49 protein-coding genes (1 of these 49 only partly in view) are annotated in these 57,671 nt (G+C 47.3%); 29 read left to right on the forward strand and 20 right to left on the reverse strand.

The genetic code is table 11. The features are described 5' to 3' along the window. A protein-coding gene (locus ACXAFQ_RS08800) for a TonB-dependent receptor (protein WP_070124066.1) crosses the window boundary here: on the reverse strand, positions 1-2,022 show its 5' portion. 882 nt of this gene lie to the left of the window's left edge; the window shows 2,022 of its 2,904 coding nt (coding positions 1-2,022); its start codon is at positions 2,020-2,022; its stop codon lies beyond the left edge, outside the window. Positions 2,023-2,434: 412 nt separating this feature from the next. Here ACXAFQ_RS08800 and ACXAFQ_RS08805 point away from each other — a divergent pair, with 412 nt between their 5' ends. From ACXAFQ_RS08805 to ACXAFQ_RS08815, 3 genes are read left to right on the forward strand one after another with little or no spacing between them, the layout of a single operon-like run. Continuing rightward, positions 2,435-4,288, forward strand: a complete 1,854-nt coding sequence (locus ACXAFQ_RS08805) for an alpha-amylase family glycosyl hydrolase (protein ID WP_474820188.1) — start codon at positions 2,435-2,437, stop codon at positions 4,286-4,288. Between the two features lie 18 nt (positions 4,289-4,306). After that, on the forward strand, positions 4,307-5,764 hold the full coding sequence (locus ACXAFQ_RS08810) for an MFS transporter (RefSeq protein ID WP_474820191.1): 1,458 nt from the start codon (positions 4,307-4,309) through the stop codon (positions 5,762-5,764). After that, positions 5,764-7,458 (forward strand): alpha-amylase family glycosyl hydrolase, encoded by a 1,695-nt coding sequence (locus ACXAFQ_RS08815; protein WP_474820195.1) that lies wholly within the window; start codon positions 5,764-5,766, stop codon positions 7,456-7,458. Before ACXAFQ_RS08810 ends, ACXAFQ_RS08815 begins: the two co-directional genes overlap by 1 nt. A gap of 75 nt (positions 7,459-7,533) precedes the next feature. Here the strand turns inward: ACXAFQ_RS08815 and ACXAFQ_RS08820 are convergent, their stop codons facing one another. Beyond that, positions 7,534-8,574, reverse strand: coding sequence for a LacI family DNA-binding transcriptional regulator (locus ACXAFQ_RS08820; protein WP_474820199.1), 1,041 nt, complete (start codon positions 8,572-8,574; stop codon positions 7,534-7,536). A gap of 208 nt (positions 8,575-8,782) precedes the next feature. Between ACXAFQ_RS08820 and glnS the strand changes: the two genes are divergently transcribed. Together glnS and ACXAFQ_RS08830 are read left to right on the forward strand one after the other, a co-directional pair. Then, the gene (glnS, locus tag ACXAFQ_RS08825; RefSeq protein ID WP_474820202.1) at positions 8,783-10,447 is read left to right on the forward strand and encodes a glutamine--tRNA ligase; all 1,665 of its coding nucleotides are present in this window, start codon (positions 8,783-8,785) and stop codon (positions 10,445-10,447) included. 135 nt (positions 10,448-10,582) lie between these two features. Next, the gene (locus tag ACXAFQ_RS08830) at positions 10,583-11,497 is read left to right on the forward strand and encodes a sialate O-acetylesterase (RefSeq protein ID WP_474820204.1); all 915 of its coding nucleotides are present in this window, start codon (positions 10,583-10,585) and stop codon (positions 11,495-11,497) included. Between the two features lie 68 nt (positions 11,498-11,565). On the opposite strand, the gene ACXAFQ_RS08835 is transcribed toward ACXAFQ_RS08830, so the two are convergent. Then, entirely contained in the window at positions 11,566-12,312 is a 747-nt protein-coding gene (locus ACXAFQ_RS08835) for a YciK family oxidoreductase (RefSeq protein ID WP_070124280.1), read from the reverse strand. Positions 12,313-12,625: 313 nt separating this feature from the next. Here ACXAFQ_RS08835 and ACXAFQ_RS08840 point away from each other — a divergent pair, with 313 nt between their 5' ends. Beyond that, positions 12,626-15,220 (forward strand): VolA/Pla-1 family phospholipase, encoded by a 2,595-nt coding sequence (locus ACXAFQ_RS08840; RefSeq protein ID WP_474820206.1) that lies wholly within the window; start codon positions 12,626-12,628, stop codon positions 15,218-15,220. Between the two features lie 98 nt (positions 15,221-15,318). On the opposite strand, the gene ACXAFQ_RS08845 is transcribed toward ACXAFQ_RS08840, so the two are convergent. From ACXAFQ_RS08845 to ACXAFQ_RS08860, 4 genes are all read right to left on the reverse strand, one after another. Further along, positions 15,319-16,815, reverse strand: a complete 1,497-nt coding sequence (locus tag ACXAFQ_RS08845) for a TolC family protein (protein ID WP_474820210.1) — start codon at positions 16,813-16,815, stop codon at positions 15,319-15,321. After that, a complete protein-coding gene (locus tag ACXAFQ_RS08850; RefSeq protein ID WP_474820215.1) occupies positions 16,808-19,990 on the reverse strand; it encodes an efflux RND transporter permease subunit in 3,183 nt (1,060 codons plus the stop codon). Before ACXAFQ_RS08850 ends, ACXAFQ_RS08845 begins: the two co-directional genes overlap by 8 nt. Before the next feature lie 12 nt (positions 19,991-20,002). Further along, positions 20,003-21,088, reverse strand: a complete 1,086-nt coding sequence (locus ACXAFQ_RS08855; protein WP_474820219.1) for an efflux RND transporter periplasmic adaptor subunit — start codon at positions 21,086-21,088, stop codon at positions 20,003-20,005. A 201-nt stretch (positions 21,089-21,289) separates the two neighbouring features. Beyond that, positions 21,290-21,562: a hypothetical protein gene (locus ACXAFQ_RS08860; RefSeq protein ID WP_474820222.1), complete on the reverse strand. Its 273-nt coding sequence runs from the start codon at positions 21,560-21,562 to the stop codon at positions 21,290-21,292. Positions 21,563-21,967: 405 nt separating this feature from the next. Here ACXAFQ_RS08860 and sohB point away from each other — a divergent pair, with 405 nt between their 5' ends. The 4 genes from sohB (at position 21,968) to ACXAFQ_RS08880 (ending at position 25,257) form a co-directional block, all read left to right on the forward strand. After that, positions 21,968-23,002 (forward strand): protease SohB, encoded by a 1,035-nt coding sequence (gene sohB, locus ACXAFQ_RS08865; RefSeq protein ID WP_070124274.1) that lies wholly within the window; start codon positions 21,968-21,970, stop codon positions 23,000-23,002. A gap of 12 nt (positions 23,003-23,014) precedes the next feature. Then, positions 23,015-23,644: a TetR/AcrR family transcriptional regulator gene (locus ACXAFQ_RS08870; RefSeq protein ID WP_474820226.1), complete on the forward strand. Its 630-nt coding sequence runs from the start codon at positions 23,015-23,017 to the stop codon at positions 23,642-23,644. 28 nt (positions 23,645-23,672) lie between these two features. Then, positions 23,673-24,434 (forward strand): Nif3-like dinuclear metal center hexameric protein, encoded by a 762-nt coding sequence (locus ACXAFQ_RS08875; RefSeq protein WP_474820229.1) that lies wholly within the window; start codon positions 23,673-23,675, stop codon positions 24,432-24,434. Between the two features lie 67 nt (positions 24,435-24,501). Beyond that, on the forward strand, positions 24,502-25,257 hold the full coding sequence (locus ACXAFQ_RS08880; protein WP_474820231.1) for a methyltransferase domain-containing protein: 756 nt from the start codon (positions 24,502-24,504) through the stop codon (positions 25,255-25,257). Between the two features lie 46 nt (positions 25,258-25,303). Here ACXAFQ_RS08880 and ACXAFQ_RS08885 read toward each other — a convergent pair whose 3' ends face one another. Both ACXAFQ_RS08885 and ACXAFQ_RS08890 read right to left on the reverse strand, forming a co-directional pair. Then, positions 25,304-26,320, reverse strand: coding sequence for a 2-hydroxyacid dehydrogenase (locus ACXAFQ_RS08885; protein WP_474820233.1), 1,017 nt, complete (start codon positions 26,318-26,320; stop codon positions 25,304-25,306). Between the two features lie 18 nt (positions 26,321-26,338). Beyond that, positions 26,339-26,818, reverse strand: coding sequence for a glutathione peroxidase (locus tag ACXAFQ_RS08890; RefSeq protein WP_474820235.1), 480 nt, complete (start codon positions 26,816-26,818; stop codon positions 26,339-26,341). A gap of 144 nt (positions 26,819-26,962) precedes the next feature. On the opposite strand from ACXAFQ_RS08890, the gene ACXAFQ_RS08895 reads away from it, so the two are divergent. Next, on the forward strand, positions 26,963-27,829 hold the full coding sequence (locus ACXAFQ_RS08895) for an NAD(P)-dependent oxidoreductase (RefSeq protein ID WP_474820237.1): 867 nt from the start codon (positions 26,963-26,965) through the stop codon (positions 27,827-27,829). Between the two features lie 31 nt (positions 27,830-27,860). Here the strand turns inward: ACXAFQ_RS08895 and ACXAFQ_RS08900 are convergent, their stop codons facing one another. Continuing rightward, positions 27,861-29,516 (reverse strand): response regulator, encoded by a 1,656-nt coding sequence (locus ACXAFQ_RS08900; RefSeq protein ID WP_474820241.1) that lies wholly within the window; start codon positions 29,514-29,516, stop codon positions 27,861-27,863. Positions 29,517-29,766: 250 nt separating this feature from the next. Here ACXAFQ_RS08900 and ACXAFQ_RS08905 point away from each other — a divergent pair, with 250 nt between their 5' ends. The 5 genes from ACXAFQ_RS08905 (at position 29,767) to ACXAFQ_RS08925 (ending at position 35,493) form a co-directional block, all read left to right on the forward strand. Further along, on the forward strand, positions 29,767-31,254 hold the full coding sequence (locus ACXAFQ_RS08905; RefSeq protein WP_474820243.1) for a CoA-acylating methylmalonate-semialdehyde dehydrogenase: 1,488 nt from the start codon (positions 29,767-29,769) through the stop codon (positions 31,252-31,254). A gap of 12 nt (positions 31,255-31,266) precedes the next feature. After that, positions 31,267-32,421: an acyl-CoA dehydrogenase family protein gene (locus ACXAFQ_RS08910; protein ID WP_474820248.1), complete on the forward strand. Its 1,155-nt coding sequence runs from the start codon at positions 31,267-31,269 to the stop codon at positions 32,419-32,421. Between the two features lie 67 nt (positions 32,422-32,488). Further along, positions 32,489-33,637 (forward strand): enoyl-CoA hydratase/isomerase family protein, encoded by a 1,149-nt coding sequence (locus tag ACXAFQ_RS08915; RefSeq protein ID WP_474820389.1) that lies wholly within the window; start codon positions 32,489-32,491, stop codon positions 33,635-33,637. Beyond that, complete coding sequence (mmsB, locus tag ACXAFQ_RS08920; protein WP_474820251.1) at positions 33,634-34,524, forward strand: 3-hydroxyisobutyrate dehydrogenase; 891 nt, start codon at positions 33,634-33,636, stop codon at positions 34,522-34,524. The genes ACXAFQ_RS08915 and mmsB overlap by 4 nt, the downstream gene beginning before the upstream one ends. 141 nt (positions 34,525-34,665) lie before the next feature. Next, positions 34,666-35,493 (forward strand): putative RNA methyltransferase, encoded by an 828-nt coding sequence (locus ACXAFQ_RS08925; protein WP_474820255.1) that lies wholly within the window; start codon positions 34,666-34,668, stop codon positions 35,491-35,493. 93 nt (positions 35,494-35,586) lie between these two features. Here ACXAFQ_RS08925 and ACXAFQ_RS08930 read toward each other — a convergent pair whose 3' ends face one another. Together ACXAFQ_RS08930 and ACXAFQ_RS08935 are read right to left on the reverse strand one after the other, a co-directional pair. After that, the gene (locus tag ACXAFQ_RS08930) at positions 35,587-37,104 is read right to left on the reverse strand and encodes a DUF3413 domain-containing protein (protein WP_474820257.1); all 1,518 of its coding nucleotides are present in this window, start codon (positions 37,102-37,104) and stop codon (positions 35,587-35,589) included. Between the two features lie 9 nt (positions 37,105-37,113). Then, entirely contained in the window at positions 37,114-37,329 is a 216-nt protein-coding gene (locus ACXAFQ_RS08935; RefSeq protein ID WP_474820261.1) for a YejL family protein, read from the reverse strand. 150 nt (positions 37,330-37,479) lie between these two features. Here ACXAFQ_RS08935 and yejK point away from each other — a divergent pair, with 150 nt between their 5' ends. The 3 genes from yejK to ACXAFQ_RS08950 all read left to right on the forward strand — a co-directional run bounded on the left by yejK (position 37,480) and on the right by ACXAFQ_RS08950 (position 40,409). Next, positions 37,480-38,535, forward strand: coding sequence for a nucleoid-associated protein YejK (gene yejK / locus ACXAFQ_RS08940; protein ID WP_474820265.1), 1,056 nt, complete (start codon positions 37,480-37,482; stop codon positions 38,533-38,535). Positions 38,536-38,706: 171 nt separating this feature from the next. Beyond that, a complete protein-coding gene (locus ACXAFQ_RS08945) occupies positions 38,707-39,579 on the forward strand; it encodes a 6-carboxytetrahydropterin synthase (RefSeq protein ID WP_474820269.1) in 873 nt (290 codons plus the stop codon). Continuing rightward, positions 39,579-40,409 carry a M23 family metallopeptidase gene (locus tag ACXAFQ_RS08950; RefSeq protein ID WP_474820272.1) on the forward strand — a complete coding sequence of 277 codons (831 nt, stop codon included), beginning with the start codon at positions 39,579-39,581 and terminating at the stop codon, positions 40,407-40,409. The genes ACXAFQ_RS08945 and ACXAFQ_RS08950 overlap by 1 nt, the downstream gene beginning before the upstream one ends. An 84-nt stretch (positions 40,410-40,493) precedes the next feature. On the opposite strand, the gene ACXAFQ_RS08955 is transcribed toward ACXAFQ_RS08950, so the two are convergent. Continuing rightward, the gene (locus ACXAFQ_RS08955) at positions 40,494-42,266 is read right to left on the reverse strand and encodes a M61 family metallopeptidase (protein ID WP_474820274.1); all 1,773 of its coding nucleotides are present in this window, start codon (positions 42,264-42,266) and stop codon (positions 40,494-40,496) included. Between the two features lie 110 nt (positions 42,267-42,376). Between ACXAFQ_RS08955 and ACXAFQ_RS08960 the strand changes: the two genes are divergently transcribed. From ACXAFQ_RS08960 to ACXAFQ_RS08975, 4 genes are all read left to right on the forward strand, one after another. Then, positions 42,377-43,054 (forward strand): flagellar brake protein, encoded by a 678-nt coding sequence (locus tag ACXAFQ_RS08960; protein ID WP_474820278.1) that lies wholly within the window; start codon positions 42,377-42,379, stop codon positions 43,052-43,054. Positions 43,055-43,101: 47 nt separating this feature from the next. After that, positions 43,102-43,563: an Mpo1 family 2-hydroxy fatty acid dioxygenase gene (locus ACXAFQ_RS08965; RefSeq protein ID WP_474820282.1), complete on the forward strand. Its 462-nt coding sequence runs from the start codon at positions 43,102-43,104 to the stop codon at positions 43,561-43,563. A 142-nt stretch (positions 43,564-43,705) separates the two neighbouring features. Next, the gene (locus tag ACXAFQ_RS08970; RefSeq protein ID WP_474820284.1) at positions 43,706-44,770 is read left to right on the forward strand and encodes a sensor histidine kinase; all 1,065 of its coding nucleotides are present in this window, start codon (positions 43,706-43,708) and stop codon (positions 44,768-44,770) included. A gap of 10 nt (positions 44,771-44,780) precedes the next feature. Then, on the forward strand, positions 44,781-45,608 hold the full coding sequence (locus ACXAFQ_RS08975) for a LytR/AlgR family response regulator transcription factor (RefSeq protein ID WP_474820288.1): 828 nt from the start codon (positions 44,781-44,783) through the stop codon (positions 45,606-45,608). A gap of 71 nt (positions 45,609-45,679) precedes the next feature. Here ACXAFQ_RS08975 and ACXAFQ_RS08980 read toward each other — a convergent pair whose 3' ends face one another. Then, positions 45,680-46,678, reverse strand: a complete 999-nt coding sequence (locus tag ACXAFQ_RS08980) for a 6-phosphofructokinase (protein WP_474820292.1) — start codon at positions 46,676-46,678, stop codon at positions 45,680-45,682. A 235-nt stretch (positions 46,679-46,913) separates the two neighbouring features. Here ACXAFQ_RS08980 and ACXAFQ_RS08985 point away from each other — a divergent pair, with 235 nt between their 5' ends. Together ACXAFQ_RS08985 and ACXAFQ_RS08990 are read left to right on the forward strand one after the other, a co-directional pair. Beyond that, positions 46,914-47,759, forward strand: coding sequence for a DUF6279 family lipoprotein (locus ACXAFQ_RS08985; RefSeq protein WP_474820295.1), 846 nt, complete (start codon positions 46,914-46,916; stop codon positions 47,757-47,759). After that, the gene (locus ACXAFQ_RS08990) at positions 47,760-48,200 is read left to right on the forward strand and encodes an EamA family transporter (protein WP_474820297.1); all 441 of its coding nucleotides are present in this window, start codon (positions 47,760-47,762) and stop codon (positions 48,198-48,200) included. Here the strand turns inward: ACXAFQ_RS08990 and ACXAFQ_RS08995 are convergent. Further along, positions 48,181-49,821: a response regulator gene (locus tag ACXAFQ_RS08995; RefSeq protein WP_474820299.1), complete on the reverse strand. Its 1,641-nt coding sequence runs from the start codon at positions 49,819-49,821 to the stop codon at positions 48,181-48,183. The genes ACXAFQ_RS08990 and ACXAFQ_RS08995 overlap by 20 nt on opposite strands. 118 nt (positions 49,822-49,939) lie before the next feature. On the opposite strand from ACXAFQ_RS08995, the gene ACXAFQ_RS09000 reads away from it, so the two are divergent. The 3 genes from ACXAFQ_RS09000 (at position 49,940) to ACXAFQ_RS09010 (ending at position 51,869) form a co-directional block, all read left to right on the forward strand. Then, positions 49,940-50,446, forward strand: coding sequence for a VC2046/SO_2500 family protein (locus ACXAFQ_RS09000; protein ID WP_474820301.1), 507 nt, complete (start codon positions 49,940-49,942; stop codon positions 50,444-50,446). A 122-nt stretch (positions 50,447-50,568) separates the two neighbouring features. After that, on the forward strand, positions 50,569-51,567 hold the full coding sequence (gene trhO, locus ACXAFQ_RS09005; protein ID WP_474820305.1) for an oxygen-dependent tRNA uridine(34) hydroxylase TrhO: 999 nt from the start codon (positions 50,569-50,571) through the stop codon (positions 51,565-51,567). Positions 51,568-51,626: 59 nt separating this feature from the next. Then, the gene (locus ACXAFQ_RS09010; RefSeq protein ID WP_070124032.1) at positions 51,627-51,869 is read left to right on the forward strand and encodes an EF-hand domain-containing protein; all 243 of its coding nucleotides are present in this window, start codon (positions 51,627-51,629) and stop codon (positions 51,867-51,869) included. A gap of 63 nt (positions 51,870-51,932) precedes the next feature. On the opposite strand, the gene ACXAFQ_RS09015 is transcribed toward ACXAFQ_RS09010, so the two are convergent. The 3 genes from ACXAFQ_RS09015 to ACXAFQ_RS09025 all read right to left on the reverse strand — a co-directional run bounded on the left by ACXAFQ_RS09015 (position 51,933) and on the right by ACXAFQ_RS09025 (position 54,773). After that, complete coding sequence (locus ACXAFQ_RS09015) at positions 51,933-53,264, reverse strand: DEAD/DEAH box helicase (RefSeq protein ID WP_474820393.1); 1,332 nt, start codon at positions 53,262-53,264, stop codon at positions 51,933-51,935. A 142-nt stretch (positions 53,265-53,406) separates the two neighbouring features. Then, positions 53,407-54,063 carry a CoA transferase subunit B gene (locus ACXAFQ_RS09020; protein ID WP_070124031.1) on the reverse strand — a complete coding sequence of 219 codons (657 nt, stop codon included), beginning with the start codon at positions 54,061-54,063 and terminating at the stop codon, positions 53,407-53,409. Positions 54,064-54,065: 2 nt separating this feature from the next. Further along, a complete protein-coding gene (locus ACXAFQ_RS09025) occupies positions 54,066-54,773 on the reverse strand; it encodes a CoA transferase subunit A (RefSeq protein WP_474820311.1) in 708 nt (235 codons plus the stop codon). A gap of 104 nt (positions 54,774-54,877) precedes the next feature. Here ACXAFQ_RS09025 and ACXAFQ_RS09030 point away from each other — a divergent pair, with 104 nt between their 5' ends. After that, positions 54,878-55,762, forward strand: coding sequence for a LysR family transcriptional regulator (locus ACXAFQ_RS09030; protein WP_474820313.1), 885 nt, complete (start codon positions 54,878-54,880; stop codon positions 55,760-55,762). Between the two features lie 26 nt (positions 55,763-55,788). Here the strand turns inward: ACXAFQ_RS09030 and ACXAFQ_RS09035 are convergent, their stop codons facing one another. Both ACXAFQ_RS09035 and ACXAFQ_RS09040 read right to left on the reverse strand, forming a co-directional pair. Beyond that, on the reverse strand, positions 55,789-56,874 hold the full coding sequence (locus tag ACXAFQ_RS09035) for a DUF4124 domain-containing protein (protein WP_474820316.1): 1,086 nt from the start codon (positions 56,872-56,874) through the stop codon (positions 55,789-55,791). A gap of 23 nt (positions 56,875-56,897) precedes the next feature. After that, on the reverse strand, positions 56,898-57,659 hold the full coding sequence (locus ACXAFQ_RS09040; RefSeq protein WP_474820321.1) for a hypothetical protein: 762 nt from the start codon (positions 57,657-57,659) through the stop codon (positions 56,898-56,900). Positions 57,660-57,671 lie beyond the last annotated feature (12 nt).

The raw sequence follows: 57,671 nt of genomic DNA on the forward strand, positions 1-57,671 counted from the left end.
AAAGCCTGAAGCTTTCATCTGGTCAATACGCGCACGACTTATGGTTTTCGTTGCTGCAAAGCGTAAGAACTGGTTGTCGCCCACTTCAACCGTCACATTCAGACTTGGCAGGAAGTGTGAGTAGTCGTCAGAAATATCTTGAATACAATCGGCGTCGATAACGTTGTTATTGTCAGCGTCACATACTTTGAAGTTCTCGCCTACGATACCGATATAACCGGTAGAGCGTTGATCGGTTTGCACATATTGCGCACCAAAGTTACCCATTACAGGGAAACCACCGACTTCGGTCTCAAAATCAAACTTGGCAAACAGGCTTGTCACTTCTTCATAGATTTTAAACGTGTCACCCAAACGATCTGGTTCCAGTAAGCCAGCATCGTTCAGCGTATATTCGCCATCGTTGTAAGGGGCGAACCCGTTGTAAGCTACAACCTGACCAAGACCTGCCCATGTGAGGTCGGCTAAGCCGTCGTATAAATATTCACTTGGAATGGCTTCTGAATCAGGGAAGCTAGACGCTGTGGCAAAGAAACCGCGGTTGTCTTTCATTTTGTAGCGATCGCTGTATGCCACACCTACATTAACTTTATTGACAATACCCCATTCAACAAGACCTTCAGTTTCAAGACGTACCGTGGTCAATTCTTCTTCGAAATCCGCGTAGTTCAGGAAGCCGTCTTGCGCGTTTTCGAAACTGCCGCCCAATGCCGTAAATTCATCAGCAAGGGCTGCCATACCGCCACCCCAGGTTTGCGGACCGGTAAGTTGTAACAGACTCGGGTCGGAAAAAGCCCCAAGTCCTGTTGAACCGGTAAAGAAAATACCGTCTGAGCTCATCTCGAAGTTACGTGTACGAGAAGCACCATCGCCAATGTCAGAGCCACTTCTTGCGATACCGGCATAAGACTCACCGCGCAAATCGCGTTTCTCGGAGCTGCTATCTGCAACGTCTAATGTAACTGACCATTCATCATTTAGGTGATAGTTAACGTTAAGACCAAAGGTAGTCAGTTCACCGTCTTTCTGCGCAGGGTCGGTACGTAAAACAGGATTGGCGGCACGTTGCACACCTGTTGTATTTACGCCTGAACCATTTTGCGCCGCTTCATCCAGCTCGAACGGTTCGATAAAACCACGAATCACACCTGAGTCTGAATAATCAATGCTAAGCGCATCCACTACGATGTCTAGATCGTCAGTAGGACGCCATTGGAAAATGCCTGAGAAGGTATCGCGTTCCAGAACGCGGCTAATTGCTTGCGTATCAAGACCTGAAGGAACGATGGCACCGGTATTTTCGTTTTCACCGTAGCCCCAAACACCGTATTTTCTTTCGTTACGTGGTGATTCTGTCGTTGCCACAGCTACAGCGATACCCATGGTGTCGTCAGCGAATTTTTCAACGAAAGACAGGGCGTAGCGCTTACCGGTGTTATCGAATTCCGGGTTATCAGAGTCGTTGCCACCCATTTCATAAACGCCAGTGAGAGTAAGCGTTTCTTGGGCTGCAAGAGGGCGCACGGTTTGCAGGTCTACCGTACCACCAATACCCTGAACTAACAGGGAGGCATCGGCGGTTTTATAAATGGTTGCACCAGTCATGATTTCTGATGGATACAAATCGTATTCCACACCTCGGTTGTCACCGATACCGATAAGTTCACGACCATTCAATGAAGTACCGGTGAAGTCTTCTTTAAAACCACGAACTGAAACACCGGAAGTACGACCACCAACGCGTTCACCGGCCATACCAGGCAATCGAGCCAGTGATTCAGCGATAGATGAGTCTGGCAGTTTACCGATATCTTCAGCAGAAATTGCTTCAACAATGGATGAGTTATCCATCTTAACGGCTTGAGCCCGCATCAGCGAGCCTCGAATACCTTTAACAGCAATGACTTCCACGTCTTTAGCATCAGCATTTTCTGTTTGTTGTGCGCTGATTACGCCAGAGTAGAGCGCTGAGCTGACAGCCAGCGTCAGGACAGCGGGTTTAAAAAATTGTGTTTTCTTCATTTTATAGTGCCCTTTTGTGCTTTTACATGATGTGCATTGCTGCAACATTGCGTTAACAATAGGCGTTGTTTTTACAATTCGCAAGAAGTTTTTTATTTTTTTCTTAATTGATTAAGTTTTTATAATTGCATGATGTATATGGATTGTGGGTATTTTTTCTATTTATGGCTTAATTGATTCAGATTTTGGTGTTATGAGTATGGGTGTTGCGATGTTGCATTCGTGTAAAAAATCTAAAAAATTCAGACGCTTTCTACGTATTTATATAGTCACGAAACACCCATCTGTCTAATTTCTTTGAATACGTATGCAGGGGTTTGGTGCGCTTTGACAGTACAAGGTAGTATCTCATAGCAATTAACGTATCGTTAACAGCATGTAAAAACAAAAGCTGTAGTCAGGAACCCCAAGTATGAAAATCAGCCGCTTAACCTCAAGCATTTTAGCCAGTGCCATCTTATCTTCAGCATCGCAGGCTGCGACTATTTCGCCTCCCATGTGGTGGATTGGCATGCAAGAAAATTATTTGCAGTTGCTGATTGAAGAAGAGGGAGTGGGAGAAGGTACTGTTACGACGAATTTTCCGGGGGTTGTTGTAAAAGGCGTTGTCCCTTCTTCTAATGACAATACTTTGTTTGTCGATTTGGAAATCAGTGACGATGCTAAACCGGGTAAGGTGTCACTAACTATTGAAAAGAAATCAGGTGACACGATCACGCTGGATTATGAGTTGCATGCGCGGCAAACGGGTTCTGCCAGCCGACAGGGCTTCGATAGTAAAGATACAATTTATTTATTAACGCCGGATCGCTTTTCAAATGGCGACACACAAAATGACGATGTGGATGGTTATGAAGATACACTCGACAGAGATAATAAAGGCGGGCGTCATGGCGGCGACATTCAAGGAATAATTAATCATCTTGATTATCTGAGCTCAATGGGATTTACCCAAATTTGGTCAATGCCCTTGCTTGAAAATGCCATGGACAGTTATTCCTATCATGGCTATGCAATTACAGACTACTACAATATTGATCCCCGGTATGGCAGCAATGCAGACTACAAAAAATTGAGTGTTGCGGCCAAAGAGCAGGGTATTGGTCTCATTATGGACATGGTGCTTAACCATATTGGGGGCAATCACCCTTGGATGAACGCTGCACCGGATGAAAATTGGATTCATCACAATGGGGAATTTTCCGCAACCACCCACATTCGCGAGACCATGCACGACATTCATGGAACCCAATTCGACAAAGCCGCTTTCAACGATGGTTGGTTTGTGCCATCGATGCCAGATTTAAACCAGAGCAATCCTAAGCTTGCCACGTATCTCATTCAAAATGCCATTTGGTGGGTTGAATATGCGGGATTAAGCGGCATTCGTGTAGACACGTATTCATACTCAGACAAGGCCTTTTTATCGGCCTGGACCCATCGATTAATGACCGAATATCCCCATTTAAATATTGTCGGTGAGGAATGGTCTGTTAATCCTGTTATTACTTCCTATTGGCAGCACGGCACTTTGCGAAAAGACGGGTATAAATCTTGGTTGCCAGGGGTGATGGATTTTCCGCTTCAAGCCGCTTTGGTTACCGCGCTTAATGAAGAGGAGGGCTGGGGAACCGGGTTGAAAAAGCTCTATGAAGTGCTGGCAGGCGACTTTATCTATGGTGATCCGTCTAAATTGGTCATATTTGCCGATAATCATGATATGAGTCGCATTTACACCCAACTTGGCCATGATATTGATAAGTGGAAGATGGCCATGACAACCATCTTAACTACCCGAGGAATACCGCAGATCTTCTATGGCACAGAACTGTTAATGCAAAACCCGGGAACGGAAGACCATGGGATTATTCGTCGCGATTTCCCGGGTGGCTGGAAGGGCGATAGCAGTAACGCATTTACGGGGCAGGGATTAACCCCCGAACAGACAAATGCACAAGAGTTTATTCGTAATTTGTTGCAATTGCGTCAATCTTATCCAACATTATTTAGCGGAGAAATGACGCATTTCGTTCCGTTCGACGGTACTTATGTGTATTTTCGTCACGACGCAGAAACCAAGAACCAACTCATGGTCGTGCTTAACAAAGGCGACGAAAAAGCCCTCGATTTGCATCGTTATGATGAGCGCCTGTCGACATTTACTCAAATTCAGCGTGTCGACACTGAAGGCTTTGCCAACAAGGCGTTAGGCAGCACGCTTAAGGTGCCGGCGAACCAGGCAACCGTGTGGCTGCTTAGTAAATAATTATAATTAGAGAATAAAATGAACAAAACACAACCTACCTTACCTTTCTGGCAAATATGGAATGTCAGTTTTGGCTTCCTCGGTGTGCAGTTTGGGTTTGCCCTGCAAAATGCCAATGTCAGTCGCATTCTTTCAGATCTTGGGGCAGACTTACACTCACTGGCTTTATTTTGGCTGGTGGCACCAATAATGGGGCTGATCATTCAACCTATTGTTGGCTCTGCATCAGACCGAACCTGGAACCGGTTAGGTCGTAGACGCCCCTTTATTCTCGCAGGCGCCATCGCAGCGGCCATTGGCATGTTGCTCATGCCAAATGCGCCACTCTTCGTTACGTTAATGGCCCCGATGCTGTTTGGCGCGATGATGTTGGCGCTCATGGACGCGTCTTTCAACGTTTGTTTTCAACCTTTCCGCTCGTTAGTTTCCGACATGGTACCCGCGGCTCAGCGCAATGCGGGTTATTCTGTACAAGCGCTACTGATTAATATTGGTGCCGTTATCGGCTCCTTATTGCCTTTCATACTTACTAACGTTGTTGGCTTGGATAATACGGCTGCGTTAGGTGAGGTTGCACCTTCCGTGGTGTGGGCATTTTACATTGGCGCCACTGTCTTATTGGGAACGGTGATTTGGACTGTTATTCGTACCAAAGAGTACGCACCAGAAGATTATGCTCGCTACAAAGGGCTGAATGTTGACGATGCATCGCAGGCAGAGAAAACCCCTTTCTGGACACTGGTAAAAACCATGCCTGACACTATGAAGCAGTTGGCGGTGGTGCAGTTTTTTTCCTGGTTTGCGCTTTATATCATGTGGGTCTATACCATGCCCGCCATCACCCAGCACATATGGAATATAGACAAACAATGGTTCGATCCTGCCTATATTGCGTCGGTAGGTAGCATGCCCGAGTTTGTTGTTGCTGCAAAAGGGGCTGCCGGTGATTGGGTGGGGATATTGTTTGCCGCCTACAGTGTATTTGCGGCCGTGTTCTCAGTCTTTCTGGCTCGCTTAGCCGATGGTTTTGGCCGTAAAACCATTTATGCCGGTTCACTGTTGTTAGGTGGCATTGGTTACATCAGTTTTCTCTTTTTCCAGGATCTGGAAGCCGTACACGTTAATTTGCTTATTACCGAAGTTACGGTTCCCCAAGGGGCTGTCAATTTAATGATACCGATGATTGGTGTGGGTATCGCCTGGGCAGCAATCCTAGCCATGCCTTATGCCATGCTCGCAGGCTCGTTGCCCGCAGAAAAAACCGGTGTGTATATGGGGATCTTCAACTTTACTGTTGCCATTCCGCAAATTGTGGCCGGACTCACTGCCGGTTGGATTTTAAGCAGCCTGTTTGACAACACCGCGATCAATATCATTCTGGTCGCTGGTGTATCGATGATCTGCGGCGCCATCGCTGTTTTGTTTGTTCGCGAGAACGAACTCAATAGTCAGCAGGCGGTAGACAAGGAACTATGATGAAACAATCAAAAATTACCCAATGTATGCTGCTGGCCACTGCAGCGGGCTTATCTGCGTGTCAAGGCACACCGACAGAGTCTGCGGCAGCGCAGGCTATAACACATACCCCTGTTCTACAGGGTACCAATGAGCCGTTTAGCGCAGAGGCTATTTACTTCATTATGACTGACCGTTTTGTCGACGGTGACCCAACAAACAATTATGAAACCCAGGGTGGCGAGCATCCTACCTGGGAACTGCGCCTTGATGGACAGGACGGTCACTACGCTAACGTGGGCTACATGGGGGGAGACTTACAAGGTGTGGTCGACAATGTCGATTTCATTAAAGCAATGGGATTCACTGCGGTGTGGTTAACCCCCGTTGTTGATAATCCGAACCAGGCTTTTACGGGTAGTGAACAAATCACTTATGGCGGTCAGTTTAAAGACGGCGGAAAAACCGGTTATCACGGTTATTGGGCGACGAATTTTTACAAAGCAGATGAGCATCTGGTTAGCGACTCCCTCAGCGTGAAAGACTACACCAGTACTATGCATGATGCCGGACTCAAAACGGTCTTCGATATTGTGGCAAATCACGGTTCCCCCAGCTTTACTATGCCGGTGGATCAACCTGGCTTTGGTGAAATCTATGATGCTAGCGGCAAGTTGGTGGCAGATCATGGCAACCTTCACCCTACAGAACTCGACCCCTCCAATCCGCTGCAGGCTTTCTTTCATCCTTTTCCTGATTTAGTGGAACTGTCGAACCTGGATGAGTCGAATGCGGCCGTGCAGGATTATCTGATCAATTCCTATTTATACTGGATAGAGCAGGGCGCAGACGCGTTTAGAATTGATACTATACGACACGTACCACACAGCTTCTGGCGGGTGATGTCAGATCGTATTCGTGAGCAACATCCAGGCTTCTATATGTTTGGTGAAAGTTTCCAATACGATGCGAACTTTATTGCTCAGCATACGTTACCCAAGAACGGCAATATCAGTGTGCTGGATTTCCCCATGCAAAAAGCGATGGTGTCGGTTTTTGGAACGGAAGCAAAAGGCTTTGAGGCATTAGGCGACGCGCTTTATCTCACCCATGGGCCGTATCATAACCCCTACGATCTCACCACGTTTTACGATAACCACGATATGCCAAGAATGAATGCAACCGACCAAGGGTTCATCGATGCGCATAACTGGTTGTTTACGTCCCGCGGCATTCCGGTGGTATATATGGGCTCTGAAACCGGCTTCATGCGCGGTACCGCTGAGCACAGTGGTAACCGTAATTATTATGGTCAGGACAAAGTAGATAGCGCTCCTGACCATGACATCTATAAAGCGTTGGTGCCCATCGCTCACGTTCGACAGAAAACGCCTGCATTGCAGCGAGGGTTGCAGTACATGCTTGAGTTGGAAGGTGACAGAGCGGCGTTTTATCGGGTGGTGCAAGACGAAGATGCCGCGCAAACAGCCTTAGTATTGCTCAACAAAAGCGATAGTCCAGCAAAATTTGCTATTACAAGTATGATGCAACATGGCGAATGGACAGAGCAACTAAGTCACCAATCGGTTACGGTTGACGGCAATCCGCTTAAATCAGCAGTACCGGCTCACGGGGTACAGGTTTGGGTACGCAACGGTGAGGTGTCCAATCCGGCTCTATTAGACGCGTTGCTTGATCAAATGAACAATCAGTAAATAAGTCTTCACGTTCAATGCAATGAAAAAAGCAGTCAGAAACGACTGCTTTTTGTTTTAGGGCTCGTGATGAGACTACGCTTGACGCTGCGAAGCGCCGCAGGATTCGCGAATAATGAGCTCACCAGGCATCAGGTAACCTTCAACGGCTTGTTTATTGATGGCTTTAAGTAAACTGGATACCAATAACTTGCCAGCAAGCCGTGTATCTTGTTGCACGGTGGTCAGTGCAGGTGTGGTAAAGGCGGAAATAGAAATATTGTCATACCCGGTTACCACCACATCTTCCGGTACCCGATAGCCGTTTTCTTTTAAGGCCTGTAACACGCCGGTGGCGATGAGATCAGAGGCGCACACAATGGCTTCGGGCAGTGGACTGCCTGCGTTTAACAAAGTTTGCGTAGCCTTATAGCCTGCTTCGTCGGTGGAGTTGGCGTCGAGTCTTACAAATGTATCTACAGCGATTCCGTGGTCGACCAATGCCTGGCGATACCCTTGATAGCGGGCTAAAAATTCGGGGGCGTGGCCGCCAGCATCACCGATAAACGCGCAGGTCTTTTTGCCCAGTTGAATAAGGTGTCGGGTGAGATCGTAACCGCCCTGATAATTATCACAGCCGATACTGATACCAGGATGGTCGTTGTCTTTGGCTCCCCATCGGACAAAGTGCGTGCCTTGCTCTTCGAGCTGGGCCAGTTTATCGCGATATGCCGTGTAGTCGCCGTAGCCGAGTAGAATGATGCCATCCGCTTTTTTGGAATCTTCAAATTCGGCGTGCCAGTCGTCATCCAGATTCTGAAACGACACCAATAAGTCGTAACCCGCTGCCGCACTGGCACGGGTAATACTACCTAACATATTGAGAAAAAAAGGGTTGATCAATGAATCGTCGGTGGTGGGGTCTTCAAATAGCAATAAAGCAATGGTATTGCTCTTCTGCTTTCGCAAGTTGCTGGCGTTTTTATCCACTTTGTAATTGAGTTGCTTGGCGATACGTTGAACGCGCTCGCGGGTTTCTTTATTCACCAGCGGGCTATTACTCAGTGCTCTGGACACAGTTGATTGCGAAACACCGGCCATATGCGCAATATCAAAAGACGTGGCTTTTTCTTTCATGCCTGGAAAACGTAAAGTGACGAAAGTTGTATTCTACCACATAAGTTGTAAGGAATCGCTTGAGTTAATCGCCCCTTATCCCGTATTCGATGGTATTTTAGCCGCTTGTTTACGACAAGTTTAATTAATCATAGAGCCCTGTCTGGCAACGGGTTATACTCATTACATAACTTGCAAAAAACACTTTTCAATAAAGGGGAAACGGCGAATGGCGGAAACGGAACATCATCCGAGCAACTTTATCCGGCAGATCATTGATAAAGATCTTGCGGCGGGTGTACATGATTCTATCAAAACACGCTTTCCACCGGAGCCTAACGGCTTTCTGCACATAGGTCATGCGAAGTCCATTTGCTTGAATTTTGGAATCGCTCGCGACTATCAAGGGTCGTGCAACCTGCGTTTCGACGATACGAATCCGGCAAAAGAAGACATCGAATACGTTAATTCTATTAAAGAAGACGTACACTGGTTGGGTTTTGACTGGAGTGGTGAGGCTTGCTATTCATCAGATTATTTCGAGCGTCTGCACGGCTACGCCCTCGAACTCATCGATAAAGGTTTAGCGTACGTTGATTTCTCTTCTCAGGAAACCATGCGAGAATTGCGTGGTACATTAACCGAGCCAGGTAAGAACAGCCCATATCGTGATACCGACGCGGCAACGAACCGCGCCGAATTCGAAAAAATGACGGCGGGTGAATACGCCGAGGGTCAGTGCTCTCTTCGTGCAAAAATTGATATGACATCGCCGTTCATGTGTATGCGTGACCCGGTAATTTACCGGGTGAAGTTTGCCCATCACCATCAAACAGGTGATAAATGGTGCGTGTACCCCATGTACGATTTTACACACTGTATTTCAGATGCCATCGAAGGGATCACACATTCACTGTGTACTCTGGAGTTCCAGGATAATCGTCGTCTTTACGATTGGGTCATTGAAAACATCTCCATAGAATGTACGCCTAAACAGTACGAATTTTCACGTTTGAATCTTGAATACACGGTGTTGAGCAAACGTCGTCTTATTCAATTGGTCGAAGAAAATCATGTGAGTGGTTGGGACGACCCGCGTATGCCCACCATCGCTGGTTTACGTCGTCGTGGCTACACGCCGGCATCGGTGCGCGAGTTCTGTAAGCGCATTGGTGTAACCAAAATGGATAACATGGTGGAAATGGGCATGCTTGAAGCCTGTATCCGCGATGATTTAAACGTGAACGCACCGCGTGCAATGGCGGTATTGGAGCCGGTTAAGCTGGTGATTGAGAACTATCCTGCCGGTGAAAGTGAACAGCTCCAAGCGCCGAATCATCCGAATGACGAAAGTATGGGTAACCGTACTATTCCGTTTAGTGGTGAAGTGTGGATCGAAGCGGAAGATTTCCGCGAGGAAGCGAACAAGAAATTCAAGCGTTTGGTACTTGGCAAAGAAGTGCGATTACGTAATGCCTATGTAGTGAAAGCTGAGCGTGTTGAAAAAGACGCGGAAGGAAACATCACTACCATTTTCTGTACATACGATGCCGAAACCTTGGGTAAAGATCCGGCCGATGGCCGAAAAGTGAAAGGCGTTATTCATTGGGTTGATGCCAAAGCGGCAGATAAAGCGGAATTCCGTTTGTATGACCGTTTGTTTAATGTGCCCAATCCTGCTGCTGAAGAGAACTTTGTCGACGCCATTAATCCAGAATCGTTAGTGGTTAAGTCTGGCTTTGTAGAACCAGGTTTGAGCGAGAATCCTGCCGCTGGTGGCTGGCAGTTTGAGCGCACCGGTTACTTCTGTTTAGACAAAGACAGTAGCGACAGCGTAAAAGTATTTAATCAAACAGTGGGTTTACGTGACTCCTGGGCGAAAATTGCCGATTAATTACTGATCATTAACTGACTATTAGTTTCTTATTTTAAACCGCAGCACCGCTGCGGTTTTTTTATGCGTATTTCTGATTGATGCCGGCTGCAGGGTTGCGTAATCTGGTAAAAAACGTTGATAACAGGGAACATCATGAAACGCGGAATTCTGGCCATTACCACACTTTTATCTTTTTCAGCGGTATCAGCAACCTTTCCGGTGTACTTCTTAGGCGGTCAATCAAACATGGAGGGCTATGGCAAGAGCAAAGATCTTGAGCCGTTACATAGCAAGCCTGCAGAGCATGTGTTTTTGTTCACCGGCAATGCGGTGTCAGATGATGATGCCAGCGGAGGAAAAGGCGTGTGGGGACCATTGCAGCCAGGAACGGGCACCGGATTTAAATCCAATGGCCGGGTAAGTCTCTATAGTGATACGTTTGGTCCAGAAGTCTCATTTGGGCACCAGCTCTATTCTGTAAACGGCAATCAACCTCTAGCCATTATCAAGTATGCTAAAGGTGGTTCTGGCATTGCCGAAGGTGTGGGTCACGGCAGCTGGTTTCCTTTTTACAAAGAGAAAACCGGAGTTAATCAATACGATCATTTTCTGACCGCCTTACGCCTTGCTTTTGAGCCGACTGATATTGATTTAGATGGTGAGCTGGATACGCTAGTGCCTGCTGGCATCGTGTGGATGCAGGGAGAGTCTGATGCAGCGGAAAGTAAAGAAGTGGCAGAAGCTTATGAAGCAAACCTAAAACAATTGATGACACTGATCCGCGCTGCATTGCGGGATGATGATTTGCCGGTAGTCATTGGCAAAATCACGGACTCTGGTATGGATGAAACTGACGGCAAGCGCATGGATTATCACGGGATTGTTCAGAAAGCGCAGAAGTCTTTTGTTGATAACGACGTATGTGCTGCGTTTGTCACCACGCTCGATAATGAAAAGCATGTAGCAGACGGCTGGCACTATACATCAGAAGGTTATGTTCATCTTGGCGAAGCGTTTGCCGAGGCGATGATGAAACTACAGCAGAATTGTGATAAATCTGTCATCTGAATCACCTAATAAAACGGGGAGCGCTAAGCTCCCCGATTAATGTTAAAAAAGTACTGTTTCTGCTTTCGTTACTTCGGCTGACAGTCAATTGACTGACCATTCACATTCAAACTGTCATCACCCATGAGGTAAAGATAAACCGGCATCAAATCGGCAGGGGTTTTCAGGGTCATTGGGTCTTCCGCAGGATAGGCGCTAGCGCGCATTTTGGTGCGGGTTGCACCAGGGTTGATACAGTTAAAACGTAACCCCCTGTTTTCAAATTCTGAAGCCAATACCTGCATCATACCTTCTGTCGCGAACTTAGACACGGCATAAGTGCCCCAAAATGCGCGGCCTTTTTTGCCCACACCCGAACTGGTAAATACCACTGAAGCATGCTGCGCTTTTCTAAGCGCAGGGATCAACGCTTGCGTCATCAGTGCAGCACTGTTCACGTTTATCTGCATCACATCCATCCACTCCGTTTCAGGAATGTCTGAAAAAGCACTTAAGTGACCAAGCATAGAGGCATTGTGTAATACACCATCAAGCTTTCCAAACTGATCAATAATAGTTTGTGCCATATCTTGATAGTTTTTCGCTGTCGCCCCTTTTAAATCCAGCGGAATGATGGCTGGCTGCTGGCCTCCGGCCTCAACGATGTCATCATAGACTTTTTCCAGCTTGGATACCGTTTTACCTAATAAAATGCAGGTGGCACCAAAACGGGCGAAAGTTCTGGCTGCTTCAGCGCCAATACCATCTCCTGCGCCAGTGATCAGGATAATTTTATTTTCGAGTAATTCTTCAGCTGCCTGGTATTTAGTGGGCATAGATTCTAACCTTGGATTCGACACTACTGAGGGCGCAGCGCCTTGAGTGACCTGATAATACTCAGCGTCATGCACTTGTAAACCATTAGTCATGAAATTTCCCTGAAGAATTTAGGTTATTAAATTTAATTTACTAATTGTTAACAAACCTTTGCAAAATTTGGGTAATGCTCATAATATTAAGCCATACTCAACTGGTCATACTTGTTTGAACATTGGTTGTTTTACAACGATATAATTTTATCAAGCAGTGACTCGTGCATGACTTTATCCATGAAGCACAATAACAACAAAGCCTATTAAGGGAGAAAAAATGAGAAAACTCTTTATTAGTACCAGTGTGGCCCTGGCACTGGGTCTAACGGGTTGTGGTGGCTCAGACACACTCGAGGACATTCAGGCTGATACGCCGGTCCAGACGCCTTTTTCTCGCATTGTTTTTGACCCGGCAGCGGGCGATCTCAACATTCCTAACGATTTACTCATGCTGCCCGGTGATGACGGTTTCTTTGATTACACGCTCAATATTCCTGTTGCCGACCCGTCTGATTTTTCCGATCCACAAAACGCATTGAATGTGTTGGATGGGTGGTCAACACAACATCCGTTCGTTATTGAGGTGACGACGCCGAGCGGTGTTTCCCTCGATGCTTCGACATTGGCTGATGGGATTATGTTGTTTGAAGCGACGTTAGGTTTAGATCAAAGCGATCCTGATTGTGCCAGCCTGACCATTCCATCGTCGGGTTGTAAAGTAGGTGATCAGCTTCAGTATGGTGTGGACTATGTTTTGTCACTGGTCGATAGCGACACGATTTCTGTGGTACCGCTGCAACCTCTGAAACCTGCACAAGGTTACATGCTGGTCATGACAACCGACTTAAAAGACAGCAGTGGTAATGGTGTGATGGGTTCAACTTCCTGGGAGTTAGTGAGACAGGATATTAATACACTGCCACTGAGCTCATCGGCGCAGTTACAGTTACAAACATTGGTTAATTCCTTAGTCGATCCCATCATTGATATGGGCTACGCCCGTGAAGACATCAGCTATGTTTCGGCCTTTACCACCCAAAGCACAGACATTGCGTTGAATTCGGTGAAGCGTGTCATGGTGGCGGAATTTGCTGGCCGTGCAGCAGCGGGAGACCCTACCGCAGCGCAAGCATTACCGGTAATCACGATTACTGATCCCGAGGGCGCGACCAATGCGATGGAAGCGCTAAACCTGGTTGATGATGCAACGTTAGCGGGTGCGGTTCAACAGGGGATTGCGGCGTTACCTGAAGCGTTCGCTGCTTTTATCCCTACCATTGAAGCCACGCTGGCGGCGGGCGGGTTTGACAGTCTACAAACCTGTTCGGGCTTACTTGGCACCTCGTCTGGTGCGATGGCGGGTACATGGGGCGCACTTAATGATTTCGCGGTGGGTGTTTCAACAGGTATTTTAGCCCAGGCGGGGCCATTCTGTGCTGCATCTCATTATCAGGGAAGTGTTTCATTACCTTATTACCTGGCGTTGCCTTCTGCGGAAGATCCATTAGCTCCCACCACGGGATTCTGGCAAGCAGCTTGTGATAGCGGCATCGTGCTTGCTGGCGCACCGGATGAAGCGTTAGCGGCCGCGACACCGGGGCCCAATTATACCTTGTGCGAACAGATCGGATTAGCCGACCTTCGTGTAAATGGTGAGATGTTGGATTCGGCTCGGAACATCACGAAGTTTAATCCTGTACCACAGACAAATGTAGTTCAAGCGTTAGACGTGCAGGTAACCGTACCAGAACCCACTGTGGCGGCTGGCTTAGGCTTCCCAATCAGTCAACCTGAAGCGGGTTGGCCGGTAGCCATTCTGATGCACGGCATTACCAGTAAGAAAGAAGATATGTTGGCGATTACAGGTGCGTTGTCACTGGCTGGTATTGCCACCGTTGCCATTGATCACCCGCTGCACGGTAGTCGTGGTTTTGACTTAAACGGTGACGGTACGGATGAAATCAATGCAACCACGGTAAGTGCAACGCATTATATGAACCTGCTGTCGCTGCCAACGGCTCGTGACAATGTGCGTCAGAGTGTGTCTGACTTACTGGGTCTGCGATTAGGCTTAAATGCGGTTAATGATATGACCACCATGAGTGCGGCACAGTTTGATCTTAGTCGTGTGTATTTCATGGGTGTATCGTTAGGCGCAATAACAGGCGCTGACTTTGCAGCGGTAACCAATTCAACCATGGGTGGTGATTTAGCGGCACTCGACAGCATGTATGCAGTGCAAGCTGCTTCTCTGGAATCACCAGGTGGTGGTGTTGCGCAATTTTTAATTGACTCGCCGCGTTTTGGTCCGCTGATCAAAGGGCTGCTTCTGTCCGAGGCGTCTGAAGACTTCCAGGGCTTGCTGGTACAACTTTATGGCACAGCCGATGTGACGCAGGAGCAACTCGTGGCCGCCGTCGCCGTGTTTGAAGAGAATGTGACAGAGGCCCAGGCCGCGGAAGTACAAGCCGTGCTGTCGCAGTTTGCTTTTGCTGCACAAACCGTGCTGGATGCGGGTGATCCGAACAACTATGCGCAAACTATGACGTCGACCACACCAGTGCACATGATGACCGTGGTCGGTGATGGTGGTGAAAACTTACCTGATCAGGTAATTCCGGTAACGACTTCGCTGCCTCTGGCAGGTCAGGCTCCTTTTGCTGCTATCGCTGGCCTGGAGCAAATCAGTGTAACGGCGACGGGCGATCCGGTAAGTGGACTGGTGTTATTCAATCAAGGTGCGCACGCATCAAGCTTGAGTCCTGAAGCAAGTGCCGCAGCGACAACTGAGATGCAGCGAGAAGTAGCGGGATTCCTGTCTAGCGATGCGACTGTTATCCCGATCACGGATACATCGGTGGTGGCAAACTAGTCAATAAGTTGCTCTTAAAAATAAAGCCGGCTCGTTTACGAGCCGGCTTTTTTCTGGTCTTCAAGAACACCGTTAACTTAACGGGTTAACAGGGCGAGCTAACCGGTATTTTTGTCAATCCCAGTAGGATTGGCATTTTCAGATACCGCTTCTTTCCATCCACCACCTAATGACTGGTAAAGCTCAACCAGTGCCGTTAGCTGCTCTTTACGGGTATCGATGAGCGCATTTTTAGCTTCCAATGACTCCCGCTGAGCAAGCAGAACTTCAAGATATTCACCTCGCGCCGATGCGAAGAGCTTATTAGCTACATCTACAGACTGATCTAGTGCTTTTATCTGTTTGCTTTTCAATGCAAAGCTGTTGTTGAGGTTGTCGAGTTTCGATAGCCCCGAAGACACTTCAGACACGGCGCGTACAATGGTGTACTCGTATTCGTATGCAGCCTGAATTTGCGCTGCACTGGCATCTTTGTATTGCGCTTCAATGGCACGCCGGTTGATGAGCGGCGCGAAAATATCGCCAGACAAGGAATATGCTACCGACTCTGGGGTGTTAAAAAGGTATTTCGCATCGAACGCTTCCAAACCTATTCCCGCATGAAGTGCAAACGAGGGATAGAAATTGGCTTTTGCGACACTGATATTCAGTTTCGCAGCGGCTAATTCCAGTTCGGCTTCCCGGATATCGCTACGATTACTTAATAATTCCGACGGCACCCCGGCAGCAGGTTTATGCAGTTTGGCCGACATTAACTGATCCGCATCGCGTTCGATGTGCTGCGGTGCACGTCCTAGCAGCAGATTCAGTTTATTTTCGGTTTCAACAATTTCTTGCTGCACGATATAGCGTTCGCTTAAATTTTTGTTTACCTCCGCGTTAAAGCGCGCAACGGGCAGGGAAGATGAACGCCCGAATTGCTTAAGCTTTTGAATGGTATTTAGCACATTTTTTTGCAGCGCTATGGTGGCATCTAAATTACTCAGGTGGTTATCCAGAGCAAGCAATTCATAATAGGTTTTTGCTACCTCAGCCACCATTTCAGTAATGAAGAACTGACGACTTTCAATGCTGGCAAGGTATTCAAGTGATGCCACCTTGGACGCATCACGCAGTTTATGCCACACATCTAACTCCCACGATGCATTGAGTCCCAGGCGAAGGTTAGCCAGAGGATCGGGGAAGTCTTTGTCTCCGTGAATATGCAATTGCTCTTCCACGGCACCGTCGCGAGTATATTCGCCCACTTTACCGGTTTCAGCTTCCGCCCCCGCCGACACGCTGGGCAAATATTCCCCCTCTCTGGCGTAAACTTCGTTCGCCGCCATGTTGATGCGTTGTAACATCATGGCCACTTCCTGGTTGTTTGCCAGCGCGGTGTCGATGAGCTCGATGAGGTGAGGATCTTCAAACCATTCATTCCAATCTATCTTCACGTGCTCGCTCGATAACGATGATTGATAATTCGAGGGCAGTGCCACCTGGGCGTCTCGTGTTTGAATATCAGGTATGGCGCAGCCTTGCAGCACCAAGGCGGCTGTGACTGCTAACGCAAGTGGCTTAACGGTATTACGAATAGTGAATGAATTAATCATGTTTAGCCTCCTCGTGGTTATAGTCGTAGGTTTCGGTCAGTGGCATGTGGTCTTCGTTTTTAATCAGTGTTTTACCTTCACCCATTTTGGCGAAAAGGTAATACAAGCCCGGAATGATAAGCACACCAAATACGGTGCCGAAAACCATGCCGCCAAGAGCAGATGAACCGATGGTGCGATTTCCTACCGCACCGGCCCCGGTCGCGATAACCAGCGGGATGAGTCCGGCAACAAAGGCAAAGGATGTCATCAGAATAGGACGGAACCGGGCCGTAGCCGCCTCAATCGCGGCTTGTTTGATGGACAAGCCCTGTTCTTTTTTCTGTACCGCGTATTCCACAATCAGAACGGCGTTTTTACCCAACAAGCCAACTAGCATGACGAGACCTAACTGTGCATAGACGTCGTTACTTAGTCCCACGGCTTTGAGCAGCATCATTGAACCAAAAATCCCCGTGGGCAGAGACAGGATCACTGCAAAAGGTAACAGTAAACTTTCATACTGCGCCGCGAGCACGATATAAACGAACAACAGAACAACCACAAAGATGAGCACCGCTTCATTGCCGCGCTGTGCTTCATCGTATGACAGTCCTTCCCAGCCTATGTCGTAGCCGTGGGGGAGTGTGGCTGCGGCAACTTCTCGCACTGCCTGAATGGCATCTGCCGAGGTATAACCATTTGCCGGTTCAGCCCGAATAGCAGACGACGTATACAGGTTGTACCGGGTAATTTCATTCGGTCCCTGGGTTTTAATCAGTTTCATAAAGGCGGAATAGGGCACCATTTCACCTTCTTCGTTGCGTACATAATAGTCCAGCAGATCACTTGGGTAACGGCGATACTCGGGTGCCGCCTGGGTGTACACTTTGAAGAAGTTGTTGAAGCGGGTGAAACCCTGCTCATAGGTACTACCGATTAGAATGTCCAGGTTTTCCATGGCGGTTTTAATGGAAACGCCTTTTTGCATGGCGGCCTGGTTATCAATTTCGATTTTGTACTGTGGGTAATCGGCTGCGTAGAAGGTAAACAAGCCTTTTAACTCTTTGCGTTTAGCAAGTTCAGCCATGAAATCTTTGTTGATTTGATCAAATTCCTGGTAGTCGGTGGTATTGGTTTTATCCAATAATCGGAACGACAAACCGGATGATGCACCATAGCCGGGTACCACTGGCGGCTCGAAGTATTCAATAGTTGCACCGAGGTGATGGGCTTTTTCTTCCAACGCTTCTATGATTTCAGGCACCGTCTGTTCACGATCCGCCCAATCCTTTAAGTTGATCAAACAGGTACCCGCATTGGAACCACGTCCTTCGGTGAGGATTTCGTAACCAGCAAGGGAAGAAACCGACGATACGCCTTCAATTTCCAGCGCCATGCTCTGAAGTTCCCGCGCCACCTTATTGGTTGCTTCCAGTGTAGAGCCGGGTGGGGTTTGAATTATCGCGTAAATCTGGCCCTGATCTTCACCGGGAATAAAGCCTGACGGCAGGATTTGGTTCACCCATCCCGTACCGGCAATAAACGCAATCAGCACAATACCTGTTACAACCCGACGGTTAACAATGGCAGCGATAATGCGGGTATAGCGGCCTGTTACTTTTTCAAATATACGGTTAAATGCATCAATGAACTTGCTGACAGGCGTGCGCTTCTTAGGCTGACCATGATGGTTTTTCAGCAGCATTGCACACAGCACCGGAGTAAGTGACAGGGCAACAATACATGAAATAACAATCGACGACGCCATGGTGATAGAGAACTGTCGGTAAAACACCCCCACCGGACCGGCCATAAATATTAGCGGTACAAAAACGGCAACCATGACCAGAGTAATGGCGATAATAGCACCTCCCATTTCACCCAAAACTTGCTTTGTTGCCACGTAAGCATTCATGGTGGCGTCGTCTTCCATTTTGGCATGCACCGCTTCCACCACAACAATGGCGTTGTCGACCACAATGCCGATGGCAAGTACCAAAGCAAATAGCGTGATTAAATTAATATTTACGTCGAATGCCTGCATGCAAAAGAAAGTACCGATGAGCGATACGGGTACAGCGATGATAGGTATTAACGTTGAGCGCCAGTCACCCAGGAAAATAAATACCACCAGGGAAACCAGAACAAACGCTTCTCCTAGCGTATGCAGAACCTGTTCTATGGACGCATCGAGGAATTTAGAAACGTCGTAATTGATTTCATAATGCATACCTGCGGGGAATGATTTCTCCAGCTCCGCCATCTTTTCTTTTACGTTATCGATAACTTCGTTAGCACTGCTGCCGTAGTTTTGCTTAAGCACAATGGCCGCCGAAGGATAGCCATCTTTGTTTGAATAAATATCAAAAAATTCACTGCCCAATTCTACTTCGGCGACATCGCCAAGTTTCAGCAATTTGCCGTCTGAGTCGGCGCGAATAATGATATTTTTATATTCTTCGGGTTTGTTGTAACGGCCTTCATACACCAAGACATATTCTTTCGACTGCGCATCAATGCCCGAACTTCTGCCCAAACGACCAGGACGACCAATTAAGCTTTGCTCATCCATGGCTTCCATTATTTCATCGACGGAGATGTTGTAGGCACGCATTCTGTCAGGCTTAAGCCAAACACGCATCGCATACTGGCGGCTACCTAGTATTTTGGCACTGGCAATGCCTTTCACACGCTGCACTTCAGGAATGACATTGATATTCGAATAGTTATACAAAAACTTCTCATCAGCATCTTTGTCGGTACTGTATACATTGATGTACATGAGCATGCTAGGCTGCACGCGGTTAACCACAACGCCTTCAAGCTGCACAAGTTGCGGTAACCGGTTCATTATCTGATCGAGCCGGTTTTTCACGTTCATCAGCGCCTGATTGGGATCAACATCGAGGTCGAAAATGACCTGGATTGTCGCTTCACCGGCACTGGTGGCGTCAGACACAATGTATTTCATACCAGGCACACCGTTGATAGAACGCTCGATGGTGACCAACGAGGACTTTACCAGCACATCTGCATTCGAACCCGGGTAAGCCAGTGAGATCAGTACACGAGGTGGTGCAATATCGGGGTATTGCGATGTCGGCAAAGAGAAAATCGACAATACGCCTAAAAACACAATCATGACAGAAAGCATAATTGCCATTACCGGTCGCTTTATAAAAACTCCAAACATAAACCTGTGCCCTTATTCCGCGTCTAAATGAAGTTCGGCGAAGGCTTGCGCTGCCGGAACAGGATCAGGATTGATATGGTCGCCATTCGCCACACGGCGTAAACCATCAATGAGCACTGTATCATTCTCATCAAGACCCGAGGAAACAATGAAAATGTTGGGTAATTCTGCAGCAACCTGAATGTGGCGAGAATGAATAACATCATCCTTATCAACAACGTAAACATAGGTTTGGTCGAGAATTTCAAACGTCGCTTTTTGTGGAATGATGATGCTGTCAGGGTAGGCCACATCCATCAAAATATTTCCGGTTTGACCGTGACGTAATAAGCTATTCGGGTTGGCAAAAGAGGCCCGCATTTCGATGGTACCAGTATGGTTGTCGAAATCCGCCTCAACGGTGTCAATATGTCCGGTTTGTGAATACACCGAACCATTCGCTAGCTTTAAATGTACTGGGGTTTCAGTAATGTCTCTACCGTGTTGGACATAATCTAAATACTGAGACTCGGGCACATTAAAATACACCCACATTTCGCTTAAATCGGACAGGGTTGTCAGTAATTCGCCTTCGTCGAGTAAGCTGCCTGTGCGGGCTTCAAGGTGGTCCATTTTGCCTGTAAACGGGGCCCGGATATCGGTGAAGTCCAAATGGGTTTGCGCCAGTTCAACTTCTGCCAGGGCTTTGTCGTACTTTGCCTTCTCTACGGCCAATTCTGTAGACGACACAATGTCTTGTGATTCCAGCGATTGCGTATTTTCCCATTCGACCCGTGCCGCGTTGGCTTCAGCTTGTGCCTTGTGAAGTTCGGCTTCATAAATGGTGGGTGTAATTTTAAACATCGGCTGACCCTGTTCAACGGTCTGTCCTTCGTCAACAAACGTTTGTTGCAGGTAGCCTTTTTCCATTGCGCGTACTTCAATGTGTTGGATGGCACGGATTTGACTCACGTACTCTTTTACAATGGTATTGTCTTGTTTAATGGGATGGGTGACCGCCAGTGCCAGCGAGGGTTCATGGAAGGTTTCTTCTTCCTGCCCACAACCTGAAATGAGGATGGAAACGACACTCAGTGCAACGATTGTTTTCTTGTTCATAAATAATTTTTGTAAATAGATGCCTGTCGCCGGACTGAGAAGCCAGACGAACAAAAAATAAGCGCGACAACAGACTCACCAGCCAGTGAAGAATAAACAACTGGCAGTGTGGTCGCAGATAAACGCCAGAGCGAAATCAATGCGCTCCGGAGTACATGAAAAAAAAGAACAGTGGATATCAGTCAGCGAATGCTGAACTGATCAGAAAACCGGTGGCGCGCGAGTGGGAGGTTGGACAAAACGGAAAGAAGACGTAAAAACCGCATATTGAGGAACTTCAAATAACGATACCAGATGATAATGCGGGGTCGGGATTTGCTGAGCAATGGGGGGAGACGGATTAAATTGCTCGTCTTCTACGTCTTCAACTTTAAACGACAGTGTAAAAATGGACGCGTCAGAATGAAACTGAACGGCGGTGGTAAGATAACACTGTTTTGTCTCTATCAGCAGCGCACAGAAAAACACCATCAAGAAGGCTGGGAACCTTTTTGATATAAGTGTTTGACGTATTTGGTTAAAAAATAACAAAGGAATTGCGCTTACCTGCATTAAAGACAATAAAGATGCTACGAAGTGTGAGGTTGTTAAACAAGGTGCTGTGAGATAAATGACCCTTTTTCACCGGTGTTTCACTACGACTTATTTGTTAGTGTTCAAAGGATAACCTGGCTTGTAAACGGCGTGTGAAAACCAGTTAAAAAAGCATGAGGTTATTCTTCGTCAGTTATCGGTATTGCACAAAACCGTTAGCACCAACATGAAATCAGAGTGTCGTCAGTCATGGCTTTGTTTGTTAAACTATCCCGCTGTTTAAACGGTATTAATATGCTGTTCGCCCGGTGAGGGCCGTAGTAGAAGAAAAATCAGGAGAAGATGTTGGAGTTTTTGTACGAATACGGACTATTTCTGGCAAAGGCTGTCACCTTGGTAGTGGCCATTGTGATTGTATTGATTGCCATAGTGGGCAGCGCCAGTCGCCAAAAGCCAGGCAAAGGCCAGCTTGAAATTATATCGCTGACTGAGCAGCTAAATGATATTAAACATTATGCACGCTCGGTATTACTTGATAAGGCCGCACAGAAGAAGCTGGCCAAGGAACAGAAGAAAAAAGACAAAGCAGATAAATCAGACAGTAAGAAAAGTGAAGAGGGTGAGAAAAAATCCCGCCTGTTCGTTATTGATTTTGAAGGTTCTATGGACGCCCATGAAGTAGAGCGTTTGCGTGAAGAAATTACCGCAGTATTGTGCGTCGCAGAAAAGCAGGATGAAATTCTTGTGCGTTTGGAAAGTGGTGGCGGTGTGGTTCACGGATACGGTCTGGCTGCATCACAACTGCAGCGGATTAAAGAAGCCGGCATCAAACTCACCATTTCTGTCGATAAAGTCGCCGCGAGTGGGGGTTACATGATGGCGTGTGTTGCCGATACGTTGTTATCTGCTCGCTTTGCCTACATTGGTTCTATTGGTGTACTGGCTCAAATTCCAAACGTAAATAAGCTGCTCAAGAAGCATGATATTGAGTTTGAGCAACACACTGCCGGCGATTACAAGCGCACATTGACCGTATTCGGTGAGAATACTGACGAAGGCCGGGAGAAATTCCAACACGATTTAGAAAACATTCATACGCAGTTCAAAGCGTGGGTGAAGTCTCAGCGCGACGTGCTGGATATTGAAAAAGTCGCCACCGGTGAAGTTTGGTTAGGGGCGGAAGCACAAGAGCTTGGCCTGGTCGACGACATTATGACGTCTGATGACTATATTCTTTCGCATCATCCGGCCCGCGAAATCTTTGCGGTAAAATACGCGCAGAAGAAGACCATGGCAGAGAAACTGGGCTTCGCTGTTTCAACAGCGGTAGAGCGTAGCATTATGCGTGTAATGTCTAAATCCAGACAGTGGTTTCAGTAGTGCTGTAGCGCCATGGCGAAAGATACCAAAGTCAGAATACTCAATGCCGCTGAAGCCTTGTTCGCTGAACAAGGCTTCACACAAACCTCCATGCGCGCAATTACTGCTCGTGCTGATGTGAACCTGGCTTCAGTGAATTACCATTTTGGTAGCAAGAAAAACCTCATCCAGGCCGTGCTGAAACGCTACTTTGACGTGTTGATGCCGCAAATTGATACGGTACTTGCTAAGCATAAAGTGGAAACTGGCGTCGGTGGCGTACAAAGCCTGCTTATGTCTCTGGTGCCACCAATGATGACCCTTTCTAACGTACGACCCAAAGGCACAGCGCTGTTTGTACAACTTCTTGGTCGTGGCTATAACGAAACGCAAGGGCATTTGCGCCGGTTTATCATGCACGATTATGGTAAGTCTGTGGCCGGATTGATGGCGGCACTGCATGCCAGTTTGCCAGAGGTCGACGATCACGAATTATTCTGGCGGCTGCATTTCGCCATCGGCAGTTTTGTGTTTTCCATGGCTTCCAGTCAGGCCCTGACTGAAATCGCAGAAGCCGATTTTAATCAGGATGTTGATATTCAAGCCGTTATTCTGCATCTCGTGCCTTTTGTTTCCCAAGGCATTGCCGGGCATTCTGCCTAAGTCTTATCGCCATTATCAGGAGGGCATCATGGCCGTCACCAGGCACCAACTCGCTGCGTTTTTAGATGAATTATTACGCCCCGCAGAAATTAACGATTTTTGCCCCAATGGCTTACAGGTTGAAGGTAGCCAAGACATCAATAAGATAATTACGGGCGTTACGGCCTCACAGGCGTTAATTGACGAAGCAGTGAGGTTGAACGCTGATGCCATTCTGGTACATCACGGGTACTTCTGGAAAGGCGAAGATCCTGCGCTTACCGGCATGAAAGGGAAGCGTATTCGTACTTTGATAAAGAACGACATTAATCTTTTGGCTTATCACCTGCCTATCGATGTTCACCCGCAATACGGTAACAACGCGCAACTGGGTGACATCATGGGGCTAACTGATCTATCGCCTTTATCTGGCGTAAAGCCTAATGGCATCATATTTACAGGACGCACCACCCAAGCCATGTCTGGTGAGGCATTTCGCCAGCAACTTGAAACGGCGTTGGGCCGAAACGTGTTGCACGAAGGGCACCCTCCGAGAGACATCAATACCGTTGCGTGGTGCACTGGGGGCGGACAGGGCTATATCGAGCAAGCCATTGCCGCTGGTGTAGATGCATTTGTTACCGGTGAAGTGTCGGAACAAACCGTTCACGCGGCCCGGGAACTTGGCATCCATTTTTATGCCGCCGGGCACCACGCTACCGAGCGTTACGGGGTAAAAGCCGTGGGAGAGTGGCTCGCTTCAGAACTGGAAGTAAATGTCGAATTTATCGACATTGATAATCCTGCCTAATCTCTTCTTAGCAACGTTATTAACGAGTATGTAGCCACGAGTCGTTCAACTTACTGCAGATGCATTTATGAAATCTACCGACCAATACTTTGATGGTATTGCAAAAAAATTTGCCACCAATATCTATGGCACCACCAAAGGGCGTTTGCGTCATTTGCTGTTGGTAGAAACGCTTACACCGTACCTGCAATCGTCGCGGCCACTTAACGTTATGGATTTAGGTGGGGGTACCGGCATTATGACAAAAGTGCTTGCCGATGCTGGTCACCACGTGACATTAGTGGATGCATCGGAAGATGTACTGTCACTCGCCAGAGAATATTTGGCGGAACTTCCGCAAGTAACCATCCGACAAGGCAGCATTCAGACCGAAACACAGATCGACCTGCAAGATCTCATCGTTTGTCATGCGGTGCTGGAGTGGTTAGCCGAACCTCTCGAGGCTTTAAGCCTTATCTATCAAAAAATGAAACCTGGCAGTGCACTGAGTTTAACGTTTTTTAACCGTGATGCGGCGCTGTTTGGCAACGCGATCTACGGTAATTTTGACTACATCAATCGTGGGATGAAAGTAAAAAATCAGGTGCGTTTGAATCCGAATAATCCGCTGGTGCCGGCAGAAGTTATTAGTCATGCAGAATCACTGGGGTTTACGGTGAACGCTGTCACTGGCATACGTTGTTTTCATGATTACATGCGAGAGCGGCAACTCACCGATGCTGAATTTGAAGCGCTGGTGGCATTGGAAAAGCAGTATATGAACCAAGCGCCATATTGTTGGCTAGGAAAATACATGCACCTGATGCTGAAGAAACCGGCCTAAGTAGACCGGTAGTACTTGTTTTTGCTGTGCAATGCATAAAGGGCGATCAGGGTTTCACTAAAAACGTGGTGGTATCCATATTCTTGTCGGCACATTTTTTCACATTCGATAATGTGGTTTGGGCAATTTGACTTAACGCTTCCTGGGTAAAAAAGCCTTGATGCCCAGTAATGAGCACATTATGAAAGGTGGATAATCGCTCAAATACGTCATCCTGGATAATTTCGCAGGAATGATCTTTGAAAAACAGTTCAGATTCCATTTCGTACACGTCGAGGCCAAGGTAGCCAATTTTGTGCATTTTTAGCCCATCTATCAGTGCCTGGGTATCCACCAAGCCGCCTCTTGATGTGTTAATAAGCATGACACCATCGCGCATTTTGCCAATACTGTCTTGGTTAATCAGGTGGTAGCTGTGCTCGTTTAACGGGCAATGCAAACTGATAATGTGTGACTCTGCAAGCAGTTTATCGAGGGCGACATACTGGACGCCAGCATCTTGCAGATGGCGATCGGGGTAAGGGTCGAAACACAATACCTGACAGCCGAAACCCAGTAAGATTTTTGCCGTTGCCTTGCCAATATGCCCGGTGCCTACAATACCTACGGTCTTGCCCGCCATATTAAAACCGAGTAAACCGTTGAGATTAAAGTTACCGTCTTTTACCCGGTTGTAGGCTTTGTGCATACGGCGGTTGAGGGTAAGCATGAGCGCTACCGCATGCTCAGCGACGGCTTCCGGTGCATAGGCGGGAACATGGGATACGGCGATACCCAGTGCTTGAGCTTTATCGAGATCCACATTATTAAAACCCGCGCATCGCAGGGCAACATGTTTAACGCCCATCGCACCAAGTTGTGCTAATACCGTGGCACTCACGTTATCGTTAACGAATACACAAACCGCATCAAACCCGCTACATAGCGCCACTGTGGCGTCGTTGAGGTGGGCGGAAAAATACTGAATACTCATCCTGTCGTCTGCCTGGGCAGACAACGATGTTTCGTCGTAAGGGTTACTGCTAAACACACCGATTTTAATAGCCGAGCTATTACCCGCCATAATATTTCCTTATTAGGCTTAAATCAGAGAAAGCAGAGACTTCTCCAATTCTTCTGGTTTCGTCGTTGGCGCAAACCGGTGGCGTACTACACCGTTTTTATCGACAACAAACTTAGTAAAGTTCCATTTTATGCCCTTAGTACCGAGTACGCCCCGGGCTTCATCTTTTAAGTAGTCAAACAACGGCGCGGCATTGCTGCCATTGACATCGACCTTCACCGACATGGGAAAAGTGACGTTGTAGTTGAGATCGCAAAACTGCGCGATATCGGCGTCGGAGCCGGGCTCCTGACTACCGAATTGATTGCAGGGAAAGCCAATCAGCACAACATCTTTATCTTTATATTGTTGCCACAACTTTTCAAGCCCTTCATATTGGGGGGTAAAGCCGCAGCGACTGGCGGTGTTAAATATGACGAGTACTTTCCCTTTTAATGATGCTAAGGGCAGTGTCTCGCCATTATTTAATGTCACGGTGAAATCGTAAACCGAAGGCATGTTATCGTCTCTCAGTTAGTTTGCAGCGCGCATAGGCTGCTTTTACTCGTAGTTTTGTTATTATCCTGATGATGACAAAACCGTTTAAATGAAATCAGCAAGTTAGCTGAATATCTCATTATCACGTATAACGAAGAGAATACAATGTCTGTTAAAAAAGTTACTTTTCTTGGCCTTGGGGTTATGGGCTATCCCATGGCCGGTCACCTGCAAAATGCGGACTTCGACGTCACGGTTTATAACCGTACAACTAGCAAAGCAGAAAGCTGGAAACAGCAATATGGCGGCAAGTTCGCTAAAGACATTGCTGCCGCGATATCTGGCGCAGACATCGTGTTTATGTGTGTGGGTAATGACAACGACGTACTCGCAGTGGCAGGAACAGCCATAGATAACATGGCGGCTGGCGCGGTGCTGGTCGATCACACCACAGCCTCTGCTGATGTGGCCAGAACGCTTAGCCAGCGCTGCAAAGAAAAATCACTTGGGTTTCTCGATGCACCAGTTTCCGGCGGCCAGGCAGGCGCTGAGAATGGTCAGCTCACTATTATGGTGGGAGGAGATCAGGCGGTGTTTGATCGCGTGCAGCCAGTCATGGATGCCTATGCGCGCCATAGCCAGTTACTTGGTGATGCGGGCAGTGGCCAGTTAGCTAAAATGATGAACCAGATTTGTATTGCCGGTATTGTTCAGGGCCTGTCGGAAGCATTGCATTTTGGTCAACAGGCAGGGTTAGATTGTGCGGCCGTTATCGATGTTATTTCTAAAGGTGCGGCACAGTCATGGCAGATGGAAAATCGTGCGCAAACCATGCTAGAGGGGAAATACGACTACGGTTTTGCCGTTGATTGGATGCGAAAAGACTTGTCGATTGCCCTTGATGAAGCACGGCGCAATGGTTCTACGCTTGCGCTTACCGCACTGGTTGATCAGTATTATGCCGATGTACAAAAAGCAGGGGGCAGCCGCTGGGATACATCAAGCTTACTGACCCGACTGTCAACGTCTTAACGTTGCAGTCTCTCGCACTCAAGAAGTACGCTCAAGACGCAGAGTCTTGAGCGTTTTCATTGTTCGGTGTTTGCTCAGCATAGAAAAAGCTCGCTTCAGCTTGCGCTTGGGTTCTTAGTCGATGCAGACGTTTACGGTTGCTGTTATTGAGCGCCCCAACATCGAGTTTACTTAGCAAAGCCGGTACGGTGTACGAGCGGTAATTAGCATGGCGAGACTCCAGCATGCACTGTACCAGGTTCAAGCCAAATGCTGCCGTACTGGGCTGCATCTGATAAGCCTGATAAAAATAGTACATTGCTCTGATGTAGTCTCTACCAATGAAAAGTCGCATTCCCGTATTGTTGAGCTCGAGTGAACGCTCTTCGGCCATACCCATATCAAGCTCTGCATTTGTCAGTACCTGTTCATTTAACGTTTGCGAGGTCAGGTTGCTTACAAGGTGATTGCGCTCATGTGCCATCGCCAGTAATTCACGGGCTTTTTCACTGTTTCCAATGGCATTGTGGTTTTTTGCTGCGATGGTTAAGGTGGCAGGATCGGTGCGCGACAGCAGATCCATATGTTCTAGCGATAATATCTGAGTCACTTTATCGAGATCGTCTTCGAGAGATGCCGCGAACGCGAGCAGGTAATCTTTCTTCTGAATTTGCTGTTGATCCACTTGTGCCCGGCTTGCTATGCCAATCAATCGGCGTGCCTGGCTAAGACTTTCGTCACGATTTGTTTTCGGTTGTTGCTCAGCAATGGAAAGGTAAAACTCAGCCAGTTCTACAGTGAATTCATTGAAGCGTTCGCGGGTACTGCGATTGTAATCACGCTTTTTTTGTAACAACTCTATGCCTTCAATCACCTTATCCTGTTTCTGGTAGGTCAACGATTTTAGACGCGTAGCGGGAACACTTAACTCGCTAATTTTTATATGATCTAAATAGAATTCAGCTTGTGACCAGGCTTCCTGTTCAAAGCAAAGGCACGCGAGCCATTCGAAAGCTTTATCTCGTGCCAGTGAATTGGTCATTAAGTCAGAAAGCTCATTTCTGCAATGCGACCAGTTGCCCGCCAGATATTCGCATTTAATTTTTCCCCATTGCGCCCATAACACTTTGTCTGAATGGGCTAGCACGGTTTCATACAGCTTTTTGGCTTCTAAAAGTTTACCAAGCTGAAACAAAATACGGGCATGTAACTTCACCACATCATTTTTAAGTCTGCCGGGGGTTTGCTCGCTGTCTAGTTCGTTAATAATGCGAAGTGCATTTTCTGCATCATTGTTATCCAGCGCGTCGAGGGCCTGTTTAACAAAGTTTCTGTAGCTCAAATAATGCTTTATCCCGCGGGTCAATGTGGCAATGTTGTAAGGCTTTATGACCAATAAATCCGGCTGTGTATCAATGATCTGACCGACAGTTTGCGGGAGCCGGTCGGCGGTAATAAATATGATGCCGGTACTTGGACGAATAAACTGGCTCTGTCGTAACTGTTGCACCCATTCCACGCCATTTCTGCCTTGTCCGAGGTGAAAATCCATCAGAATTATTTCAAAATTTTGTCGGCGAAGGGCAGCTTTTAGCTCAGAACCGTTACTGAAACTACTAATTTCAAACTCGCCCATGGGCAGCAAGTGACTGCGGATCGCCGAGCGGGCAGTGGCGTTATCTTCAATAATTGCCAGACGATAGGGCATGATGGCGAGCAGCTTCCTGATATAACAGCGAGAATGGCACTTACCTTAAGCATAACAGCGTAGGTGAAATTCGTCACCCTGAGAGCTCTCTATTATAAGTGTTTCACCAGAACGTGCTGAACACATCAATCGTTGTCACAAAAAATTTACAATATGCTTTTATTTGTTTTACGTTAACGTTTACGTAAACCTTCAGAATTGTTTAAGGTGTTGCATAAGCCAATAGCAAGCAACATGAAAAGAGAGCGATATGCAAAACGTGCCGATGTTGATTAACGGGGAATGGGTGTCAGGGAAGGGGGAACAGACGATAGCTGTTACTAACCCTGCCAATAACGAAACCATCGCCAATATTCCGTGTGCTTCTGAAGATGACATGACCGCAGCCATTGATAGTGCGGTGAAGGCATTTGAGACCTGGCGCGACGTGCCTGTCACCGAGCGTGCTCGTTTGATGATGCGTTATCAAGCATTACTCAAACAACATCATGATGAACTGGCCACACTTCTGGCCAGCGAAACAGGCAAAACATTCGACGATGCCAAAGGCGATGTGTGGCGTGGTATTGAAGTGGTTGAACAAGCCATGAATGTGCCGTCTATGATGATGGGCGAAACCGTAGAAAATGTTGCCCGCAATATCGACACTGCCAGCTACATACAACCTTTAGGTGTGTGTGTTGGCATCACGCCGTTTAATTTTCCGGCAATGATACCGCTTTGGATGTTTCCTCTCGCCATTGCATGTGGCAACACGTTTGTGCTCAAGCCTTCAGAACAGGACCCGCTGACACCCAACCGTCTTGCTGAACTGTTTCTGGAGGCGGGAGCACCGCCAGGCGTACTTAACGTTGTGCATGGTGGTAAGGCGCAAGTCGACCGTTTACTTAATGATGTCCATATCAAAGCCGTTTCTTTTGTGGGATCTGTGCCTGTAGGTCAAGCCATTTATAAAACCGCTACGGCAAATTTGAAGCGCGCCCAATGTTTCGCCGGTGCCAAAAACCACACTGTTGTTATGCCTGATGCGAACAAAGAACACGTATTGAATAATCTCGTCGGGGCATCTGTTGGTGCGGCAGGGCAGCGTTGTATGGCTATTTCAGCAGCAGTATTTGTTGGCAATGCGAAATCGTGGATCCCAGAATTGGTTGAACGTATTGCCAAGGTAAAACCAGGCTTATGGAACGATAGCGAAGCCGGCTTTGGCCCGTTGATCTCACCGGCGGCGAAGCTACGTGTGTTGTCGTTAATTGAACAAGGTAAAAAGCAAGGCGCGAACTGTTTGCTGGACGGCTCTGATTTTAGCGTACCAGGTTATGAAAATGGCAATTGGGTTGGCGCCACGGTGTTTTCAGAGGTTACGCCAGACATGGCTATCTATCAGGAAGAAATTTTCGGGCCGGTGCTTTCGTGTATGACCGTTGACTCTCTGGACGAAGCGCTTTCGCTGGTGAACGCGAACCCCTTCGGTAACGGCACTTCTATATTTACTAACAGTGGTGCGGCTGCGCGTAAGTATCAGCATGAAGTCACCGTGGGGCAAGTAGGAGTTAATGTCCCCATTCCGGTGCCACTACCGTTTTTTTCATTTACCGGCTGGAAAAACTCGTTTTACGGCGATTTACACGCTTACGGAAAGCAAGCCGTGCGCTTTTACACAGAAACCAAAACGGTTACGAGTCGTTGGTTAGACGATGATATTCCTGGTCCACTTAATCTCACCATTTCAATGTAATAGGAGGCATCAATGGACTTTTCTTTTAACGATGACCAAATCGCCTTCATGGATGCGGCCTGCCAATTCGCTGCTCAGGAATTTGCTCCGAATGCAGCTCGCTGGGATAGAGAACATATTTTTCCTGTAGAAGCCCTACGCAAGGCGGGTGAACTGGGCTTTTGTGGCTTATACACACCGGAAGACGCTGGCGGACTGGGGCTGTCGCGACTGGACTCATCGTTAATCTTCGAACAGTTAGCGATGGGCTGTACCACCACCACAGCCATGCTAACTATTCACAATATGGCGACCTGGATGATTGCCACTTGGGGCACCGAGGAAGCGAAAAGCGACTGGTGTGATGCATTGGTTAGCGGAGAAAAGCTTGCTTCTTATTGCCTTACTGAGCCCGGGGCAGGTTCAGACGCCGCATCGTTAAAAACAAAGGCGGTTTATTCACAAGATGGTTATGTGATTAACGGCTCCAAGGTTTTCATTTCTGGCGCGGGTAGTACAGATGTTCTGGTCGTTATGGCGCGAACGGGCGGCGAAGGACCAAAAGGTATTTCGGCTTTTGTGGTTCCTGCTAATGCAGAGGGCGTGAGTTACGGTAAGCCAGAAGAAAAAATGGGCTGGAACGCGCAGCCAACGCGCATGATTACCTTTGAGAATGTGCATGTGCCTGCTTCGGCTTTATTAGGCAATGAAGGCGAAGGATTTAGTATGGCGATGCAGGGACTCGATGGCGGCAGGGTGAACATCGCAACTTGTTCGGTTGGCACGGCCCAGCAGGCGCTAGAAACCGCAAGGCAGTATCTTAACGATCGGGAGCAGTTTGGCAAACCACTGGCAGCCTTTCAGGCGCTTCAGTTCAAATTGGCCGACATGGCCACAGAATTGGTAGCGGCTCGCCAGTTGGTTCGCCTGGCTGCGTTTAAATTGGATAACAATGACGCAGATAAAACCACCTATTGCGCTATGGCAAAACGCTTCGCTACGGATGCGGGCTTTATGGTGTGTAACGAGGCACTGCAAATACATGGTGGATACGGCTACATAAAAGAGTATCCGCTGGAGCGACATGTACGGGACGTACGTGTGCACCAAATTTTGGAAGGTACGAATGAGATTATGCGCGTGATCATCGGTCGCAGACTCATCGCGGACATGGGGGCGGTGTTATAATCCAGCCAAATAGACTAGGCTGGTGATGCTTGATAGCCCACATCTGATACCTAATGCCGACAAGGATATGCTTGTGAACGAACAACAAAAGGTGATTGCGACCGAACATCGTACCCGCTGCGGACAGCGATTCGGACAACTGACGCTGAATAAACCAAAAGCACTGAATGCGCTGGACTTAGATATGGCAACCACAATGCTCGCTGTGTTAAAGCAATGGGATAAAGACGATGACATGGTGTTTGTGCTGATTGACAGTGTGGGTGATAAAGCATTTTGTGCGGGTGGCGACATCGTTTCGATGTATCACGCAATGGCAGAGCAACCCGATACGGTGCCTCCATTTATAAAATCATTTTTCACTGTGGAGTACGAACTCGACCATACCATCCATACCTTCAGCAAACCGGTGGTGGTATGGGGTTCAGGAATTGTTATGGGCGGTGGTATGGGCCTGTTGCAAGGTGCAAGTCATCGTGTGGTCACCGAAACGAGTAAACTGGCCATGCCGGAAATCTCTATCGGCCTTTTTCCTGATGTGGGGGCCAGTTTTTTTCTGCCGCGACTTCACCATAAACTCGGATTATTTTTGGGCATGACGGCGGCGCAGTTGAACGGTGCTGAATCGGTGAATCACGGAATGGCCGATTTTCTGTGCAAAAGCGGCGGATTGAGTGCGCTTATTTCACAATGGCAAAACATCGACTGGTCATCGACGGCGTCAGCTGGCAATGAGCTGTCTCGTTTGCTGAAAGACCATTCTACGAGCATAGCGCACGATGACCGGGTAATAACGCTAAACGACCGTGTTGCACCTTGGCTGGCAGAGATTGAGCGAATTTGTGCGGCGAATACTGCCAGTGACGTAAAAGCCGGTCTTCTCGCTATTGATGCGGGCGAAGATCCCTGGATGCGCCGTGCGCAACAGTCATTGTCAGCCGGTTCTAGTCTTACTGCCGCGCTGTTCTTCTCGCAATTTAGTAAAGGCGCACAGTTGTCGTTGTCAGACTGTTTTCGTATGGAACTGATCATGGCGTGTCGGTGTGCTGCATTTGGCGAACTCAAAGAGGGGATAAGGGCGCTGCTTATTGATAAAGACGGTAATCCTGCCTGGCGTTTTAATCACATCGACGCCATTCCAGGCGATGTTGTCGCCGTTTTTTTCGCACCACCGTGGGAAGAAGCGCACCCGCTTATACATTTAGGAGAATCATGATGCATATTGCGTTCTTTGGATTAGGAAACATGGGGTCGCCAATGGCGGCAAACCTGCTAAAAGCAGGGCATGAGGTAACGGTGTATGACCTGGTTCCTGCGGCAGTAGAAAAGCTAAAAATGCAGGGGGCCAACGGCGCCGATAACGTCGCAGAAGCAGTAACCGACGTCGATGTAGTGATTTCTATGCTGCCAGCCGCACCCCACGTAAAAGCGCTGTATTTTAATGAAGATGGTATATTTTCTAATCTTAACAAAAGCACGTTGATTATCGATTGCAGTACCATTGATGCGCAAACGGCAAAGCAGGTCGGTGATGGAGCGGAAAAAGCCGGTCACGCGTTTATTGATGCGCCAGTATCTGGTGGTGTAGCCGGTGCCACCGCGGGTACGCTAACCTTCATTATGGGCGGAGAAACAAGCGCCGTAGAACAAGCCAAAGCTATTTTATCTGCCATGGGTGCCAATCTGTTTCATGCCGGCCCGGTGGGAGCAGGTCAAATTGCCAAAATTTGCAACAATATGCTGCTTGCGGTGCTCATGGCCGGTACGTCGGAAGCCTTGCAACTCGCCATTGACAATGGCCTTGATCCAAAAGTGATGTCAGAGATCATGTTGCAGAGCTCGGGTTGTAATTGGACTTTGCAGAAATACAACCCTTGCCCGGGCGTGACGGACAATGTGCCTTCGTCGAACGGGTATCAGGGAGGATTCATGGTTCAACTCATGAACAAAGACTTGAGCTTAGCGATGGATACCAGCGCTGCAAGTGGTTCAGCCACACCCATGGGCGCTGCGGCGCAGCAACTTTATCGGTTGCACCAGCGTAACGATACCGCAACACAGGATTTTTCCAGTATTTTTAATTTCTATAGCCGAAACAGTTAATGCTTACGGTCACCAGTGACAGGGCAGTAATGGGTTAATTTCTGCCCTCCATTCTACCTTGCGCGTTTACCAGGCTGCGCTTACTTCTTGCCGTTATTTTTGCTACATTGCCCCGGATTTTACCGCTAAGAGAACCAAACCATGTGGCGATGCCCGTTATGCCAGTCTTCCCTTGCTACCGATACCGTTTGGTACTGCGAAAATAACCACCGTTTTGACGTATCCAAGCGGGGTTATGTCAATTTACTTCCGGTGCATAAAAAGGGCAGTAAACAACCTGGCGACAGCAAAGAGATGCTTTCAGCTCGACAGACGTTTCATCAAACGGGCGGCTATCAACCGTTGATGGACAAAATGGCAAGGCTACTGATATCAGCGCTGAAAACAAAAACAGGCGAATTGAGCCTGTACGATGCCGGTTGTGGTGAAGGCAGCTATTTGAACGAAGTGCAGTGCGCATTACAAAATCATGGGATGGCAGTTTCTGCGGCTGGCAGTGATATTGCAAAAAGTGCCGTCGACATTGCCGCGCGGCAATACAAGCAGGCGCAATTCGTGGTTGCCAGTAGTTTTGATTTACCGGTAAAAGATAACGCGGTGGACGTGGTGCTTCAGGTATTTGCACCTGGTGATGATAAAGAGCTCCACCGGGTTTTAAAGCCGGGTGGACTACTCTTGCATGTTGCACCGGGGCCCGAGCATCTGAATGCACTTAAATCGGTGGCTTACCAAACACCACGCAAGCATGAGCAACCGGTTGATCGCAGAGCTGGCTTTATGTTGCAGTCACGAGAACCTTTGTCGTTTGATGTTAATTTTAGCTCGGCTGAACAAATTAGCGCTCTGCTTATGATGACGCCGTTCACCTGGCGATTAAGCGAAGAGAAACGAGAGAGTTTGGTCCGCGATTTGAAACAGATAGAAGCCGATTTTGTCGTCAGTTTGTGGGCAAAATCTGAAGCGGTGTAGCGCTGAGCGCGATAAAAAACAATAAGGCTAAAACAAAAAACGCAGGATGTTCATCCTGCGTTTTTAATGGTTAATGATTGATGGTATCGCCGGCTATTTCGAAAAGTGGATCAGATGTTTAATTGCCCTGCTTAATAAATCCACATTTAAAGGGTCGTTACTGCGTGCACGGGTATCGACATCAGAGATTTCAAAACTACCATTGCTTAACACCTCAATCATTTGGTCGTTATGGACCACAATGACTTTCTCTCCAGAGGTACTCACCAGCCAATTACGTTGCGGCGCAAGCAAGTTCTGGCCCGTTGAGTAGAACTGAACCGGCGCATGACAACCAAGTGCATTCATGATGGTAGGCGCTAAATCTTCGGTGCTCGCCAACTTACCTTTTACATTCAAGGTGGTGTACAGTTTCCCGCGGGTGGTGCCACCGTCGGTATCGAAACCCGTTGCGATAATCACATCGCTGTTCGCAAACACCTCGTTATTCAGCATTTCTGCAATTTTTGCTGCAGGTAGAAAGGCTATATGCAGTCCGTCGTGATTATTACTCACCGGCTGGCGGTAACCATTGAGCGCTTCTGTTGGCAATGTCTCATCAACATGAATAGACACTGGCATGCCCAAACCTACAGGCAATGCGAGTAGCACGGGGCGCTTGTCTTTCAAGGTGCCCTGATAGATTTCAGGAACACCGAACAAGGTGGTGTGAATCAGGCCATCGAGTGACGATGCGGTGGTGAAATAGTTATCCATTTCACGGAGATCAAACTGCGGTAAGTCGGGCAGTGGAGCATCGTCAGTTTGCACAACCAGTGCAAATGTGCGCGTTGATTCAATATTGCAGTACACCGGCTCGGTGGGATAAGCCACCTGATGGATTTCCGGATCGAACTGTAATTGTTGTCGTTCACGGTAACGATCAAGGTCGAGTAAGCCGTAACGCGACATGGTGGTTTTGGCGGTGGCAGGGTATGACAACGGGAACATGTTGTCCTGCTTTACAATAGGTTGGTATAACTCGGCATCGGCCCACACGTGAATAGCATGACTCGCCACAAAGCAGCCTAGGAAAAACACCATGACTTTGGTGCCAATTTTATGCTGTTGCAAACGTTCGACCCGCTTCCAGATAGCATTGGCAAGAATGAGTTGAAAGCCCAACCACACTACAAACAACAGCAGGAGGTACATCCATTGTTGCAGGCCGAATTCAGTGACTTGTGTATTGGCTTCGCTGCGTAATAAGTCGGCGGAACTGAAACTTAAATGAAAGCCCGTGCGATTAAACAGCAGTGCATCGAAGGCCATGAGGGCGAGGCCTACAGCGGCGATGGCGGAAGCGGCGAGTTTGATGATCCTGGGATTGGTGGCCAGGTAACACAGCGGCAATACAAATATGACAAAACCGGAGAAGGTCATAAAGCCAATATGACCGAACCAGTTACACACTAAATACAGTGCGCCGAGCAACGTACCCGGTGCCGGCGATGAAAAGATAAACACCGAAGCAATTATCATTGCGATGGCGATGTTTGCCAGAGCGAACCAGTGGCCCCAATTGACCAGACGGGTAACGCGTTGACGGCGCGGAGATTCCGCTAAAATCATGGTTGCAACCTATTCCTTGACACTTTTTACCAGTACGGAAGCAAATTGTTCTGCCATTGCTTTTCGACTCGCTGGCGATACCTGCGTATTCAAAATATGGGTGATAACATTTCCCAGCACCATGAGCTGAAGATCTCTGTCTGCCTGATTTTCCTCAAGGGTGAGGATAACTTTATTCATTAGCGCTTCAAAATCCGAATCGGAGTAACGGCTTTGTTGGGGCATTGCGACGCCTCTTTTACTGTTTTCTTTTTCAAAAAAGAATGGAATTTAATTTCAAATGATTATAATCGTTGCTCGGGTGATAACAATCATTCATTCGTAAATCCCGCAAATACGCTGTAAATTCTTAACAAACAGGACTTCTTTTAGCCTATGAGTGCACTGATTCACCATTTTGTCGTTCATCGTTTGGTCGTTACCGATGAAGGCAAGCTCTCAATTATTCCCCGTGACAAATGCCTTGCAGTAACGCCGGAAATTGAATCATTGGCCCATCAGATAAACCACAGTTTTAACAGCAAGCCGGGTAAAGGGGTTGGCCACTTTACCGATTCAGCGGAAACCGCAGAGGATAGCGTGCCGTTTAAAGCCTCCCTTGCTGACTTCATGCATGCGCAAAAAGAACGCGTGGATAATTTAGAAGACATCTTTCATCAATTTACCGTTACCTCCGGCGACAAGCTTATCAAAGCGCTCACCGATACCGGCAGTGTTCAAACCGGTTTTCTGATTTTTTGTCAGTACGAATTCCTGGCAACCCAATACCTTATGATCACGTTGTTAAACACCCGTTCCCACGTGGAGATTAACCAGGCGTTGGAATTAAATGCCCGCGAGCACCTTGATTTAGCCAAAATGCAGCTTGCGGTACGTATTGATCTTACACAGCTTGAAATTCAACCGGAGCAAAAGCGCTACGTGAGCTTTATTAAAGGCTTGATGGGTCGTAAGGTGTCAGATTTCTTTATGGATTTCATTGGCTGTGAAGAGCTGGTGGATATTAAGCAACAGAATAAACAGCTTATCTCGTCCGTTGATGCCTATTTGGCCAGCGAAAACCTGGATCGTAATGAACAAGAGCTGCATCGCGAAGAAGTAAAATCTTACTTCAAAGAAAAAATTGATGCGGGAGAAAGCTTGTCTATCACAGAGCTGTCTGGGCGCTTATCACCCGAAAGCGACAGTGAGCACAGTTTCGAGGCCTTCACGCAAACGCTTGAAGCACCATTAGAAGCGTCTATTCAGCCCGATCCTGCTGCATTACGCCAATTAGCAAAATACACCGGCCAAGGCGGCGGTGTGTCGTTAAGCTTTGAGCGAAAGCTTCTAGGTGAACGGGTCATATACGATCCCGTATCGGATACCCTTACCATTAAGGGCATTCCTCCTAATTTGAAAGATCAGTTGACCAGACAGTCAAAAAATTAACTAATTTTACCGCCGGCACTGGCTTGGCTGGCAGTGTGGGTGGTAAAATCGCGCATTCTTTGTTTCTGTTCGCTTGCTGCGATGATTCGCCAGGCTTCAAGATGAGAAACAGTTTCTTTTGATTATTTATCGTATAATGCCGGCTGATTATTTCCGGTAGTAAGGTTTTACATGCAATTATTTGTTAACGACCTCACCGTTATGGATTTCTCTTACCTGTGCCCTAAGCGCGGCATGGTAGGTGAAAGCTGGATTGTCGACGTGGTGTTATCTGGCGATCTGAACGATGAGAGTATGATTCAGGATTTCGGTAAGGTTAAAAAGAATCTTAAGCGCCTGATTGATGACTACGTCGACCATAAATTGCTGGTACCTGCCGATTACAATGATGTTGCAATTATTCGTAACGACGACGAACAAGTTGATGTGCGTTTTACCTGTGAGGATGGCCGGGTATTGCAACTGTACTGCCCGGCGGAAGCCTATGCGTTCATTTATGGTGAAAGCGTCACCATGGAGTCCGTTGGCTTATATTTGCGGGAAGTCCTTGCCACACATTTGCCTGAGAATGTGGACAATTTGGAACTCATCCTGCGCACAGAAGCGATTACAACGCCGTTTTATCATTACACCCACGGGCTAAAAAAGCATGACGGCAATTGTCAGCGTATTGCCCATGGTCACCGCTCTAAAATTGATGTGTTTGTCGATGGCCAAAATAGCCTGGAAAGCCAGGAATACTGGGCTTCTCGCTGGGAAGACATTTATATTGCATCAGAAGAAGACCGCCTGACCTTCGAAAATCGTCAGGCCAGCGGCGATGTGCCAAGTGATCAGTCTTACAGCTGTTTTGCCTATGAATCATCACAAGGCTATTTCGAAATTTTGCTGCCCGATGCTGACTGTGAAGTGGTCACCACTGATTCTACCGTAGAGTGTTTGGCACAGTTTATTTATGATCAAGAAAAGCAGCGCCAGCAAGGGGCTGCGGTCAAAATTCTTGCTTATGAAGGCGTGGGCAAAGGCGCACTGGTGTGCGACTGATGAAAAGCATCGCCCAGGCAGTTGTGGCCTGTACATTTTTGCTAAGTATGTCTTCTGTGGTGCATGCCGTGGCCAACGACTCTGGGCTGGTATTGAACGGAAAGTTTACCCAGGGCAGTTTATTTCGTGGTCAATTACCCGTTGGAAGCAAAATTATGCTCGATGGGGAAACACTGAAGCAAAATGACCAGGGCAAGTTTGTATTCGGCTTTGCCCGTGATGCCAAACTGAATCATCGCCTTAGCTGGACATTGCCTGACGGGTCATCCGGGAATCGTGACATCACGCTTAAAAAGCGTGATTACAATATTCAGCGCATAGACGGTCTTAAACCTTCCATGGTCACGCCGCCACAAGAAACCCTCGACAGAATCAATCGCGATAGTGCCAATGTGGGTAAAGCAAGAGCAGGTGTGTCTGAGCTTGATGCATTGTTCACCGGGTTCATCTGGCCAGCAGAAGGCCCTATCACTGGTGTTTACGGCAGTCAGCGTGTGTTAAATGGCGTACCAAAAACACCACATTATGGCGTTGATGTGGGCGCGCCGACGGGCACACCGGTGGTTGCACCGGCTGCAGGCGTTATTACGTTATCGGATGATTTGTATTACAGCGGCAACACCGTCATTCTTGATCACGGCATGGGTGTGTATTCCACGTTTTTACACCTCGATGCGTCTGATGTGAAAGTGGGCGATGTTTTAAAGCAGGGCGATGCTATTGGTAAAATTGGTGCCACAGGTCGTGCCACCGGGCCCCATTTAGACTGGCGCCTTAATCTTGGTAAGATGCGCCTTGATCCGGCTTTGCTGGTACCCGCGCGAGATTAATCATAGCCATTGAAGTGGTAAACAAAAACGACGGCTGCAGCCGTCGTTTTGTGTTTAAGGCACATTCATTCTGCTAAAGGCACCTTAACTCGTGAGCCATTCCGCCAGTTTTTCTTTATCCTCGATGGTGAAGTAACAAGCTTCTTGGCGTTCTTCGATAACCGGCAATTTCAGAGTAAGCAACCGACCATCACGGATAACACTGATTCCGAGCTCTGTTTTATCTGTTTGATTAAGCAGACGTTGCAGCAGTACATCTCCGACCACGTAGCCTTCAAGGGCGATGATCTTATCATTCACCTGTAGACCGGCGAGGTCAGCGGCACCGCCTTCAAATACTACTTGTACTATTACGCCCAAATCGGCAGATTTAATGGCGGCGCCCAGCGGATGTTTTTGATACGCCGGTGAGGGTGGCACACCACCGCGATCGGCGGCTGAGTTTTTAGGCCGCGTGTGCAGACGCAAGCCGATATCTGCCAGCCAATCATTCAAAGGTACGTCTTCGTAGCCGTATACCACTTTTTGCAGATAGTCAGACACATCAATATTGAATTCAGACTGACACACTTTTTCTATAACATCGTCTGGGGTGCCCTTTTCGTCGGCCCCGTAATCTCGCCACAGCGCTTGCATCAGATTATCCAGGGAAAACTTGCCACCCGACGCTTTACGCAACAATAAGTCCAGCCCAAATGCGATAATGCCGCCCTTAGTGTAATAGCTGACAATATTGTTGGGTGCACTGGCGTCTTGTTTATAGAACTTCGTCCAGGCATCAAAACTGGATTCCGCCACAGATTGCTTAAAGCGGCCTTTTGTTACTTGCAGGCGGGTTAGGTTCTGACCCACGATCTCTAAATATTTTTCCGGTGATATTAACCCTGTTCTCGCCAGCGTGACGTCATCGTAAAAACTGGTAAAGCCCTCATAAATCCATAACTGAGGTGTGTACACTTCCTGGCTGAGATCCGGTGTGAGGAAAACGGCAGGGCGCAGTCGTTTTACATGCCAGGTATGAAACAATTCATGGCAGCACAGGCTGAGGAAGGTGACGTATTGATCTGTTTTAGCGCCACCTTCACGTTCCAGTGGTAAATCAAAACGCGGATAGAGCAGGGCGGTTGAGCTACGGTGCTCTAAGCCGCCGAAGCCCGCGTCACTGAGCAGCGTCATAAAGATATAGCGATCGACAGGGTAAGGTTTTCCGAACAAAGAAAGGTGATGCTGACATACTGATACCATGTCTTCGCAAATGCGTTTGGTATTAATGGGCGTATTGCCACTGAACAGGAATACAAATTCCACGCCGTCTACGTTAACGCTGTCGAGTACACATTCACCCATAAAGAGGGGGTGATCGATAAGTTCGGCATAATTTTCACACAGATAATGCGCGCCATTTTGATCGGTAAGCGGCATACTGGTTTCAACGTGCCAGTGATCGAGGGCTTCAGGCAATGATACCGTTACTTCACATGCCGCGTTGGATAACGCCGGCACTTCCAGAAACACACTGGTACCATTCACAAATCCGTATTCGTCATTGAGATAGGCTGCGCGTACCGATAGGTCGAAAGCATAAACCGTATAAATAACCCTGGCTGCTTGTTTGTTGGTGACCAGCGTCCAGGTTTGTTTATCTGTTTTTTCCACAGCGAGTGAGTCGCCTGACGCGTTGGTTGCATTGAGCGTGATGATATTTCGGGCAAAATCACGCACCATATAGCTTCCTGGGATCCAGGCTGGGAGTGTCAGCACCAATTCATTGTGGTCTGTCGCTGGAATTGTCATTGTGACGGAGAACGTATGCTGTGAACGTGAAAGAACAGAAATGTCGTAACGAAGTGATGTCATTGAAACACCCGGTAAATAAAGCGGTAATTAATGATGCCTTAGACAACACACTTTGTCAGCAAGGAAACCTGTTATAAAATCATGGCGATCACAAAGGAGTTAACGGATTAATGAGTAAACAGGATGCGCTTGGTCTGAACAAAGAAGACATCGCGGCTTTACGCAATCTGCAGCCGGGTACGGTAGTAGACGTGCAGGTTGATACACCCGTATCGGTTCAGCGTCTGAAAACTCACTATATCGGCATGGATATTGGGAAAGCCTTTTTCTTCCAAATTCCCAATACCCACAAATGGGCAAATGTACGTGGGCATTTGGCTGCAGGCAGTGAAGTGGTGGTTCGCTTTATCATTGAAGGCGGCTACGGTGAGGTGATTGCGTTTAAAGTGTCGTTGATGAAGGCCTTTAGTAAACCGGTTTCTATGCTCATTACGACATTTCCCGATAAAATTCAGAAGCTAGGGTTGCGTAGTGATCAACGCGCTCAGCCCGGTATTCCTGTTAGCGTCTACACTGATAGTGAAGAAAAAGAGCGCGTTAGAGGGCTCATCATTGATGTGTCTAAAACCGGATGCAAGCTGGCTATTAAATCGGATAATCCGGATCTAAAATTTGATGTTAACAAAATTATAACATTAGGCTGTAAATTAGATGGTGATACGATTAGGATAGAGAGCAAAGTGAGAAACGTCGCTGAAGTAAAAGGCTACTTTTACTACGGCATTCAATTCACCGGTGAATTAGCCGCAGTGGAAATATTGATAGACAGATACATACTCGCATTGTGAAGCACATTAAGGTGGGGTCTGCTTCTTATGCCAGGTAAGGAGCGTTAATGCGTCACATTGAAACACTACTCACGAAGTACGAAGAAAGCCATCGCAATCACACCAATGTGCTTATTCACGCGATTGCGGTGCCGTCTATTTATCTTGTCACCTTGGGATTGTTATGGAGCATTCCCTTACCGTCTTTTCTCGCTGAAACCGATTTAACCTGGGCACATATTCTGGTTTTGCCTGCACTCTACTATTATTTTATGTTATCAGGGCCGATAGGTGCGGCCATGACATTTCTTACCATTGTCAGTTTTGGCATTATCAACCTAATTGATTCACTGGGTATTTCGGTATGGCAATTTAGTTTGCTGTTATTTGTAGTTATGTGGATTCTGCAATTTGTCGGTCACAAAATAGAAGGAAAGAAACCCTCGTTTCTTGATGACGTGCGATTTCTGCTTGTTGGGCCTGCATGGTGGTGGACTCATTGGTTTAAAAGAATGAATATTAACTGGTAATTGAAACGGTTAGCTGGGGCAATGACTTCGTTTAAATGCTATTCATCACTGCGACCAGAAGCCCCCGAGGCACGACCAAGTCAGTCACGTTCACCAGCAAACTGCGTATAATAAAATTACTATTTGATTTATCGGTAATAAAGTGAGTCGCTGGCAACAACTTTTCGAAAGCAACGAGCGCTTGTTCTGGACTTTGCACAGTGTAGGCTGGGCAGGGTTTGCACTAATTTATTATATTGGCTCGTTCCTTCATGATGTGCGTCCTATTTGGGTGTTCATCATTTTACTGAATGCCTATGCTGGCTGGCTTCTTACCGTTCCTCTTCGTTATATTTTCCGCTGGGCGCGCACCCAGTCACCAATGAAAATGCTGATTGTTGTGGTGTTATCCTGTTATGTGGTCGCGCTTGTGTGGGCAGTGGTAAAAAACGTCAATTACTGGGAAATTTATAAACACGGCTATCGTCCTGATACCTGGTACCTTTATTTCACCAACACCATTAATTCACTCATTATGGTGGGGTGCTGGACCGGCACCTATTTTGGTATCAAAAACTTCCAAATGCTGCAAAAAGAAAAGCAGAATGCGCTGAAGGCCAGTACTATGGCACATCAGGCGCACATCAAAATGTTGCGTTATCAGCTTAACCCGCATTTTCTTTTCAACACCTTAAACGCAATTTCAACACTGATCTTACTTAAAGAAAATGACATTGCAGAAGCCATGGTATCTCGATTAAGCGATTTTCTTCGCTACTCTTTAGACAACGATCCTATTAAACGGGTATCGCTGGGTGAAGAAATCAAGGTACTTAGATTGTATTTAGAAATTGAAAAAGTCCGGTTTGATGATAGATTGGACGTTGTGTGGGATATTGATGACGAATGTGATTCCGCGCTGGTTCCCAGCATGATCCTCCAGCCGTTAATTGAAAACGCAATTAAACACGCCATTTCCAGAATGGAAAATGGTGGTCGAATTTCCATTTCTGCACGTACCTTTGGTAATGATTTATTACTCGACGTGGCCGATAACGGCCCTGGTGCAGAAATCAAAGATGGTCAACTACATCGTGAGAACGGGGTAGGGTTAGTCAACATTAAGGAACGTTTACAGTCTCTTTATCAGCGTAATTTTGCTTTTTCGGTTGAGCATAATCAGCCGTCAGGCATACGTGTGAGACTGCGGATCCCTTACGAAGTATAAGATGTAGAATATGAGTGATCGTAAAATTAAAACCGTCGTGGTAGACGACGAGCCACTGGCAAGGAAAGGATTACGCACGCGTTTAGAACGACACGCTGATGTTGAAGTGGTTGCAGAGTGTCAGAACGGTCTTGATGCGGTTAGTGTTATTTCAAAAAATCGTCCTGACCTGGTATTTCTGGATATTCAGATGCCGGGACTTAATGGCTTTCAAGTGATTCATAAGCTGCGGGAGTTGAATCAGCCAATCCCGATGATTGTGTTTGTGACGGCTTACGACAGCTATGCAATCAAAGCCTTCGATATCCACGCGGTAGACTACTTGCTAAAGCCTGCAGACGATGCGCGTTTATCCGATGCATTGAAAAAAGTACGTGAGTATTACTCTACGCAGCATCAAGATGAGCAATCCCGTAAATTGGTGAATCTGGTTGCGGAACTCACCGGTGATGATTGCGAAGAAATATTGCGTAAACTGGCAAGCGGTGAAGAAATTGAAACCAATCCATACCCTGATGTACTGGCAATTAAAGATGGCTCGGAAGTGACCCGTGTTGCGGTACAAGATATTCAGTGGATTGATGCTGCCGGTGATTACATGTGTGTTCATGCTCTTGATGGTATGCACATTATGCGTAAAACCATGAAAGAACTCGAGCAGGAACTGAATCCACAATGGTTTGTTCGTGTTCACCGTTCAGCCATCGCCAATATTCGCTTTGTTAAAAAGCTGGTGAGTCACATAAGTGGTGAATACCACCTTATCCTGCAAAATGATACCGAGCTGAAAGTCAGCCGTAGTCATCGCGATAAAGTAAAAGCGGCAATGAAAATGTAACTGCTTGGAAAGCGGAGCTATTTAGCTCCGTTTTTGTTTATTTCTTCTAAAGAAAACGTCCTGTCTTGCCGTTACGCGTAACGGTTATTCATCAATAATGTCATGGTGTTCACCGACAGGTCATCTAGCGGTTTGCTGTGTTCCCACGTAAGCGGTAAGGGCACTTCCACTGCTTGTCCATTTTGCTCGCCAACCATGATGCCGGTTATCGGTTTGCCAATGAGTGTAGCGGCGTGTGCGCCCAGTTTCATGGCTAACAAACGGTCTTGTGAGACCGGCGAACCGCCTCGTTGAACATGACCTAAGATCACCGGTCGCACTTCTGTTTCTGTTCGTTGCTCAAGTTTGCTGACAAGATCGGCAATGCCGCCAGGCCAGAGGTTTTCAGCTAAAATGATGATGTAGCTCACATTGCCACGTTGATCTCGACGTTCATTGAGCTGGGTAAGAATATCTTTCAGTGTTTTTTCTTCATTCTCAAAAAGCTCAGGCAGAATGACATAGTCTGACGCTGACGCGAGGGCACCGTTTAACCCCAGAAAGCCCGCATGACGCCCCATGACTTCGACGAGGAAAACCCTTTCGAAAGCATCTGCGGTATCTCTGACTTTATCCACGGATTGCACCGCTGTTTCGATGGCGGTGAAATACCCAATGGTGGCATCTGTGCCTACAATATCGTTATCGATGGTGCCCGGCAGACCAATAATTTGCCCGTTCCAGACATTGCCTAAATGCTGTGCACCTCGAAATGAGCCGTCGCCGCCAATCACAAATAAGGTTGTTACACCGAGTTCATCTAAATTAGTAGCGGCTAATCGGGCCGATTCTTCGGTTTTAAATTCGAGGCAACGGGCGCTGTGTAATATTGTGCCACCGCGTTGCGTAAGGTTGTGCATTTGGCGGGCATCGAGTTCGCGGTATTGCTGTTTTAATAAGCCATTGTATCCATGAAGATAACCCAACACATCATAACCAGAACGCTCACAGACTAAAACGATGGCACGGATACAGGCGTTCATTCCCGGCGCGTCACCTCCAGAGGTGAGAATAGCCACTTTCTTACTCATGGAAATTCCTTACAGTTAAGTCATGCCATTATGACAGCATCATTGGTGATGACTATTGATGTCGGTCAGCTTAAAATTTTTCTACCTGATGAACCATCACGAAAGGTTTAGCTCTTATCTAAAATTCAAATGTTACTAAGCATTAATGACGGTTTAACCGCAGCATAAAACCTTGTACTGTGAGTGTAATCGTCTTAGTTCTACTTTCAAATCATTTACTGTACGCGGATATCCAATGAAAAAATGCTGGTTGGTATTGATGATGTTGCTCATAGGCGGTTGCAGTAGCAAACTCGCTTATAACAATCTGGATTGGCTGATTTACTGGTACATGGATGACTACGTTGAATTGAATGATCAACAGGAAGCCATCTTTGATAAGCGATTGGAACAGTGGATAGACTGGCATCGTAGCGAGGAAATGCCACGTTATATTGCGCACCTTAATGCAGTTCGTGACGATCTTACTGGTGACCTGCTTACCGAATCACGTTTGCTTTCCCACTATGAAAAAGCCACCGCACACTGGCAGCGATTACGGGCAGAAATTACTCCCGAGCTGGCAAACATGGCGCAAAAATTATCTGATGAGCAGGTTATTCGCCTGTTTGCGGCACTAGAAAAAGACAATAAAGAATCTGAATCGTCGATTAAAGAAATCGACGAGAAATCACCAGAGGAACAGGCGATCCAACGTGTAGAAGATCTCCGCGAGGATATGGAGTCTCGCATCGGCGCCCTTACTGACGAACAAAAAGCCATCATAGACAGATTCGCGCCAACGTTTAAGCGTTCAAGCCGGTTATGGCTAAATTATCGCCGCGATTTGCAGCAGCGTGCACGGGCACTGTTTGCTAATCGTGAAAATAACCCTGCTTTCGTGGATGATTTAACAGCATTAATGATGAATCCCGAACAGTATCGCAGCCCCGAGTTTCTTGATGTCTGGAATAACAATCGAACACAGCATGCCAAATTGGCGGCCGAAATCTCTCAAACCCTGACTGCTAAGCAAAAACGCAAGCTTGTATCACAAATCGACGATATGATTAGTGACCTTGAGGATTTATTGGATGATTAATTGTTGGATACCGCGTACCGGCCTGTTTATGGTTTTTTACTCTCACTGTTAACGGCCTTTCTTTGGGGTGTGTTACCCGTAGCGCTTACGCTGTGTTTAACCGTGATGGACAGCCCCACGATTACTTTTTTCCGCTTTATTACGGCGGGCGTGGTAGTACTTGCCTTACTGCAACTGAATAACAATATTCCAACGTTAAACATGTTGTCAAAAAAAGCGTGCTGGGTGGCAATTGGCGCCACCATCATGCTGGTAACAAACTACGTGACCAACGTAATGGGGCTACGATTTCTCAGTGCTTCCAGCGCCCTGGTATTTTGTTGTCTTAATACATTGGTCGCCTACGGGGCGTTTACCGAAGCCATGCGCGTGTGGTTCAATGTTGGCTGCTTTAGGGCGGAAGAAGCAAAAGGCTGTTTTATCAAGCCGCCTTGCTGGTAAGGCCGGATAGCTCTTCTTTTAAATCAGACAGTTTTTGTGCGTACTGCTGCTTCAGGGATTGGCCCTCTAGCATGGTTAACAAACGGCGGGATTCATTTTGTAAGCCAGGTTCTTGTTTTGTTTGTGCATGCATTAACTTCACCACACACTGCAGCAAATTCAATGCGACGCCGGTATTCACTGGCGCAAATTGCAATGCACTCGTGAAAGAGCGGCGAGCGGCAGTGTAATCACCGGCTTGGTAATGATCGATGCCTTCCTTGTTATGTCGAGCGTATAATTGTCTTTTTTCCAGGGCTTTAGTTTGTTCCGACTTGAGTGTACTGTCGGTAAACCGGTTTATCTGGTCATCACTTGCCAGTGCGGCCAATGCTTCCGCTTCGTCATATTCACCCACGGCGTAGAGCACTTTTATGCTGTCAGGAATGTAGCTTTGAGGATAGTGATCGTACTTTTGCTCAATGGCTTGCTGTCCGCCAGACAACACCCGTTTTGCTTCAATCAACTTGCCGTCGAGGCTGTGAAGTCTGGCATTGAAGAGTGCCTCATATATGGTGAAGTCGAAATCATCATTATATCGGGACAGATAATCATCACTTTTACCCCGTTGCACGGCAAGACTCGCCTCATGCTGATATTTATTGCGCGTGCGTTTATCGTCAGCATGCTCAGCCACTTCAAGAATACTGCCAATGTAATTACACCACACGTTGGCATTGTTTCTTGTGACTTTGCGGGATAACTTCCAAATGGCCAGGGCACACTCGCTAATCATTACGTAATCTGCATTTTTACGGGCAATTTCGCTGGCAATATGATGACGGTCGGTTGAATATGGACTGATTTTGATAGCTTGCTTGATAGTTTCTGCCGCAGCTTCAGGTTCATTATTGTGTAGCTGGCATTCAGCAATGACATCGTACGCCTCGGCATTAAATTTACTGTGCCGAACTACAGTACATGCCGTTTCTCGTGCTTTATCAATTTTGCCCAGTTTAAGCCAATTTCGCGCTAATGCCGTTTGTAGCCAGGGCACTGGCCTGTCTTCATCAAAATCGCTGAGTACGCTTAGCGCTTTTTCAAATCGTTTCTCACGCCAATAAATCTCTACGAGAAGCCGTGCTATTGAGCCGCGATAGGTTCTATTTGTTTTCAGCAGCTTTTCTGCCTCTTTTTGTGCTTCTGGGAGATCGTCGTTATCGAGGGCTCGATAAATGGGCAAAAGGACTTGGCGTTTATGCCAGCAGCGTTCAAGACGGGTGCTTAACTGGTTTTGAGAAAAAGGCTTTATTAGATAGTCGTCTGGTGTGCGCTCCAAAGAGCCTAGTACGTAGGGTCGTGTGCTGTCGGCACTGATCAACATCACGATACAGTCTGGCTTAGCTAAGCGACGCATTTTTAATTCTTCTATGAATTCGAAACCGTTCTTCTTGTCAGATCCGAGATGAAGATCGCAAATAACGATATCGAACTTGCGTTTCTTACATAATGACAGCGCTTGTTCCGCTGATGATTTGGTGACCACTTCAGTGGCGCCCATTGATTGCATAAGGCCGCGAAGGACCAGCAGAAAAGGGCGTTGGTCTTCAATAATCAACACGCGTTTGTCCGCATAATTCATCGATAGTCGCCTTTTCTGTTCGTCGACATAATGATCGTACCACTTAGACGAAAGTTCAAGTATGCAAATTTGTACGCAAAAGACTTTATTTATCTGTTTTTATGCCGATAACCTCAATATGAGCGAACAAAGCCCGACATTACACCGTCATCCACTGGCGGAAATTACATTACCGGATCGTGAATGGTCTGGTGAACTCGGCCGCGCTACACAAAATGGCGCGTTGTTTTCCTTATACCTTTCAATACATTGTCAACCAGGCTCGGAACCGCTAAGGATAATAGGTGACGAGGAACCTACGGTCCCTGATGACGATTTTCCTGCGCGTTTAAATCACTACCGCCGACCTTCGTTGCAGGCTGGCACAACGGATTATCAAACCTCAGGCGTAACGTCGTTGCTGGCAAACAGTGGCGCTGTTGCCGCATTTTCTTTATGGCAATCGATGCACCCGGACCCGCTCAGTTATCGCGACAATGCGCGATCAATCCCACCTGAGGTAAAAGTTAATTGCAGTTTGGCAACGCAGTTACGTTTAAATGTGTTGACGCCAAATCAAAAAAGCGTGGATGAAACGGGTTTATTAGACGTAATAGAAAAATCCAACGATTTACTCTCGGCTTGATTTACATCAACGATACCGAGAGGGGGTCTGCTGCGCATTTGGCATAAAGGGACTGTTCTGGTATATTTCGCGCCGCAATTTGCACTGGTCTTACGTTCCAATCAGCAAAGGTGAACAATCCTATGTCTCAATATATCGTTTGCGCGATGTACAAATTCGTTGCGCTTGAAAACTTTGAATCTATGCGCCAACCTCTCGTCGAAAAGATGGAAGCGCTTGGTATCAAAGGTACATTACTGCTTGCCCATGAAGGCATTAACGGCACGGTTTCTGGTACCCGCGAAGGGATCGATGGCCTGCTGGCTTACCTTAACAGTGATGCACGAATCAATCCTATTTCCTACAAAGAATCCTTACACGAAGAACAGCCTTTTTACCGTACCAAGGTGAAACTGAAGAAGGAAATCGTGACCATGGGCGTGGAAGGTATTGATCCGCGTCATACTGTCGGTTCTTACGTGAAGCCAAAAGACTGGAATGCGCTCATTAGCGACCCAGACGTGCTGGTGATTGATACCCGTAACGATTATGAAATTGAGATTGGCACTTTTAAACACGCGGTCGATCCGAAAACCAAAACGTTTCGCGAGTTTCCGGACTATGTGAAAGACAACATGAACAAGGACAAGCATAAGAAAGTGGCCATGTTCTGTACCGGCGGTATTCGCTGCGAGAAGTCGACCGCATACTTAAAAGAGCAGGGGTTCGACGAGGTGTATCATCTTGAAGGTGGCATCTTGCAATATTTAGAAGATGTACCGAAAGAAGAATCGTTGTGGGAAGGCGACTGTTTTGTATTTGATAACCGTGTAGCGGTAAATCATGATTTAGAGAAAAGTCAGTATGACGCTTGCTATGCCTGTCGTTTGCCTATCACAGAAGACGATAAGCAGTCTGATAAATATGAAGCTGGCGTGAGCTGCCCGCACTGTTTCGGCACCCACAGCGAAGATCAGATTGCCCGTTTCCGCGAACGTGAGAAGCAGGTTCAGCTGGCAAAAGCGCGTAGCGAGGAACACGTTGGTTCTGATGCCCGCGTTGCAATGGAAAAACGCCGCCAGGAAAAGGCCGATGCGCAGCGTCAACGTGCACTTGCAGCAAAACAGAGTCAGTCTAAGTAGACAGTAGCGAAGTTGGGTTGTACACTTTATTTATAAGTCGTAAATAATCAGGACATTAAGTGAGCACTCAACTTTCAGAAGAAAAAATCGCCGAAATCAAAAGTGACTTCAGCTTTTTTGATAAAGACGGTAACGGTCAAATCGACCTGCCTGAATTTATTGAATTGCTGACCGTACTGTCACCAAAAACGAAAATGAGCCACGTAGAAGAAGGCTTTAAAATTATTGATGACAATGATGACGGCTACATCGACTTCGAAGAATTTCTTGCCTGGTGGCAGGAAGGCTGGTGGGAATATTAATTTCTGCTTAGCGCAAAATACTTACCATTAAAAACGGGCTCTGATGAGCCCGTTTTTTGTGTGCTATTCTTCTTCGTCGTCTACCACATCGGTACGCTTCTTTCTTTTCACCGGAATATGACCGGCTTCGTCGCCTTTCATGGTGTTAACCCGTCTTTTCACAACGGGTTTATTTCCGTCATTCTGCTGTGCTTTGCCGTTTTGCTGTTTGTCGGCATTGGCAGCTTTCGGCGTACGAACTTTTTTGCCTGTGAATTTTGCAGGCAATTCAGGGTGAGCAGCACAGGTGACGTCGTAGCTAACATGGCTTTGAATGTTGAGGTAGCTTGTCCAGTCGCGAGGTCCTACAAATGAGATGGCGACACCTTTATCGCCAGCTCGGCCGGTACGACCTATGCGGTGAATATATTCGTCGGACTGTTTGGGCAAATCAAAATTGACGACCAGGCCCACTTTACGTAAATCCAAGCCTCTTGATGCCAAATCGGTTGTAACCAACACACTGTGCTGACCACGACTGAAGTTGCTCATGATGGCTGCGCGCTGGTTTTGCGGCAAATCGCCACGCAACGCGATGGCTTCAAGATGTTGTTCGTTCAAAATTGCAGCGATTCGGTCGGTATCTTCTCGTGTCGCGGTGAACACAACGGCCTGGTTGTATGCTTGCGCCTTTAAGACTGCAAGCAGCATGGTATCTTTGTGTTCAACGTCATCGGCGAAATACAGACTTTGCTCTATGTCTTGGTGCACAGCTGTTGATTCACCCACAGCAACACGTACCGGCGCTTTTAATAGCTCACGGGTGAGGTGGGTAAGGGCAATGTTATCCAGGGTAGCTGAAAATAACATGGTTTGCCGCTTGCGGTGGTCGGCAAATCGGTTGATCAGGTTGAGCTGTTCAGCAAAACCTAAATCCATCATGCGATCGGCTTCATCGAAGATCAGCAGTTCTAAACCATTAATGAAGAAAGATTTGTCTTCCAGATGATCGGCAATACGACCAGCCGTGCCAACGATGACGTGAGGATTACGGCGTAATACTTTGGTTTGATCGTTATAATTTTCGCCGCCAACGATAAGGGCGCTTTGAATACCCACACCGTTAGCCAGACTGCGGAGCTCAGAGAACACCTGCTTAGCCAATTCTCGGGTTGGGGCAAGAATAAGCGCACGAGGATCTTTCTTACTCAGCGCTTTGGTGGTCATCAATCGGTGAACCAGAGGTACCAGGAAAGCGAAGGTTTTGCCGGAGCCGGTTTTAGACGATGCCATGATGTCTTTGCCCTGCAGTGCAGGCAGGATGGTTTGTTCCTGTACGTCCGTTAAGGTTTCAAGGCCCTTTTCCTGAAGACGTTTGACAATTTTGTGATGAACCGGGAGATCGGCAATTAACAAGCTCAAGTGAATACCTCATAAATAGCAATGGCGGTATTATCCATGAAAGGCAGCAGTAGATAAAGGCGTCAGAGAGAGTGGCGGCAAGAAAGAGGCGCTTAAAGCAGCGCCTCGGGTAAGGTACAGGTGATTTAGCCTGTTATCAGAATTGCATTTCCGGTACATCATCGGCGGCAATCAGTTTACCCGCCGTTTTCTCACGAATTTCGTCAACCGAGACACCCGGTGCTCTTTCAGTTAAATGAAAGGCGCCATCAGCCACTTCCAGTACGGCTAAATCGGTAATGATACGGGTAATACAGTTTACCCCAGTCAGGGGTAAGGTACATTCTCCGAGCAGTTTGGAGTTGCCATGTTTGTCAGCGTGCGTCATGGTAACGATGATGTTCTTGGCGCCGGCTACTAAATCCATGGCGCCACCCATGCCTTTAATAAGTTTGCCTGGGATCATCCAACTGGCGATATTGCCGTTTACATCTACTTCAAAAGCGCCCAGCACGGTGAAATCCACATGACCACCCCGGATCATGGCAAAACTGTCTGCCGAACTAAAAATGGAAGCGCCGGTGATAGCCGTCACGGTTTCTTTACCTGCGTTGATCATGTCGGCATCCACTTCATCTTCATCTGGATAGCGGCCCATGCCTAACAGTCCATTTTCCGACTGCAGCATTACCTCAATACCTTCAGGTACATAGTTGGCTGCCAGGGTAGGAATACCAATGCCCAGGTTTACGTAACTGCCGTCCTGAAATTCTTGCGCTACGCGCATTGCGATTTGATCTCTGGTTAATGCCATGATTACGCCTCCTTCTTCGCAGTGACGCGACGTTCAATACGTTTTTCGAACGTGCCTTTAATGACACGGTTTACAAAAATACCTGGCGTGTGAATTTGAGAAGGTTCAAGTTCACCTGGCTCAACAATTTCCTCCACCTCAACCACGGTGAGCTTACCGGCTGTGGCCGCCATGGGGTTGAAGTTTTGCGCCGTATGACGGTAAACGCAGTTACCGTAACGGTCGGCCTTCCAGGCCTTAACAATAGCGAAGTCGCCCACGATGGACTCTTCGAGAATATAAGGGCGGCCATTAAATTCTTTTACTTCTTTGCCTTCGCCAACGGGTGTACCGTATCCGGTAGCCGTATAGAAAGCAGGAATACCGGCACCGCCAGCACGGAGTTTTTCAGCCAATGTACCTTGAGGCGTCAGTTCTACTTCAAGCTCGCCATCCAGTAATTGCTTTTCGAACAGGGCATTCTCACCAACGTAAGACGAAATCATTTTTTTCACCTGACGATCTTCGAGCAGGATGCCAAGACCGAAGCCGTCAACGCCACAGTTATTCGACACAATGGTTAGCCCGGAAACACCTACTTTTTTAATTTGAGCGATCAAGCCTTCTGGGATACCACATAAACCAAAGCCGCCTGCTACAACGGTCATGTTGTCTGACAGACCTTCCAGTGCTGCATCATAACTGGTTACGACCTTATCGAAACCTGACATATGAATCTCCTGTTGATGAGTAAATAAACAAATAGAGTATCCGCGAAGGATAAAATTTTGTAAAATTGATTTTATATCAATATTAATAAATTAATTTTATCAATATGAGTATCTCTTACCGAAACATGTTGGCCTTCATTCGGGTTGCGGAATCTGCCACCTTCGCCGAAGCCGCTGAAAAATTACACCTCACACAACCCGCACTGTCTTCGGCTATCAAGAAAATGGAAGAACAGTTGGGAGGCAAGCTGTTTAGCCGCAGTACCCGTCGTGTCACGCTAACGCCAGAAGGGCATACTTTGCTACCCACAGCAAGACGACTGGTAAATGAATGGGACGAAACTTACCACGACATGCAGAATCTGTTCGCTATGCAGCAAGGTAAGCTCACCATCGCTGCCATGCCGTCCTTCGCTGAGAGTAAATTGCCGGCGTTACTGAATGATTACCATCGGCAGTTTAGTAATATTCGACTGCGAGTGTTGGACGTGGTCATGGAGGCAACGATTGAAAATGTCCTTCAGGGAAATGCGGAAATTGGTTTTACATTCGAGCCGGAAGTGCACGATGGCTTGATTTTCACCCCGTTATTTACCGATGAATTTGTGGCCGTGATGTATCCGGGCCATACGCTGGCGTCTGAACACATGATATCGTGGCATGAGTTGTTACGTTATCCCTTCATTGCCATGAATCGGGGCTCAGCGGTACGGCGCTGGACAGAGCACGTTGCACAGGATATCGGACAGCTTAACATTATCGCCGAAACTGGACAGTTGGGCTCGGTGGGTCAGTTCATTGCGCAAGGTATGGGAATTTCTGTGGTACCGGCTATTTGCCAGTCGCAAATGGAAAACCGTGGATTGAAGTGCCGGGCCATCAAAGACAATCCGCTGAAGAAGTCTGTGGGCATGGTTCGAAGTCAACGAACGGGGTTATCGGTGGCGGCGGAAGAATTTTGGCGACTATGTGAACGCGCATATCAATAGCAAGTCAACTTGCTGGTTAAGCTTGTTTATTTCAATTTATGCTCTTGAATAAGGCGAGCAATATGCTCGGGTTCAATAGCAGAGCAGGGCGCTGCTATCTCTAACATCAGGAGTTTTGCTATCATTAATCTTCCGCTTTCAGATTGCAGAAGATAACGTACAAATGCCTGACTATTCGCATACAGCCATTGTCGATTATGTTCATTCCAGTCTTCATTAGTCGCAAATACCAGCCGGTTAACTATATCTTGCGTTGGTTTGTATGGTGTTGCGTTTGATTTGGGCGGTGTTTGACTACTGAAATACCCTGCCAAACCTTCGTTTAACCAGCGCGGCGTAATGCCAAAAAAATGATCGTTAATGGCATGCACTGACTCATGGAGAGCTGTGGATGGAAACGCGTTTTTATCTTGTTGCAATATAATGGCGCGATTTTCATCGCTGGCGTATACGCCTCTTGAGTTAGTGTGCGTCCAGAGATTTTTCTCAATGTTAAATGCCTCTGGCGAAGAGAAAAAAGTGAGATTGAGGGTTACGTCCCGCAGTGTATTACTGTCCATGATGCCAGCATATTCGTCGAGAATGGTGAATAGACGTTTTCTCAGCGTATCTGTTGAAGCGGCGTTTGGCACATCGCCATGAAGTTTCAAATGAAAACGCGCTGCAGGAAAGCGACGCAATGTGGTCACTGCTATGTTACCTCCCTCGGGGAATGTATCTGAAAGATGTATAGTGCCGCTTTCATCACGCCAACGGTACATTGTTTTGGCTTGGGTTTTGTCTTGTGAGGTCTGACCAAAAGCGGCAGCATCACATACTCTACCTGCTTTAAGTGTGTATCGGGCACTGTGGTTTTCAAATGAAACGCCAGCGGCTTTATTCCTACTGGACGTTGCCTTTAACGAAGGTATTTCTAACGGGGAGGAAATATCAGGTAATTGAGGCAGAGAAATGTCGGGGAGGTGCAGTGATGGTAAAGCCTCGCTCATTGACTGCAACGCAGGGTTATTATGCTGTGCTAGCAACTCCATCATTGGCTCGCGAACAAGCCATAACACCACGCAGGCGTTGATGACAAACGCACAAAGGATGAAAAAAATCCTTTTTTTCATTTTAGTTACGGATTGCGCTTAAATTACCACTTCTTCTTCGGTGCAAATAGCTCATCCAGTTCATCCCGCTCTTCTTCTTTACGACGGGCGCGATCTTCTGCATTCGCGTTTTTAAGATCGTCCTGAATGCTACTGAGCCATTCTTTGAGCGATGCTAATCGTGACGCCATATATTCGTCGGGTTGCGATTGTGCTTCTAATGCTTTGATGGCTTTTTCAAAGTATTGTCTGGCAGAACCAAGCATGCCTGACTGCATGGCTGTTCTGCCCCGTTTAACCAACGTTTCGACATTCACTTTTAACTGGAGTCGTTCGAGGATTTTATCTTCTTCAGCAAAGGTCTTATTGTTGAGACGCCCTTTAGATAACTCTGAGCGAAGCAAGATGCGAAGTTTTTTAACGGCCTGAATATACTGAATGATTAACTTATCGTTATCGGGCAGAACAAACTCGTTAGTGGGATTATTATCTAACGACATTGTGCTATTTTTTTGCTGTTCGGCTTCTGAAATTCTTTTCTTTATATCTGAATTTGCCGCACCCAGCTCAGCCATCCCTTTCAAGCCTGTGAGTACACGATCATTCAAAATTTGAATAAGGCGCGGCGAAACCGGCATGGATGCGCATGCTGAGATAACGTTTTCTGTTTCATCAATGAGATTACGGTATTTCGATAATTCGTTGCGTTTCTCTTGCTCTTGACGCGCGCGATGCTGTTGAAAAGCATTAATCACAAAGGCCGCAATGAGTAGCACAACGATGAGGATTATTATTATTGTAAACATGATTGATTATCC

This window comes from Alteromonas sp. ABH2_165, from assembly GCF_056159945.1.

Coding starts and splice junctions, on each gene's coding strand:
- ACXAFQ_RS08930 (WP_474820257.1), bottom strand. CDS start 37,104: ATGATTTTAGCGGAATCTCCGCGCCGTCAACGCGTTACCCGTCTGGTC.
- ACXAFQ_RS09040 (WP_474820321.1), bottom strand. CDS start 57,659: ATGTTTACAATAATAATAATCCTCATCGTTGTGCTACTCATTGCGGCC.
- ACXAFQ_RS08875 (WP_474820229.1), top strand. CDS start 23,673: ATGGCCGTCACCAGGCACCAACTCGCTGCGTTTTTAGATGAATTATTA.
- ACXAFQ_RS08850 (WP_474820215.1), bottom strand. CDS start 19,990: ATGTTTGGAGTTTTTATAAAGCGACCGGTAATGGCAATTATGCTTTCT.
- ACXAFQ_RS08955 (WP_474820274.1), bottom strand. CDS start 42,266: ATGACATCACTTCGTTACGACATTTCTGTTCTTTCACGTTCACAGCAT.
- ACXAFQ_RS08840 (WP_474820206.1), top strand. CDS start 12,626: ATGAGAAAACTCTTTATTAGTACCAGTGTGGCCCTGGCACTGGGTCTA.
- ACXAFQ_RS08945 (WP_474820269.1), top strand. CDS start 38,707: ATGCAATTATTTGTTAACGACCTCACCGTTATGGATTTCTCTTACCTG.
- ACXAFQ_RS08950 (WP_474820272.1), top strand. CDS start 39,579: ATGAAAAGCATCGCCCAGGCAGTTGTGGCCTGTACATTTTTGCTAAGT.
- ACXAFQ_RS09035 (WP_474820316.1), bottom strand. CDS start 56,874: ATGAAAAAAAGGATTTTTTTCATCCTTTGTGCGTTTGTCATCAACGCC.
- ACXAFQ_RS08815 (WP_474820195.1), top strand. CDS start 5,764: ATGAAACAATCAAAAATTACCCAATGTATGCTGCTGGCCACTGCAGCG.
- ACXAFQ_RS08960 (WP_474820278.1), top strand. CDS start 42,377: ATGAGTAAACAGGATGCGCTTGGTCTGAACAAAGAAGACATCGCGGCT.
- yejK (WP_474820265.1), top strand. CDS start 37,480: ATGAGTGCACTGATTCACCATTTTGTCGTTCATCGTTTGGTCGTTACC.
- ACXAFQ_RS08885 (WP_474820233.1), bottom strand. CDS start 26,320: ATGGCGGGTAATAGCTCGGCTATTAAAATCGGTGTGTTTAGCAGTAAC.
- ACXAFQ_RS08905 (WP_474820243.1), top strand. CDS start 29,767: ATGCAAAACGTGCCGATGTTGATTAACGGGGAATGGGTGTCAGGGAAG.
- ACXAFQ_RS08925 (WP_474820255.1), top strand. CDS start 34,666: ATGTGGCGATGCCCGTTATGCCAGTCTTCCCTTGCTACCGATACCGTT.
- ACXAFQ_RS08820 (WP_474820199.1), bottom strand. CDS start 8,574: ATGAAAGAAAAAGCCACGTCTTTTGATATTGCGCATATGGCCGGTGTT.
- ACXAFQ_RS08870 (WP_474820226.1), top strand. CDS start 23,015: ATGGCGAAAGATACCAAAGTCAGAATACTCAATGCCGCTGAAGCCTTG.
- ACXAFQ_RS08995 (WP_474820299.1), bottom strand. CDS start 49,821: ATGAATTATGCGGACAAACGCGTGTTGATTATTGAAGACCAACGCCCT.
- ACXAFQ_RS08915 (WP_474820389.1), top strand. CDS start 32,489: ATGCTTGTGAACGAACAACAAAAGGTGATTGCGACCGAACATCGTACC.
- mmsB (WP_474820251.1), top strand. CDS start 33,634: ATGATGCATATTGCGTTCTTTGGATTAGGAAACATGGGGTCGCCAATG.
- ACXAFQ_RS09030 (WP_474820313.1), top strand. CDS start 54,878: ATGAGTATCTCTTACCGAAACATGTTGGCCTTCATTCGGGTTGCGGAA.
- ACXAFQ_RS08830 (WP_474820204.1), top strand. CDS start 10,583: ATGAAACGCGGAATTCTGGCCATTACCACACTTTTATCTTTTTCAGCG.
- ACXAFQ_RS09020 (WP_070124031.1), bottom strand. CDS start 54,063: ATGGCATTAACCAGAGATCAAATCGCAATGCGCGTAGCGCAAGAATTT.
- ACXAFQ_RS08900 (WP_474820241.1), bottom strand. CDS start 29,516: ATGCCCTATCGTCTGGCAATTATTGAAGATAACGCCACTGCCCGCTCG.
- ACXAFQ_RS08805 (WP_474820188.1), top strand. CDS start 2,435: ATGAAAATCAGCCGCTTAACCTCAAGCATTTTAGCCAGTGCCATCTTA.
- ACXAFQ_RS09025 (WP_474820311.1), bottom strand. CDS start 54,773: ATGTCAGGTTTCGATAAGGTCGTAACCAGTTATGATGCAGCACTGGAA.
- ACXAFQ_RS08985 (WP_474820295.1), top strand. CDS start 46,914: ATGAAAAAATGCTGGTTGGTATTGATGATGTTGCTCATAGGCGGTTGC.
- ACXAFQ_RS08845 (WP_474820210.1), bottom strand. CDS start 16,815: ATGATTAATTCATTCACTATTCGTAATACCGTTAAGCCACTTGCGTTA.
- ACXAFQ_RS08855 (WP_474820219.1), bottom strand. CDS start 21,088: ATGAACAAGAAAACAATCGTTGCACTGAGTGTCGTTTCCATCCTCATT.
- ACXAFQ_RS08965 (WP_474820282.1), top strand. CDS start 43,102: ATGCGTCACATTGAAACACTACTCACGAAGTACGAAGAAAGCCATCGC.
- ACXAFQ_RS08935 (WP_474820261.1), bottom strand. CDS start 37,329: ATGCCCCAACAAAGCCGTTACTCCGATTCGGATTTTGAAGCGCTAATG.
- trhO (WP_474820305.1), top strand. CDS start 50,569: ATGTCTCAATATATCGTTTGCGCGATGTACAAATTCGTTGCGCTTGAA.
- ACXAFQ_RS08975 (WP_474820288.1), top strand. CDS start 44,781: ATGAGTGATCGTAAAATTAAAACCGTCGTGGTAGACGACGAGCCACTG.
- glnS (WP_474820202.1), top strand. CDS start 8,783: ATGGCGGAAACGGAACATCATCCGAGCAACTTTATCCGGCAGATCATT.
- ACXAFQ_RS08880 (WP_474820231.1), top strand. CDS start 24,502: ATGAAATCTACCGACCAATACTTTGATGGTATTGCAAAAAAATTTGCC.
- ACXAFQ_RS08895 (WP_474820237.1), top strand. CDS start 26,963: ATGTCTGTTAAAAAAGTTACTTTTCTTGGCCTTGGGGTTATGGGCTAT.
- ACXAFQ_RS08810 (WP_474820191.1), top strand. CDS start 4,307: ATGAACAAAACACAACCTACCTTACCTTTCTGGCAAATATGGAATGTC.
- ACXAFQ_RS09000 (WP_474820301.1), top strand. CDS start 49,940: ATGAGCGAACAAAGCCCGACATTACACCGTCATCCACTGGCGGAAATT.
- ACXAFQ_RS08980 (WP_474820292.1), bottom strand. CDS start 46,678: ATGAGTAAGAAAGTGGCTATTCTCACCTCTGGAGGTGACGCGCCGGGA.
- ACXAFQ_RS08910 (WP_474820248.1), top strand. CDS start 31,267: ATGGACTTTTCTTTTAACGATGACCAAATCGCCTTCATGGATGCGGCC.
- ACXAFQ_RS08835 (WP_070124280.1), bottom strand. CDS start 12,312: ATGCCCACTAAATACCAGGCAGCTGAAGAATTACTCGAAAATAAAATT.
- ACXAFQ_RS08890 (WP_474820235.1), bottom strand. CDS start 26,818: ATGCCTTCGGTTTACGATTTCACCGTGACATTAAATAATGGCGAGACA.